General features: G+C 65.2%; 44 protein-coding genes and 1 tRNA gene. 18 read left to right on the forward strand and 27 right to left on the reverse strand.

Features of this window, described 5'->3' with window-relative positions:
* A partial coding sequence (locus DY468_RS15035; protein ID WP_164605611.1) for a molybdopterin cofactor-binding domain-containing protein occupies nt 1-998 on the reverse strand: 998 nt, incomplete at its 3' end.
* Nucleotides 995-1,507 carry a (2Fe-2S)-binding protein gene (locus tag DY468_RS15040; RefSeq protein WP_164605612.1) on the reverse strand — a complete coding sequence of 171 codons (513 nt, stop codon included), beginning with the start codon at nt 1,505-1,507 and terminating at the stop codon, nt 995-997. The genes DY468_RS15035 and DY468_RS15040, both read right to left, overlap by 4 nt.
* Before the next feature lie 276 nt (nt 1,508-1,783).
* Between DY468_RS15040 and DY468_RS15045 the strand changes: the two genes are divergently transcribed.
* The 9 genes from DY468_RS15045 (at nt 1,784) to DY468_RS15085 (ending at nt 10,583) form a co-directional block, all read left to right on the forward strand.
* Nucleotides 1,784-3,280, forward strand: coding sequence for a 6-hydroxynicotinate reductase (locus DY468_RS15045; RefSeq protein WP_164605613.1), 1,497 nt, complete (start codon nt 1,784-1,786; stop codon nt 3,278-3,280).
* Nucleotides 3,281-3,283: 3 nt separating this feature from the next.
* Nucleotides 3,284-4,198, forward strand: coding sequence for a UPF0280 family protein (locus DY468_RS15050; RefSeq protein ID WP_164605614.1), 915 nt, complete (start codon nt 3,284-3,286; stop codon nt 4,196-4,198).
* Nucleotides 4,191-4,775, forward strand: a complete 585-nt coding sequence (locus tag DY468_RS15055; protein WP_164605615.1) for an amino acid synthesis family protein — start codon at nt 4,191-4,193, stop codon at nt 4,773-4,775. Before DY468_RS15050 ends, DY468_RS15055 begins: the two co-directional genes overlap by 8 nt.
* Entirely contained in the window at nt 4,772-5,356 is a 585-nt protein-coding gene (locus DY468_RS15060) for an amino acid synthesis family protein (RefSeq protein ID WP_164605616.1), read from the forward strand. Before DY468_RS15055 ends, DY468_RS15060 begins: the two co-directional genes overlap by 4 nt.
* Nucleotides 5,357-5,395: 39 nt before the next feature.
* On the forward strand, nt 5,396-6,592 hold the full coding sequence (locus tag DY468_RS15065) for an ABC transporter substrate-binding protein (RefSeq protein WP_164605617.1): 1,197 nt from the start codon (nt 5,396-5,398) through the stop codon (nt 6,590-6,592).
* A gap of 109 nt (nt 6,593-6,701) precedes the next feature.
* Nucleotides 6,702-8,621: an ABC transporter permease gene (locus tag DY468_RS15070; protein ID WP_164605618.1), complete on the forward strand. Its 1,920-nt coding sequence runs from the start codon at nt 6,702-6,704 to the stop codon at nt 8,619-8,621.
* Nucleotides 8,618-9,400 (forward strand): ABC transporter ATP-binding protein, encoded by a 783-nt coding sequence (locus DY468_RS15075; protein ID WP_164605619.1) that lies wholly within the window; start codon nt 8,618-8,620, stop codon nt 9,398-9,400. The genes DY468_RS15070 and DY468_RS15075 overlap by 4 nt, the downstream gene beginning before the upstream one ends.
* Nucleotides 9,397-10,101, forward strand: a complete 705-nt coding sequence (locus DY468_RS15080; protein ID WP_164605620.1) for an ABC transporter ATP-binding protein — start codon at nt 9,397-9,399, stop codon at nt 10,099-10,101. Before DY468_RS15075 ends, DY468_RS15080 begins: the two co-directional genes overlap by 4 nt.
* Nucleotides 10,102-10,127: 26 nt before the next feature.
* A complete protein-coding gene (locus DY468_RS15085; RefSeq protein ID WP_246700987.1) occupies nt 10,128-10,583 on the forward strand; it encodes a MarR family winged helix-turn-helix transcriptional regulator in 456 nt (151 codons plus the stop codon).
* A 324-nt stretch (nt 10,584-10,907) separates the two neighbouring features.
* Here the strand turns inward: DY468_RS15085 and DY468_RS15090 are convergent, their stop codons facing one another.
* The 5 genes from DY468_RS15090 to DY468_RS15110 form a co-directional block, all read right to left on the reverse strand.
* Nucleotides 10,908-11,513, reverse strand: a complete 606-nt coding sequence (locus DY468_RS15090; RefSeq protein ID WP_349644284.1) for a GNAT family N-acetyltransferase — start codon at nt 11,511-11,513, stop codon at nt 10,908-10,910.
* Between the two features lie 69 nt (nt 11,514-11,582).
* Nucleotides 11,583-13,190, reverse strand: a complete 1,608-nt coding sequence (locus DY468_RS15095; protein ID WP_164605621.1) for a glycosyltransferase family 39 protein — start codon at nt 13,188-13,190, stop codon at nt 11,583-11,585.
* Between the two features lie 174 nt (nt 13,191-13,364).
* Nucleotides 13,365-14,864, reverse strand: coding sequence for an efflux transporter outer membrane subunit (locus tag DY468_RS15100; protein ID WP_246700988.1), 1,500 nt, complete (start codon nt 14,862-14,864; stop codon nt 13,365-13,367).
* Nucleotides 14,865-15,085: 221 nt separating this feature from the next.
* The gene (locus DY468_RS15105; protein WP_205512378.1) at nt 15,086-18,253 is read right to left on the reverse strand and encodes an efflux RND transporter permease subunit; all 3,168 of its coding nucleotides are present in this window, start codon (nt 18,251-18,253) and stop codon (nt 15,086-15,088) included.
* The gene (locus DY468_RS15110) at nt 18,250-19,467 is read right to left on the reverse strand and encodes an efflux RND transporter periplasmic adaptor subunit (protein ID WP_164605622.1); all 1,218 of its coding nucleotides are present in this window, start codon (nt 19,465-19,467) and stop codon (nt 18,250-18,252) included. Before DY468_RS15110 ends, DY468_RS15105 begins: the two co-directional genes overlap by 4 nt.
* Nucleotides 19,468-19,808: 341 nt before the next feature.
* Here DY468_RS15110 and DY468_RS15115 point away from each other — a divergent pair, with 341 nt between their 5' ends.
* The 3 genes from DY468_RS15115 to DY468_RS15125 all read left to right on the forward strand — a co-directional run bounded on the left by DY468_RS15115 (nt 19,809) and on the right by DY468_RS15125 (nt 21,962).
* Entirely contained in the window at nt 19,809-20,105 is a 297-nt protein-coding gene (locus tag DY468_RS15115) for a GCG_CRPN prefix-to-repeats domain-containing protein (protein WP_246700989.1), read from the forward strand.
* 70 nt (nt 20,106-20,175) lie between these two features.
* Nucleotides 20,176-20,862 (forward strand): response regulator, encoded by a 687-nt coding sequence (locus tag DY468_RS15120; protein ID WP_164605624.1) that lies wholly within the window; start codon nt 20,176-20,178, stop codon nt 20,860-20,862.
* Entirely contained in the window at nt 20,859-21,962 is a 1,104-nt protein-coding gene (locus DY468_RS15125) for an ATP-binding protein (protein ID WP_164605625.1), read from the forward strand. Before DY468_RS15120 ends, DY468_RS15125 begins: the two co-directional genes overlap by 4 nt.
* 223 nt (nt 21,963-22,185) lie before the next feature.
* Here the strand turns inward: DY468_RS15125 and DY468_RS15130 are convergent, their stop codons facing one another.
* The 10 genes from DY468_RS15130 to DY468_RS15175 all read right to left on the reverse strand — a co-directional run bounded on the left by DY468_RS15130 (nt 22,186) and on the right by DY468_RS15175 (nt 32,035).
* Nucleotides 22,186-23,097 (reverse strand): flagellin, encoded by a 912-nt coding sequence (locus DY468_RS15130; protein WP_164605626.1) that lies wholly within the window; start codon nt 23,095-23,097, stop codon nt 22,186-22,188.
* An 11-nt stretch (nt 23,098-23,108) separates the two neighbouring features.
* A complete protein-coding gene (gene flgK, locus DY468_RS15135) occupies nt 23,109-24,872 on the reverse strand; it encodes a flagellar hook-associated protein FlgK (RefSeq protein ID WP_164605627.1) in 1,764 nt (587 codons plus the stop codon).
* 21 nt (nt 24,873-24,893) lie between these two features.
* On the reverse strand, nt 24,894-25,349 hold the full coding sequence (locus DY468_RS15140) for a flagellar protein FlgN (RefSeq protein WP_164605651.1): 456 nt from the start codon (nt 25,347-25,349) through the stop codon (nt 24,894-24,896).
* Between the two features lie 286 nt (nt 25,350-25,635).
* Entirely contained in the window at nt 25,636-26,904 is a 1,269-nt protein-coding gene (gene flgE / locus DY468_RS15145; protein ID WP_164605628.1) for a flagellar hook protein FlgE, read from the reverse strand.
* Between the two features lie 18 nt (nt 26,905-26,922).
* Nucleotides 26,923-27,591, reverse strand: a complete 669-nt coding sequence (locus DY468_RS15150) for a flagellar hook assembly protein FlgD (RefSeq protein WP_164605629.1) — start codon at nt 27,589-27,591, stop codon at nt 26,923-26,925.
* Between the two features lie 246 nt (nt 27,592-27,837).
* Entirely contained in the window at nt 27,838-28,125 is a 288-nt protein-coding gene (locus DY468_RS15155) for a hypothetical protein (protein ID WP_246700990.1), read from the reverse strand.
* Between the two features lie 127 nt (nt 28,126-28,252).
* Nucleotides 28,253-28,657, reverse strand: a complete 405-nt coding sequence (locus DY468_RS15160; protein WP_164605631.1) for a flagellar export chaperone FliS — start codon at nt 28,655-28,657, stop codon at nt 28,253-28,255.
* 2 nt (nt 28,658-28,659) lie between these two features.
* Nucleotides 28,660-30,354 carry a flagellar filament capping protein FliD gene (fliD, locus tag DY468_RS15165; RefSeq protein ID WP_164605632.1) on the reverse strand — a complete coding sequence of 565 codons (1,695 nt, stop codon included), beginning with the start codon at nt 30,352-30,354 and terminating at the stop codon, nt 28,660-28,662.
* Between the two features lie 67 nt (nt 30,355-30,421).
* A complete protein-coding gene (locus DY468_RS15170; protein ID WP_164605633.1) occupies nt 30,422-31,237 on the reverse strand; it encodes a flagellin in 816 nt (271 codons plus the stop codon).
* Nucleotides 31,238-31,378: 141 nt separating this feature from the next.
* Nucleotides 31,379-32,035 (reverse strand): RNA polymerase sigma factor, encoded by a 657-nt coding sequence (locus DY468_RS15175; RefSeq protein ID WP_164605652.1) that lies wholly within the window; start codon nt 32,033-32,035, stop codon nt 31,379-31,381.
* A 547-nt stretch (nt 32,036-32,582) separates the two neighbouring features.
* Here DY468_RS15175 and DY468_RS15180 point away from each other — a divergent pair.
* Entirely contained in the window at nt 32,583-34,055 is a 1,473-nt protein-coding gene (locus tag DY468_RS15180) for a hypothetical protein (protein WP_164605634.1), read from the forward strand.
* Between the two features lie 68 nt (nt 34,056-34,123).
* Here the strand turns inward: DY468_RS15180 and DY468_RS24795 are convergent, their stop codons facing one another.
* The 5 genes from DY468_RS24795 to mnmA form a co-directional block, all read right to left on the reverse strand.
* Nucleotides 34,124-34,261, reverse strand: a complete 138-nt coding sequence (locus DY468_RS24795; RefSeq protein WP_246700991.1) for a siderophore-interacting protein — start codon at nt 34,259-34,261, stop codon at nt 34,124-34,126.
* A 238-nt stretch (nt 34,262-34,499) separates the two neighbouring features.
* A tRNA-Met gene (locus tag DY468_RS15190) sits at nt 34,500-34,576 on the reverse strand.
* 116 nt (nt 34,577-34,692) lie between these two features.
* The gene (locus DY468_RS15195; protein WP_164605635.1) at nt 34,693-35,031 is read right to left on the reverse strand and encodes a hypothetical protein; all 339 of its coding nucleotides are present in this window, start codon (nt 35,029-35,031) and stop codon (nt 34,693-34,695) included.
* A 45-nt stretch (nt 35,032-35,076) separates the two neighbouring features.
* Entirely contained in the window at nt 35,077-35,715 is a 639-nt protein-coding gene (locus DY468_RS15200) for a class I SAM-dependent methyltransferase (protein ID WP_164605636.1), read from the reverse strand.
* A gap of 19 nt (nt 35,716-35,734) precedes the next feature.
* On the reverse strand, nt 35,735-36,928 hold the full coding sequence (gene mnmA, locus DY468_RS15205) for a tRNA 2-thiouridine(34) synthase MnmA (RefSeq protein WP_164605637.1): 1,194 nt from the start codon (nt 36,926-36,928) through the stop codon (nt 35,735-35,737).
* A 312-nt stretch (nt 36,929-37,240) separates the two neighbouring features.
* On the opposite strand from mnmA, the gene DY468_RS15210 reads away from it, so the two are divergent.
* A complete protein-coding gene (locus DY468_RS15210; protein WP_164605653.1) occupies nt 37,241-38,827 on the forward strand; it encodes a flagellar hook-length control protein FliK in 1,587 nt (528 codons plus the stop codon).
* A gap of 12 nt (nt 38,828-38,839) precedes the next feature.
* Nucleotides 38,840-39,553, forward strand: a complete 714-nt coding sequence (locus tag DY468_RS15215; RefSeq protein ID WP_164605638.1) for a flagellar hook capping FlgD N-terminal domain-containing protein — start codon at nt 38,840-38,842, stop codon at nt 39,551-39,553.
* Between the two features lie 30 nt (nt 39,554-39,583).
* On the opposite strand, the gene DY468_RS15220 is transcribed toward DY468_RS15215, so the two are convergent.
* Entirely contained in the window at nt 39,584-40,402 is an 819-nt protein-coding gene (locus DY468_RS15220; RefSeq protein ID WP_164605639.1) for a lytic murein transglycosylase, read from the reverse strand.
* 223 nt (nt 40,403-40,625) lie between these two features.
* Between DY468_RS15220 and DY468_RS15225 the strand changes: the two genes are divergently transcribed.
* A complete protein-coding gene (locus DY468_RS15225) occupies nt 40,626-40,997 on the forward strand; it encodes a hypothetical protein (RefSeq protein WP_164605640.1) in 372 nt (123 codons plus the stop codon).
* Nucleotides 40,998-41,166: 169 nt separating this feature from the next.
* Here the strand turns inward: DY468_RS15225 and DY468_RS15230 are convergent, their stop codons facing one another.
* Both DY468_RS15230 and DY468_RS15235 read right to left on the reverse strand, forming a co-directional pair.
* Nucleotides 41,167-41,730 carry a type 1 glutamine amidotransferase domain-containing protein gene (locus tag DY468_RS15230; protein WP_164605641.1) on the reverse strand — a complete coding sequence of 188 codons (564 nt, stop codon included), beginning with the start codon at nt 41,728-41,730 and terminating at the stop codon, nt 41,167-41,169.
* Nucleotides 41,731-41,939: 209 nt separating this feature from the next.
* A complete protein-coding gene (locus DY468_RS15235) occupies nt 41,940-42,281 on the reverse strand; it encodes a cupin domain-containing protein (RefSeq protein ID WP_164605642.1) in 342 nt (113 codons plus the stop codon).
* 295 nt (nt 42,282-42,576) lie between these two features.
* Between DY468_RS15235 and DY468_RS15240 the strand changes: the two genes are divergently transcribed.
* Entirely contained in the window at nt 42,577-43,692 is a 1,116-nt protein-coding gene (locus DY468_RS15240) for a beta-ketoacyl-ACP synthase III (protein ID WP_164605643.1), read from the forward strand.
* A gap of 109 nt (nt 43,693-43,801) precedes the next feature.
* On the forward strand, nt 43,802-44,650 hold the full coding sequence (locus tag DY468_RS15245) for an SDR family NAD(P)-dependent oxidoreductase (protein ID WP_164605644.1): 849 nt from the start codon (nt 43,802-43,804) through the stop codon (nt 44,648-44,650).
* A gap of 40 nt (nt 44,651-44,690) precedes the next feature.
* Here DY468_RS15245 and DY468_RS15250 read toward each other — a convergent pair whose 3' ends face one another.
* Together DY468_RS15250 and DY468_RS15255 are read right to left on the reverse strand one after the other, a co-directional pair.
* A complete protein-coding gene (locus DY468_RS15250) occupies nt 44,691-46,454 on the reverse strand; it encodes a sensor domain-containing diguanylate cyclase (RefSeq protein ID WP_164605645.1) in 1,764 nt (587 codons plus the stop codon).
* Nucleotides 46,455-46,683: 229 nt separating this feature from the next.
* A partial coding sequence (locus DY468_RS15255) for a sensor histidine kinase (RefSeq protein WP_164605646.1) occupies nt 46,684-47,052 on the reverse strand: 369 nt, incomplete at its 5' end.

The raw sequence follows: 47,052 nt of genomic DNA on the forward strand, positions 1-47,052 counted from the left end.
GGCCAGACGTAGCTGCGATCGAGCGGCACTGCCGCCTCGGCGCGCGCGCGATCGACATCGCCGGCTTCGAGCAACGTGCGGGTCGTCGCCGGATTGGCTCGGAGCGCGTTGGCGAGATCATCGAGGTCGGGCAGCGGCGGCGGCGGTTTCCATTCCACCTCGAGCAGCCTCGCGGCTTCGATCGCCTGCTCCTCGCGCTCGGCGACCACGCCGACGAAATCGCGCATGGTGACGACCGCCACCAGCCCGCGAATATGCGCCACCGACGCCTCGTCGACTCGGATCAGGCTGTTGCCGATGAACGGCCCGGCATCGACTCCGGCGTAAGGCGGACGCACTACGCGGCCGTGCAACATCCCCGGCACACGGACATCGTGGACATAAACGAAATTACCAGTCGCCTTGGCAGGAATGTCGACCCGCGCCATCCGCCGGCCGACGATGCGGTGATCAGCGACCGGCTTCAACGCGACCTCGTCGGCGAGCATCAACCGTTCCTGGCGTCCCCTGAGCAGCTCCGCATAGGACACGCCAACATTACCCCCGTCGCGTGGATGTACCACGCCGTCCGTCACAGTGAGCTTGTCGGCGGGCAGCTCGAGCGCCGGCACCGCGAGCGCCACCAGATGATGGCGCGCCTGCGCCGCCGCTTTACGTAGCGGCACCGCGGTGACCTGAATGCTGTCGCTGGCGATGGTCGCACCCTGGTTCGGCGTCCCCGAGGTGTGGCCGAGCACCATGGTCACGCGCTCGAACGGAACATCGAGTTCTTCCGCGACGATCTGCGCAAAGGCGGTGCGGATGCCGGTGCCGAGATCGACGTGGCCGCTGAAGGCAAGCACCTGGCCACTGTCATCGAGATACAGAAACAGATCGAGCGCACCGTCCGGCGGCGGCGCTGTCGGCACCAGACCCCTGACATGCTGCGCCGGGCGCAACACGCCCAACGTGCCGGAGCGAGCCAAGAGCTCGGAAGGCGCCGGAGTCGGCTCGCTCATGGCGTCCCACCCTGCGCTGAGTCCGCGGCGTGATCGCAGCCCGGCGCGCCGGCGGCCGCCATCACCGCCCGCAGAATCTCCACATGGGTCCCGCAGCGGCATAGATTGTAGCGCAGCGCCTGACGAACCTGATCTTCGGTCGGACACTGGTTGCGGCTGAGAAACGCCGCCGCGGTCATGATCATGCCGTTCAGGCAATAGCCGCACTGCGCCGCCTGTGCGTCGATGAATGCCTGCTGCACGGGATGCAACGCAGCCAGCGAACCGAGCCCTTCGAGCGTGGTGACCGAACGCCCCTCCACGGTTTTCAGCGTGACGACACATGACCGCGCTGCAACGCCGTCGATCAGCACCGTGCAGGCGCCGCACTCCCCGAGCCCGCAGCCGAATTTGGGCCCGTTCAGTCCGAGATCGTTGCGAAGTACGTAAATCAGCCGGGTGTCGCGCGGCAGGTCGAAGCTATGGACAGCACCGTTAACGGTAAACGCGACCGGTCCGGCGGCGGTCATCTCGTCCGCGCCCCGCGGCACGCCAGAACCGGCTGCTGATAACTCCGGCGGCGGAGATGTCGGACGGTCCGGCAAGCACGGTTCCCCTGGTAACGAAGCCTCGGCGAGATTGTTTCTGTACCAATGATCATCGTCAAGTGCCGTTTGCACTGCGATGTGAGTTTGTGCAGTGCATGCTTATTCCTTGTGCTTGACTTGCGCTCGGCGCGGCGATTTCATTGGTACACATACAAATACAGGCAAGCCCCTCACGGTCGCCCTGGAGCCAGCAGCGGAATGCAGAACGACATTACGAACGGCTTAGGCGCGGCGAGCGACGGCAGGATCCGCTGCGACGCCTGTCCGGTGATGTGCTACATCAAGCCGGGCGCAAGCGGCGCCTGCGACCGCTATGCCAATCACGAAGGCGAATTGGTGCGGGTCGACCCGCATGTGCTACTCGACCGCACCCTCGCGGAGGGCGGCGCGATCGTCCCTTTCCACCGCGACGGCTCCTGGGACGGCAAGCTGATCGCCGAAGGCCACACCTTCGTCACAGCGATCGGCGCTGGAACCACCTACCCCGACTATAAACCCGCGCCGTTCATCGTCTCGTCCGAAGTCAGCGGCGTCGACATGGTCACCGTCGTCACCGAGGGCATCTTCAGTTACTGCGGCGTCAAAGTGAAGATCGACACGGACCGTTTCCTTGGGACCGAACAATCCGTCGTGCGCGCTTCGGGCGAAGCCGTTGGTCACGTCACCACTTCGGAATACGGCTCACAGATGCTGTCGCTCGGCGGCGTGCATCACCTCACCGGCGGCGGCAAGAAGGAAGGCCGTGTCACCTGCGACGTGCTGCTCGATCTGTGCAATCGCAAGCCGGTCGAGCTGACGATCGACGGCGGTGCAAAAGTGGTAGTTCAGGCCGGCCAGCCGCCGATAGTCAACGGCGTCACCGAGGAGCGAATGCGCGTCGGCTGCGGCTCCGCCACGATCGGCATGTTTGCCAAACAGTGGTACGGACAGGTCGACGAAGTCGTCGTCGTCGACGATCACATCACCGGCGTATTGTCCGAGCATCAGGCCGGCAAGTTGCTCGGCGTGCCCGACACCGGCATCAAGATGAAGGGGCGCCGCTCGACACCCGGTCGCTACTTCCAGGTCGCCGAGCCCGGCACCGGCTGGGGCGGCACCAACATCTCGGATCCGTTGTCGATCATTCACCCGTTCGACAAGAAGGTGGCTTGGCCGGGGCTGCGGCTGTTCTTCATCTCGACCACCGGCGAGCACGCCGCTTACTTCGAGCTGGACGATGATCTGGCTCCTCGAGCCAAGGAGATGCCGCCCGGGCTCGTCGCTTCTTGCGCCCGCATCCGCGACAATTGCGAACCGGCGCTCTCGACCGTGCTGTTCATGGCCGGCGCAGGCGGCTCGCTCCGCTCTGGCGTCACCGAAGATCCGGTGCGCCTTACCCGCTCGGTGAAGGACGCGCTCACCTACGTCACCTGCGGCGGCGCGCCGGTCTACGTCTATCCCGGCGGCGGCATCACCTTCATGGTCGACGTGATGCGGATGCCGGAAAACGCCTTCGGCTACGTGCCGACCCCGGCACTGGTGGCGCCGATCGAATTCACGCTGCGGCTGACGGACTACGCCGAGCTCGGCGGTCACATGGACGAAGTCCGCCGCGTCTCGTCGATGGCCGCCGGCGACAGTCAGCGAGCAATCGCCCCGCATGCCGACAATCCTTGGCCGCTGTCGCCGAACGGCGCCAAGCGATCGTTCGGGTGACGTATGGGCGCCGCCTCGCAGCTCAGATCGCCGACGGCTGGACGCGCCATACAGGCCGCGCTGCTCGCGGACGGCCGCCGTCTGCATCTGCATGATGGCCCGATCGACCTGATCATCGAAGCGACCGGCGAGCCGCCGGCGGTACGCGCGGCTTACGTCCGCGCAGCAGAACGCTTCGCCGGCCTTCTCGACGCCCTTTGCGCAGAGCTGCCGGGTCTGCGCGCGCCGGCCGGACCCGACGCCGCGCCGCTCGCCCATGTCGTGGCGCGCCACATGCAGCAGGCAGTGGCACCGTTTGCGGCCGACGTCTTCATCACGCCGATGGCAGCCGTGGCCGGCGCGGTCGCCGAACACGTTCTGCAGGCGCTGATCGGCCCCGGTATCACCCGCGGTTACGTCAATAATGGCGGCGACATCGCGCTGCATTTGCCGCCGGGCGCCACCGTCACGGTCGGCCTGGTCGCGCGGCCGGACCGGCCGGCCCTCGTCGGAACCGCCACGATCGATCATGCCAGCCCTATCCGCGGCATCGCCACCAGCGGCTGGCGCGGCCGCAGCTTCTCGCTCGGCATCGCCGATGCGGTGACCGTCCTCGCTCCATCCGCGTCGATGGCCGATGCGGCCGCCACCGTGATCGCCAATGCGGTCGATCTGCCGGATCATCCCGGCATCGTTCGGGTGCCGGCATGCGAATTACAGCCCAACAACGATCTCGGCGCCCGTCTCGTTACGCGCAACGTTCCGGAGCTGTCCACGCCGGCACGAGCTGCCGCGCTCGAAGCCGGTCTCGATGTCGCACGGAATCTCGCCGCGCGCGGGCTGATCTGCGACGCCGCCCTGCACCTGCAGGGCGAGACCGTCAGCGTCGGCACCGCAACGCTCGTCCTCCAACCGCATCAGGAACTCGCCGATGCCTGAAGTCAAAGTCCGCAAGAAACTGCTGATCACCGAGGAGGTGTTCCACGAAGGTGGCCCGATCGCCTCGAGCCCGCGCAAGCGCAGTGCGATCATCGCCGTGATCGAGAACCCGTTCGCAGGCCGCTATGTCGAGGCGATTTCCGGCTTCATGGACGATCTGACGCCGCTCGGCGTCGCGCTCGCGGGCGAGCTGTTGCAGGCACTCGGCGGCGACGCCAAGGCGGTCGATGGCTACGGCAAAGGCGCCATCGTCGGCGCGAGCGGCGAACTCGAACACGGTGCCCTGTGGCATGTGCCCGGCGGCTACGCGATGCGTGAGATTCTCGGCGACGCGAAGGCGATCGTGCCTTCGACCAAGAAAGTCGGCGGCCCCGGTACCCGGCTCGACGTGCCGATCACCCATGTCAACGCCTCCTACGTGCGCAGTCATTTCGACGCCATGGAGGTCGGCGTACCGGATGCGCCGAAGGCCGACGAGATCGCATTGGTACTGGTGATGAGCTGCGGTCCGCGCGTCCACGCCCGCGTCGGCGGGCTCGCTGCGGCTGACATCAAGGGCGAGGACGGGCTGCGATGAAGGCGAAAATCCGCAAGATCGTCGTTGTGGTCGAAGAAACGCTGACCGAGATGGGGCGCACGATCACGCCGCCGACACGCCAGGCCGCCGCTCTGGCGGTGATCGAGAACCCGTTCGCGGGCCGCTACGTCGAGGATCTCTCCGAACTGAGCGCGATCGGCGAGGAACTCGGCGGCCTGCTTGCCGCGAGAGCGGTGGCGGCGCTCGGGATCGAGGGACCGGAAGCCGAGAGCTACGGTAAAGCCGCGCTGGTCGGCGAGAACGGCGAGCTCGAACACGCCGCGGCGCTGCTGCATCCGAAAATGGGCACCCCGGTGCGCAAGGTGCTCGGCAAGGGCGCGGCTCTGATTCCGTCGTCGAAGCGACGCGGCGGGCTCGGCGCCGAATTGGACATCCCGCTCGGCCACAAGGACGCCGCCTATGTGCGCAGCCACTTCGGCGGCATGCAGGTGAACGTGCCGGATGCGCCGCGCGCGAACGAAATCGTGGTGGCTGTGGCGGTGACCGATTCCGGCCGGCCTCTGCCGCGAGTCGGCGGGCTCACCACCGCCGAGATCAAGGGTGAAGACGGTTTGCGTTGAGGACGTTGGCTGAGGTCGTGAACAGGAGGGCTTGAACGGATGAAATACGTAGCAGGACTGGCGTTGTCGGCGTTGCTGTTGGCCTCTGGCGCAGCACACGCCCAGCAGGGCGAAATCAAGGTCGGCGAGATCAATTCGTATTCGGCTTTGCCCGGCTTCACCGAACCCTATCGCAAGGGCATGGAGCTCGCCCTGAAGCAGATCAACGATGCCGGCGGCATCAAGGGCAAGAAGCTGGTCATCATCTCCAAGGACGACGGCGCCAAGCCGGGCGACGCGCTGACCGCGGCCAACGAGCTGGTGTCTCGCGACGGCGTGGTGCTGCTCGCCGGCGGGTTCCTGTCGAATATCGGCCTCGCGCTGTCGGATTTCGCCAAGCAGAAGCAGGTTTTGTACATCGCCGCCGAACCGCTGACCGACGCGATCGTGTGGTCCAAGGGCAACGACTACACCTTCCGCCTGCGCACGTCGAACTACATGCAGGCGTCGATGCTGGCCGAGGAAGCCGCCAAGCTGCCGGCCAAGAAGTGGGCCACCATCGCCCCGAACTACGAGTTCGGCCAGTCGTTCGTCGCCGCCTTCAAAGAGGCGTTGACGAAGAAGCGCCCGGACGTCGAGTTCATCGCCGAACAGTGGCCGCCGCTGAACAAGATCGACGCCGGTCCGGTGCTGCAGGCGATCGACGCCGCCAAGCCGGATGCGATCCTCAACGCAACCTTCGCCGGCGATCTCGTCAAGCTGGTCCGCGAAGGCAACACGCGCGGCGTGTTCAAGGACCGCGCGGTCGTGAGCTATCTCACCGGCGAGCCGGAATATCTCGATCCGCTGAAGGACGAAACGCCGGAAGGCTGGATCGTCACCGGCTATCCGTGGTACGCGATCAAGACCGCCGTGCATCAGGCGTTCCTCGACGCCTATCAGAAGGCATACAACGACTATCCCCGGCTCGGTTCGGTGGTCGGCTATTCGACGGTGAAATCGATCGCCGCCGTGCTGAACGCCACCGACGATCACTCCACCGCCAGCCTGATCAAGGCGATGAAGGAACTCAAGGTCGACACCCCGTTCGGACCGGTGGTGTATCGCGGCGCCGACCACCAGTCGACGCTCGGTGCCTATGTCGGCAAGACCGCCAAGAAAGACGGCAAGGGCATCATGGTCGACATCGAGTTCAAGAAGGGCGCCGACTACCTGCCGAGCGAAGCCGAGGCCGCCAAGCTACGGCCGGCGAACTAATCCGACCGAACGGGCGGCGCAGCGGCGCCGCTCGTTCCGACCGGCCGCCGCACAGCGGGGGCCGTGATCCTCAGCAAGCCGACGACCCGAAGCACGAAAGGCGTCAGACGTGGAACTTCTCTTTGTCCAGGCCCTCAGCGGACTTGCCAGCGCGGCATCGCTGTTCCTGGTGGCGTCCGGCCTGTCGATCATCTTCGGCGTCACCCGCATCGTAAACTTCGCGCACGGCGCCTTCTATATGCTCGGCGCCTATGTGGCCTACACGCTGACCAGCCGCTTCGCCGGCCCGCTCGGATTTTGGGGCGGACTGCTGGTCGCGAGTCTCATCGTCGCAGCACTCGGCGCGCTGATGGAGATGGTGCTGCTGCGGCGGATCTATCAGGCGCCCGAACTGTTCCAGCTGCTCGCCACATTCGGCGTCACGCTGATGGTGCAGGATCTGGTGGTGGTGATCTGGGGCGCCGACGATCTGCTCGGGCCGCGCGCGCCCGGCTTCACCGGTGCCTTCAGCCTGTTCGGCCGCAACATTCCGACCTACGACCTGCTGCTGATCGCGCTCGGGCCGGCTGTACTCGGCCTGTTGTGGCTGCTGTTCCACCGCACCCGCTGGGGCGTACTGGTGCGCGCCGCCACGCAGGATCGCGACATGGTGGCGTGCCTCGGCGTCAATCAGAAATGGCTGTTCACCAGCGTGTTCGCGCTCGGTGTGTTTCTCGCCGCGCTCGGCGGCGCGCTGCAGATCCCGCGCACCACCGTGACCCACTACATGGACCTTTCGATCATCGTCGAAGTCTTCGTAGTCGTGGTGATCGGCGGCCTCGGCTCGGTGACCGGTGCCTTCGTCGCCGCTGTGCTGGTGTCCGAGCTGAACGCGCTCGGCATCCTCGCGCTGCCGAAAATCTCGCTGGTCGCGGTGTTCTTGGTGATGGCCGTGGTGCTGGTGGTACGGCCGTTCGGCCTTTTCGGCAAAGCCGAACGGGCTCCGCGCAGCAGCGCCGGCACCTCGTTCCGGCCGTGGAAGCCGATGACGAGCATCGAGCGGATCGGCGTAGCCCTGATCGTCGCGCTGGCGGCACTGCTGCCGCTGTTCGCCGGCAACTACGCGCTCAGCGTCGGCTCCGAGATTTTGGTGTTCGTGCTGTTCGCCGCCAGCCTGCACTTCATGATGACGGTCGGAGGCCTCGCGTCGTTCGGTCACGCCGCCTATTTCGGTCTGGGCGCCTATGGCGCAGCGTTCGCGATCAAGTTTCTCGGCGCGCCGATGGGCGTGGCGCTGCTCATCGGACCGCTGTTCGGCTTGGCCGGCGCAGTCATCTCCGGGTGGTTCTGCGTTCGCCTGTCCGGCGTGTATTTCGCGATGCTCACACTGGCCTTCGCCCAGATCATCTGGTCGGTGGCGTTCCAATGGGTCGAGGTCACCGGCGGCGACAACGGCATCCTCGGCATCTGGCCATCGCGCTGGGCGTCGAGCCCGGAGGGCTTCTTCTGGCTGACGCTGGCGATCGTCGCCGTCAGCGTCGCATTGCTGCGCGTGCTGGTGTTCTCGCCGTTCGGCTTCGGCCTCCGCGCCACGCGTGACAACACGCTCCGCGCCGACGCCATCGGCATCGATCGCAAATCGGTGCAATGGGCGGCATTCATAGTATCGGGTACGTTCGCCGGGCTCGCCGGAGCGCTGTTCGCCTTCCTAAAGGGTTCGGTGTTTCCGGAGACGCTCGGCATTCCGATCTCGGTCGACGGCTTGGTCATGGTGCTGCTGGGCGGCATCGAGACGGTGTCGGGTGCGGTCGTCGGTGCCATCTTCTACAAGGCGCTGGCGATCTGGCTGATGAGTCAGACCGACCTGTCGAAGCTCGTGCTCGGCGCCATCATCGTGCTGCTGGTGGTGGCCTCGCCCAAAGGCATCGTCGGTTTCATCGAGCAGATTCGCCATCGACGACCTCCCAGCCCGAACGGCGCGGGGTCTTCGGCGGCACGCGCCGATGCTTCCGACGCGCTCGGTATCGCCAAGATGAAGGTCGCCGAATGACCGCGCTCCTCCAAGTCGAGACGCTGGCCAAATCCTATGCCGGTGTCCATGCCGTGAAGAACGTCTCGTTCGCGCTGTCGGCCGGCGAGATCCTCGCGCTGATCGGCCCCAACGGCGCCGGCAAGAGCACCTGCTTCAACATGCTCAACGGCCAGATTCGTCCCGACGCCGGATCGATCCGGATCGCCGGCGAGAACATCGTCGGGCTGCCGCCGCGTGCGGTGTGGCGGCGCGGCGTCGGCCGCACCTTCCAGATCACCGCGACGTTCTCGTCGATGACGGTGCGCGAAAACGTCCAGATGGCACTGCTGTCGTATCACCGCCGACTGTGGGCCGTGCTCGGATATGCCGGCGCCAGCCATCGCGACGAGGCGGACCGTCTGCTCGATCTGGTCGGTATGCTGCAGCAGGCGGGCCGCCCCTGCGGCGAGCTCGCCTATGGCGACCTGAAGCGCCTTGAGCTGGCGGTGGCGCTCGCCAACCAGCCGCGGCTGCTCTTGATGGACGAACCGACCGCCGGCATGGCGCCGAAGGAGCGCGTCGAGCTGATGCGGCTCACGACCGACATCGCCCGCCGCAAGAAGATCGCTGTGCTGTTCACCGAACACGACATGGACGTGGTGTTCGAACACGCCGACGAGGTCATGGTGCTCAACCGCGGAGAGCTCGTCACCCGCGGCACACCGCAGCAGGTGCGCGCCGATCCGCACGTGCAGGCGATCTACCTCGGCGAGGGCCTGCTCTACGACGCCAAACACCGCGCGGAGGCGACACCATGAAGCTCGAAGTTGCCGAATTGAACAGCTTCTACGGTCCGGCCCACATCCTGTTCGACGTCGGCTTCGCGGTCGGCGACGGCGAGGTGGTGGCGATGCTCGGGCGCAACGGCGCCGGCAAGAGCACCACCTTCCGCACCATCATGGGCCTGGTGTCGCGCCGAGCCGGCCTGGTGAAGTTCGAAGGCGACGAGATCACGCGCTTGCCGTCCTACGAGATCGTGCGACGTGGCCTCGGCTATGTTCCGGAAGACCGCCGCATCTTTTCCGAACTCACGGTGGAGGAGAATTTCGAGGTCGGCCGCCAGAAGCCGCGCCCCGGCGCTGCCGCCTGGACGCCGGACCGCATCTACAAGCTGTTTCCGAATCTCGGCGAGATGCGCCGGCGCCTCGGCGGTGACATGAGCGGCGGCGAACAGCAGATGCTCAGCATCGGCCGCACGCTGATGGGCAACCCGTCGCTGGTGCTGCTCGACGAGCCGTCCGAAGGGCTGGCGCCGAAGATCGTCGAGCAGATGGCTGGCGCGATCCTGGCGATGAAGCGCGAAGGCCTCAGCATCGTCATATCCGAGCAGAACCTGCATTTCGCCAAGCTGATCTGCGATCGAGCCTATATTATCGAGAAAGGACGAATTCGATTCTCCGGCACCATCGACGAGCTCGAAGCCCATCCCGAGATTCGGGACGCCTATCTGGCCGTGTGATCGGATCGGACCAAGAGGCAATTTGATTGAATACGAAATCCACCACCAAGCGGCGCTCGGAGGGCAAGTCCGCCTCCTATCTGCTCGACACTCAGGTCGGTTTCATCCTGCGGCAGGCGCTGCAGCGCCATGCCACGATTTTTGTGGACCATATGGGCGAAGACCTGACCATGACCCAATGGGCCGCACTGTCGAAGCTGCTTGAAAAAGGCCCCTGCTCCCAGAACCTGCTCGGCCGCTACACCGCGATGGATGCCGCCACCATCAAAGGCGTCGTGGAGCGCCTGGTTCGACGCGGTCTCGTCGAGACCAACCCCGATCCGGACGACGGCCGCCGCCTGCTGGTGACGCTGACCGCTGACGGCGTCGCCCAGACCGAGCGCTTGATCCCGGCGGCGCACGAGATCACCAAGGAAACGCTCTCCCCGCTGACGAAGGACGAACGCACCCAGTTTCTGGCGCTGCTGTCGCGCTTGAAATAGAGCGAGAACGCTTGGGTTCGGAACGGGACTCGCGCGTCGAAGGCCTTCACCGGACTTGGAAAAAGAAAGAGGAAAAGAAGGCCGAAAGGCAAATTCGGCGCGAGATGGATACGCCAAGCTATGCAGTTGCGCTGACCTATTGACCCATAGCTGACCTTCGATAAGGCCGTTGGGTTATAACCCAACGCCTATTCCGACCTGCTTGAACAAACTGATTATCTTCGCAGTAGAGAACAGCCGCATGAATCCGCGATCCGAGTAGTATCAAAATCGACGATCTGGATGTCGGGCCGCAGTCGTTACGAAAGACAGCACCCATGCGCATCATTGTTCATCTGATTGTGCGGGTCGATCGGCACACACCTTTTCGAACCGGAACGATTCCCCGCCTGGGATACCCTCTCGGGTCTCGGGATGCGGATCCGGGTGATGAAGGTTGAAGAATTCGACGATCTTGAAGCCGCATTTGTTGACGTAGAAGTGGATGTTGCGCTTCTCGAAATACGGCGTGTGGGTTTCCCAGGCCCGTGTCTCGGGATACATCGCTTCGACCGCACGCCACGCTCTGGAGCCGATGCCTTTTCCGTGATGTTCGGCAGAGACGAAAAATAGATCCAGCGAATTGTGATGCGTGGCGGTGTCCATCGTCAGCACGATCCCGCCAACCCGCACGCCATCGAGCAAGATGTGATACGTGACCGAGCCCGGCGCATGGAAGAACTCGCCGAGTTCTGCATCCGACGGGATCGGACCTTCGGGCATCGTTCCGAACGCCGCCGCGAATCCGGCGGCGAACGCGTCCTGCAGACTTAGCTGGAAATCCACCAGATCCGCCTCCTGCGCCGGAACCAGGATGACACGATTTGCCTCGTTCAATTTCATTGCTTCGTCTCCTGCATCGTCGACCTGTTTTCCAATCGTCTCACTCATAGAGCCGCCCGCCGATGCGTCATCCAAGGCCGCAGGCGAGCCGTCCCCCGCTTCTATTTTGGCGGGGCCTTAGCGAGTGACCTCAGCATCGGCTTCCGGTAGCGCGAGCAACATGACCCAGCGGTCTGGCGGCAGGGTCTGCCCGAGCGCACTCCGTTCGGTGGTCACGGCGATCTGCTCGGCCCGTGGTCGCAGTGCGAGGACCCGGTCGACGCAGGCCGGTGCTGCGGCCGGACATATCCCGACAAAGCCGCTGCGACCGAGCGTTTCGGCCGAGATCCACGGCGTCAGTTCGGGCGCGCCGGCCAAGAACATGCGCGGATGGTCGGGGCTGTAGAACGATACGGTCGCGATCTCCTCGCTATCGCCGACTAGAATCCTGAGCGGCGTGCCGGCGCGCTCACGCCACAGGTCGGTTGCTATCGCCGCCAGACGATCCAGCCGCGGCGACAGCGCACGATTCGGTTCGAACAGCACCTTCACCGTCGCCAGCCCCGGCGCCGCCATCAACGCTCCCACCCCGAGCATCAGCAGGATCACCGCCGCCCTGGCCAAAGCGCGCAACGGCACCGCAAGCCGCGGCAACGTCAGAACGGCGAGCGGGACCAGCGAGAACAGCGGGGCGGTCCAATCGCTCTTCATCAAGACCGGCGTCGCAATGGCGGCGATGAGCGGCCCGATCGTCAACACGGCGACGATGATCCAGATCTGGCAGGCGCGATCCAACGCGTCGGCCGGGGGTGCCGCCACACGCCGAAGCCGTGGCAGCAACACCGAGACGGCGCCGGCCACCAGCGCCGGCAGCAGCAGGGCGAAGGCGTGCAGCGTGGAGTCCATCGCATGCTCGGCCGCCGTCACGCGTTCCCACCCGAAATATTGCGAAGCGTAGCGGAACGGTGTGAAGCCGACCGCATAAAGCCAGTCGAGATGCGGAGCCATCGCCAGCACGAACACCGCGACCGCCACATAGGGCAACGGCGAGCGGAACAACCGGTTACGGTCCGGCCGGGCCACCGCTGCGACCGCAATCGCCACCAGTGCCCACATGCCCCAGTATTTCGTCATCACCGCGGCGGCGCCGGCGAGCCCGATTACCACGCCCCACAGCGCGGTCCGCCGTGCGGCTGCGACGATATAGGCCCAAACGATCAGCACCACGAACGGCAGTTGCAACAAGTCGGGATTGAACTTGTAGCCCTTGAAATTCAGGATCGGGTAGATCATCGCCAGCAGCGTGGCGAGCACGGCGCGCCGGCGATCGACCACCTTCCCGGCCAGCAACCTGATCAGCAAGACGGTGGCGCCGGTGACGACCATCGCCAGCGCGTAGAAAGCCCAATCGCTGGTCGGAAACACGCTGAACCACGCCCGCGCCACCCACCCGGCCATCGGCGGGTGCTTACCCGAGCCCCAGGCCAAGGTCTGGCCCCACGCGAACGCTTCCGTGCTGTCGGAATGCAGCACCTGAGCGAATTTCAGGATGGTCAGCACAGCGACCCACAGCAGCGCGTTGCTGAGGACAACGCCAAACAGCAACGGAGTGCCGAGCCGCGGGTGCACCAACGCCGCAGCGCCGCGGCGAATAGCGCGTTGCAACCAGCAATAGCGGATCACGGCCGGCCGGGACGAGGCCGCGCCCGGATCGCGACGAAGCGCGTCGGCATTCGCGAGATTCATTGGCTTGAATCTGCGAACGCGATACGCAATCGAAGTCGATCATCGTCCTGTAGGCCGAACCGAGGATCCGTCAGATCCGCTTCCTGCTCCGGGACCAGGATGACGCGTATTGCCTCATCCAATCTCATTGCTTCGTCTCTTGCATTGTCGACCTGTGTTTCCCAATCGTCTCGCTCATAAAGCCGCACGCCGATGCGTGATCGGACCGGCCGGATGCGGCCCGATGTCGACGTCGATCACCTCCGGCGTCAGCGCGTCGACCTCGCCGTCCCATCCACCTCCGAGGGCCTTGTTCAGTGCGATGTAGTCCGCAACAATCTTGACCCGGCTCTGCAGCAGCGCGTCTTCGGCACCGTAGAGCGAGCGTTCGGCAGTCAGGACGTCGAGAAAGCTCGACGATCCGGATCGATACAGCGACTGCGACAGGCTCGCCGCCTGCCGGTAGGCCGTGGTCGATGTCGTGAGGAATCGGCTTCGCGCGCGCTCGTGACCGAGCGACACCAGCGCGTCCTCGACGTCCTTCAACGCGGTGAGTACAGACGCTTGGTAGGCCAGAAACTGCTGATCACGCTGTGCCTGCGCGATCTCGACCGCAGCCCGCAATTTTCCGCCGTTGAAGATCGGGACCGTCAACGTCGGACCGAGCGACCAACTGATCGACGAGTTCTTGCCGAGATCGCCGAGCTTGGTGCCGGAGGTTGCAATGTTCCCCGTCAAGCTGACGCTCGGATACAACGCCGCTTCGGCCCGCCCGATCCGCGCCGTGGACTGCGCGTAGCGGCGCTCCGCCAGCCGCACATCGGGACGCATCAGCAAGACATCGGCAGGAACACCGGCCGACACCGGCAGCTTCGGCGCCGGGATCGGCCTCGGCCTCGCCATGCGGTCCGCCAGCGCAGCCGGCGACCGTCCTGTCAGCACCGACAACCGATGCACGGTTTCGGCATACGCCGTCTCGAGCGTCGGAACGAAGGCGCGCGTCGTCGCCGCCTGCCCGGTCGCATTGGCGAGGTCCGCCGCGGAAGCCGTGCCCGCCGCCAAGCGGTTGCGGGTGATCTTGGTGGTTTCGTCCTGCGACAGCGCCGTGCGACGAGCGAGCGCGATGCGCGCCTGATAGCCGCGTGCTTGGACGTAGTTCGATGCGACGTCGCCGACCAGCGTCAGCAGCGCTGCGCGCAGATTCTCACCCGAGGCATCGATGCCGTATGCCGCCGCCTCCACGGTCCGGCGGTTGGCGCCGAACAGATCGAGCTCCCAGCTTGCATCGAAGCCCGCCTGATACAGACCAGACGTGCCGTTCTGTCCGACGGGCGATGACGGACTGCCGATATTTGTCCCACCGGGCACCGCCGACAAAGAGTTCGTCCCCTTCGCCAGCCGTGCCGACTCGCTGTTAGCGACCGTCGGAAGCAACGCTCCCACCGCCTGCCGATAGCTCGCCCGCGCCTCGCGCACGCGCGCGCTCGCCGTCGCGACATCCAGATTGCCATCCACCGCCTCGGTCACGAGCTGATCCAGCAACGGATCGCGAAGCCGGGCCCACCAGCGCGTCAGCGTGGGCGGCGCAGTCGTCACGCCCCCAGTCCGGCTCCAATGCGTCGGCGTCGCGAGAAGCGGCGTCCGATAGTCGGGTCCGACCGCGCATCCGCCGAGCAACGCCGCAACGAGGACCATCAGTATCGCAAAGGACGGCGCGGGCGCAGGCTTCGCAGGTGGGGCTGGCGGCTGCGCGGGTGGTGACGTCTTCGCAGGCGCCAGCGGAATCTCGATCGCGCAGCCGCTCAGCGCAGTCGCAGTCGACGTCAACGTCACGACCATCGCTCCGGCGCGCCCGCAGCGCGTCAGCCACCGCCGAGCCCGCATCATCCCGGTTCGCGCTTCCATCATGTCTTCCCTCACGACTCGCGCCGGCCCGACAAGGCGACCGCGTCAGGCGGGGACAGGCTGGCGGCGATCTCGGTGGCGGGCGCGCCCTTGAACACACGCCGGACCACGACGAACAACAGCGGTGCGAAGAAAATGCCCAGCAGAGTCGCCGACAACATGCCGCCCATCACGCCGATGCCGATCGAATTCTGCGCCGCCGAGCCTGCGCCGCTGGCCACGACCAGCGGCGTGACACCGAGGATGAATGCAAACGAAGTCATCAGGATCGGCCGCAACCGCTGCCTTGCGGCGAGCAAGGTGGCGCGATGCAATCCCAGCCCCGCCTGCTGGCGCGCGATCGCGAATTCGATGATCAGGATGGCGTTCTTGGCCGCAAGGCCGGTCGTGGTCAGGAGGCCGACCTTGAAGTACACGTCGTTGGTCTGACCGAACATCAGCGCGGCCGCCAGCGCGCCGAACACGCCGACCGGCACCGAGAGCATCACGGCGAACGGGATCGACCAGCTCTCGTAGAGCGCCGCCAGACACAGGAACACCACAAGAATGGAGATCGCGTACAGCGAGGTCGCCTGATTGCCGGAGAGCTGCTCCTGCCGCGACAGCGCGGTCCATTCGTGGCCGAAGCCGGCGGGCAGGCCGGTAACGAGGCGATCGATCTCCGCCATGGCGGCGCCGGAGCTGATCGACGGTGCGGCATCGCCCTGGATCTGAACCGCGGCCGCGCCGTTGTAACGCTCGAGCCGCGGCGAGCCGAAGGTCCAGCGGCCGGACGCGAAGGCGGAGAACGGCACCATCGCGCCGGAGCTGTTGCGGACGTACCAGCGATTCAGGTCCTCCGGCTGCATGCGGAAATCCGCCGCCGACTGCAGGTAGACCCGCTTGACACGGCCACGGTCGATGAAATCGTTGACGTAGCTGCTGCCCCACGCGATCGACAGCGTCGAGTTGACGTCGGCAAGATTGAGGCCGAGCGCACTCGCCTTCTCCTGATCGATGTCGATCGAAAACTGCGGCGTATCATCCTGCCCGTTGGGCCGGGTCCCGCTCAGCAGCCGGCTTTTTCCGGCAGCGCCGAGTAGCTGATCGCGCACGGCCATCAGCTTGTCGTGCCCCGCGCCGTTGATGTCCTTGAGATAGAAATCGAAGCCGTTGCTGGTTCCGAGCCCTTCGATCGCCGGCGGCGCCAGCGCAAACACCTTCGCGTCGCGAATGCCGGCGAACACCGCCATGGCGCGTTCGGCCACCGCATTGGCGGAGAGGTCGGTGTCTTTGCGTTCGGCGAAGTCCCTCAGACGCACGAAGGCCATGCCGACATTCTGGCCGGCTCCGGAAAATGAAAAGCCCGTCACCGTCATAAGGCCATCCACCGCTTTGGTCTCGTGATCGAGAAAATGGCGGGTGACCTTGTCGAGCACGCGCTCGGTGCGGTCCGTGGTGGCGCCGACCGGCAATTGCACCGACACCATCAGCAACCCCTGGTCTTCTTCCGGCAGGAACGAACTCGGCAGGCGGATGAACAATGCGCCGGCAGCCACGATGACGAGCACGAACGCGACCAGCCCTTGCCGCGGACGCCGCAGCATGCCGCGCGCCCCGGTCTGATAGGCATCCGTGCCTCGGCCCAGCACGCGGTTGAACCATCCGAACACGCCGCGCTTCTCGTCGTGCGCCTTCGGCGGCCGAAGAATCGTCGCGCACAAGGCCGGCGTCAGCACCAGCGCCACGATCACCGACAGCACCATCGCGGAGACGATCGTCACCGAGAACTGCCGGTAGATCACCCCGACCGAGCCGCCGAAGAACGCCATCGGCACGAACACAGCCGACAGCACCGTGGTGATGCCGATCAGCGCGCCGGTGATCTCCCTCATCGAACGGACCGTGGCCTCGCGCGGCGACAGCCCCTCGTCGTGCATCACGCGTTCGACGTTCTCGACCACCACGATTGCGTCGTCGACCAGAAGGCCGATCGCCAGCACCATGGCGAACATGGTCAGCGTGTTGATCGAATAGCCGGCGAGCGCCAGCACGCCGAAGGTGCCAAGCAGCACGACCGGCACCGCCAGCGTCGGAATCAGCGTGGCGCGAAAGTTCTGCAGGAAAACCAACATCACCACGAAGACGAGGACGACCGCCTCGACCAGCGTGCGGGTGACGTCGCGGATCGAGATCTCGACAAAGGGCGTGGTATCGTAGGGGTAGACGACCTTGACGCCTTGCGGCAACGTCGGGGCCATCTCGTTGACCACCGCCTTGACGGCAGCGGCCGTCCTGATCGCATTGGCGCCGGTCGCCAGATTGATCGCGAGCCCCGTGGCCGGCAGGCCGTTGTAGGTCGACGCGCTGGTGTAGTCCTCCGCGCCGAGTTCGACGGTGGCGACATCGTTGATCCGGACCATCGATCCGTTGGTATCGCTCTTGACGACGATGTTGCGGAATTGCGCCGGCGTCTGCAGCCGGCTCTGCGCGGTGACGGTCGCGTTGAGCTGCTGGCCCTTACGCGCAGGAAGGCCGCCGAGCTGACCGGCCGAGACCTGGGTGTTCTGCGCCTGGATCGCCGCGGTGATGTCGGCCGGCGTCAACGCGTATTTCAGCAGCTTCTCCGGATCGAGCCAGATCCGCATCGCGTAGCCGCCGCCGAACAGCTGGGTATTGCCGACGCCTTCCACCCGCTTGAGCCTGTCGTTGAGCGAGCTCTTCACATAGTCGGCGAGATCGGTCTCGCTCATCTTGCCGTTGGTCGAGACGAAGCCGACAATCATCAGAAAGCCGTTGGTCGATTTGGTGACCGAGAGCCCCGTGGTCTGGACGATCGACGGCAGCAGCGCGGTGACGAGCTGCAGCTTGTTCTGCACCTGCATCTGCGCGACGTCGGGATTGGCCTTGTTGGTGAAGGTGAGCGCGATCTCGGCCTGGCCGCTCGAGGTCGACGACGCAGTCATGTAGTCGAGGTTGTCCAGCCCGGTCATGCCTTGCTCGATGACCTTGGTCACCGAATTCTCGACCGTCCGCGCATCCGCGCCCGGATAGCTGGCGCTGATCTGGATCGTCGGCGGCGCGATCTCCGGATATTGCGACACCGGCAACGTGGTCAGCGCCAACAGCCCGCCGAGCATGATCACGATCGCGATCACCCAGGCGAAGATCGGCCTTCGGATGAAGAATGCGGAGATCATGGCTCTGCCTTTGGACGCGCGGCGCGTCGTTGCAGCGGCAGGCGCCCGCGCACTTCGCCGGTCGTGTCGTCGACAACAACTTCGGCAGCGGCGGCCTTCTGCCCAGGGCGCACATGCTGCGCGCCTTCGACGATCACCCGATCGCCTTCGCGAACGCCGGCGCCAACCAGCCAGTTGTTGCCGACGCTGCGGGTCACGGACAGAACGCGCTCTTCGACCTTGTCGTCGTTGTCGAGGAACATCGCGACCGCCTCACCCTTCGTGTTCCGAGTGACGGCACGCTGCGGCACCAGGAAGCTGTCGGGCGCGACGCCTTCTTCGACGACGGCGCGCGCAAACATGCCGGGCAGCAGCAGACGCTGCGGATTGGGAAACACCGCCCGCAACGTCACCGTGCCGGTCGAGGTGCTGACATTGGCCTCGGAGAATTCGAGCTTGCCGGACAGCGGATAGATCGCACCGTTTTCCAGCTTCAGTTTCACCGCGACATGCGGACCGCTCACTTTCAGGCGCCCGGAGTCGATCGCGTGCCGTAGGTTGAGCAGGTTGGTGCTCGACTGAATGACGTCGATGAAGATCGGGTCGAGCGTGCGGATCGTGGTCAGCAGCCCGGTCTGGCCCGCAGTGACCAGTGCGCCGGGGGTCAAGGACGAACGGTCGGTTCGGCCGCCGATCGGCGCTTTGATCGTGGTGTAGTCGAGATTGATCCTGGCTGTTTCGACCGAAGCCTTTGCGGTGGCCACCTCCGCCTTCGCCTGAGCGAGCGCGGCAACGGCATCGTCGAAATCCTGCTTGCTGACGGCATTCTGTTTGACGAGTCCCTGATAGCGCTCCGACTTGGCATGCGCGCTGGGCACGACAGCTTCCGCCTTCCGCAACGCCGCGACTGCGCTGTCATAGGCTGCCTTGTAGGGGGCGGCGTCGATCTGATAGAGCGACGCGCCCTCGGCGACCTCGCTGCCCTCCTTGAACAGGCGCTGCTGAACGATACCGGAGACCTGCGGACGCACCTCGGCCGTCTGCGAGGCAACGACGCGGCCAGGAAGCTCCGCAGTCATCACCACCGCCTGCGGGTGAAGCGTCACGACACCGACCTCGGGACGGCCGACGCCGGCGGGATCGACGCCGTGATCGGCAGACTGCGGCTTGCAGCCCACAAGCGCCACGGCAAACGCCAGTGCCACGATCGCGGCAACGGTTGATTGGGACAACACGGGCTTCATTCTCGAGGGAGTACGACGCACGCCCCCAGCCGGAGCTTGGGAGTGCAATACGATGAGGCGCGAGACTTACCCGGCGCGCATTGGTCGCGTGTGGAGACGATGTGGAGGATTGATGGAGGCGGCGATCCCACGACCGCCCAGAGACAGCCCGCCAGCGGACAAATGTGAATTAACTCAATTGATTACGGGAATGTTGACGTCGCCGGACGGTCGTGCGGTCGGCAGGATTTTGGCCGCGATCTTCGCTAACAAGAGACGGGTCGCCGATCAGCGACGCTGAAAGGGAGCAATGTGATCCGATGAGAAAGTTGCTATTAAAGGCCGCGATCCTGATGGGCACGCTGTCGTTGTGGAACGGCGGCGCGCTGGCAATGCCGCTCGGACGCGCGCCGCTGTACGCATCGCCGGATGTGATCCAAGCCGACTGGCAATGCGGCCGTGGTTGGCATGTCACGTCCTGGGGCACCTGCCGTCCCGATCGCCGTCTCGGCTATCGGTTTTCTTCGTGGCCGTACCGCTATGATGGTTACCGCGCCGACGCCTGGAGTGACGAATACAACTGGCCTCACGACGACCCCTCGCATGACGACGATACTCCGCCCGCCTACGACTGGTCATGGGATCACTGACCCGGGCAACCTCGAGCTGCGCCGATCCCGCCAACCATCGCGATCGGCGCACTCCGGTTGGACATGAACGATGAACGAACTCATCCTGATCGCTGAAGACGAGCCGGAAATCACCAAGATCCTCGACGCGTATCTGGTGCGGGAAGGATTCCGCACCGTGAGTGCGGCCGATGGACAGACTGCTCTCGATCAGCACGCGATCCTGAAACCGGATCTCGTTCTGCTCGATGTGAAGATGCCGAAGATGGATGGCTGGGACGTCCTCGCCGAGTTGCGTCGCCGGGGCGAGACGCCGATCATCATGATCACCGCGCTCGATCAGGATCTCGATCGTCTGCAGGGATTGCGTCTCGGCGCCGACGACTACGTGGTCAAGCCGTTCAACCCGCTCGAGGTCGTTGCCCGCACCAAGGCGGTTCTGCGACGGTCGGGTCACGCGACCAGTCGAACGATTCTTCGCATCGGTAAGCTCGAAGTCGACCTCGAGAGTCACCTGGCGAAGGTGCATGGCGACGAGGTCGCGATGCCGCTGCAATTGACCCTGACGGAATTCCGACTGCTGGCTCATATGGCAAAGGCGCCGACGCGGGCTTTCGGCCGCAACGAACTGATCGACGCCTGCCTCCCGGGCGGCGACGCGCTGGAGCGGACGGTCGACAGTCATGTCAGCAATCTGCGACGCAAGCTCGACGATGCAGGCGCGACCGGCATGATGTCGGTGGTGCGAGGCGTCGGCTACCGACTGACGGCCGCATGAAACGGTATCGCCTCAGCGGGCAGATCACACTGTCGATGAGCGTCGTCGCCGCCATCGCGGTGCTGATGGTGTTCGTCGGCACGTTCATCTTCTACAGCATTTATATGACCTGGTTTCCACCGCCGCCGGGTCCGCCGCCGTTGCTGCCGGAAGCGCCCGACTTCATCCTGATCGCGATCTTCCTTCTGCTCGGCCTCGCCATCGCGATCCACGCCGCACTGCGGCTGACGCGGCGCATCCTCGCACCACTCAATTCGCTCGCCGAAGGCGCCCGCAAGATCGCAGCCGGCGACCTCACCGCGCGGGCGGTGCCGGGCGATCGCTCGCTCGGCGAAACCGCCCAACTCGTCGATGACTTCAACGCGATGGCCCAGCGTCTACAGGACGTAGCGCAGTCGATGGCGTCGTGGAACGCAGCCATCGCTCATGAACTGCGGACGCCGCTGACGATTCTGCGTGGTCGCCTGCAAGGGCTCACCGACGGCGTCTTCGAACCAAGCGATGAGCTGTTCAGGAGTTTGCTGGCTCAGGTCGAGAACCTGTCACGTCTGGTCGACGATCTGAGGGTCGTGACCCTCTCGGACAGTCAGCGCCTGGACATGCGCGTCGAGCCGACGGATCTCGCCAGCGAGGTGGAGCAGGCTGTCGAGGCGATGCGCCCTGCTCTCGAAGGAGCCGGCTTTTCTGTTCAGATGACAACCGAGCCGGTGACGCTGCCATGCGACGGCCCGCGGATCCGACAGGCCCTACTCGCGCTTTTGGAAAACGCGCGTCGCTACGCGACGCCCGGCGTGATCGAGATCCGGATGACTCTGGAGACGTCCGAGGTGGCCATCGCCGTTGAAGACGAGGGGCCCGGCTTGAGCGCCGAGTTCGCAGCACGAGCCTTCGATGCTTTCGCACGCGCCGAGCCTTCCCGGTCCCGGCAATTCGGCGGCTCGGGCCTCGGATTGTCGGTAGTGCGTGCGATCGCCGAGGCGCATGGCGGACACGCCCGATACAGCACCTCGGAAAACGGCGGCTCTGTATTCGAGATCGTCTTTCCCATCGTCGGCGCCCCAGCCGACTCCAATGCTGCATCTTGCGCGCCGAGAGTCTGACGACTGCGTGACTACGCGTCCAACCGTCGCAGCTGTAAATCGAAAGTCGCACACCAAACGCCGAGCCTGTCCCATTCGGGGACCGATGACGTCGGCTTATGGCCCCTAAGCAGACGTCGTGGATAGGGCCCAAGGCGAGCCGGAGTCAACGAATCGCGACACTGAAAGCAGCATCCAGGCCGCTGACGCCGCCGCGCGCGGCTTCGGCATTGGGCCGGCAGGTCTACCTCAGGTAACTCGCCAGGGTCAGGCTTTGCACCGTCGCAATAGCGGAATAGGAAGCCGTGAGTTGTGCCTGATAGGTCGCCAGCGCCGCCGTCACTGCCGCGACGTCCACGCTGGTCAGATCGGTGGCCAAAGACTGTGCAAACGATTGATAGTCGGATTGGACCGTGTTGGCGCGCTCGATCGACGCCGCCGAATTGGAGATCCGGCTTTGCACGGTGCCGATCGCATCGGTCGCGCTGGTGACAAGATCAAGCGCCTCCTCGAGCGTGTCCGACGATAGCGACGAAGCGTTGGCGATCAGATTCATCGCCCGCATCGCCTGCTCGAACGCCGGATCGTCTGCGGTGACACCGTAGGTCACCGTCTGAGTGTCCGACACCCGCGCCGACGCCAGCTCGTCGTCGCCCTGATAGTACGAGGTGTCGGAGCTGGACGGTGTGGTCGCGGCCGGGTAGGTCGCGCTGGACACGTCGACCGGCGCGGTATCGGTGCGGGCGCCGCCGAACAGATACTGCGCGCCGTATTTGCTGTTCAGTAGAGCGGCCATTTGATTGAGCGCGTCCTGCGCGGACTGGATCACGCTGGATGAATCCGTGCTGGCGGCGTTGCTCGCCGCGGTCAACGTGCTGCGGAAGCTCGACAGCAGGTCGGCGATCGAATTCACCGACGCATACATCACCTCGATCTTGCTGCCGGCCTGGGTCGCGGTGTCGATGTAGGTCTGGGCACGGGCGACCGAGACCTGCAGGTTGACGATCTGCTTGGCCCCCGAGCCGTAGCCACCGAAATCGGTGGAAACGACGCCGGACGCCTCCTGCATCTGCATCGTGGTCATCGTCGCCTGGCTCTTGAGAGCGGCAGCGATCATCTGCTGGCTGGCTGCGAAGGTGGCGACGCGCATGGTCATGGCGGCCTCCGTCAGCCAGCGCTCTGCACGGCGGAGAGCAACGCTTCGAACATCTCGTTGATCGCCTGGATCAGTTGCGCGGCCGCCGCGTACTGATTCTGCAGATTGCTGAGCTTGGCAGTCTCCTCGTCGACATTGACGCCGCTCTGCGACGACAGCGCGCTCGACAATGTCGACTGCGTGGTCTGCTTGGCAGTGTAGGCGTCCTCCGCAGAGCTGGCGATGGTGGCGACGTGGGCGATAATTTCCGCGGCGTAATCGGCGAACGAGCTGTCGCTGGCTCCGAGCCCGCCCACCGCCGCGAAGCTGGTCGATCCGGTGAGCGCCGAATACAGCGCGTCCGTGACAGTCGACGAGCCGGCGCTGAGGACCGTATCGCCGATTGTCAGACTCGCGGACGACGACAGCGACGACGTCGGCAGCTTGGAGGAATCGGCGAGAAGGCCGGCAGCGACCTTGAAATCGGAGGCACCGGTGGCGGTCACGATATCGTTCAATCCGAGGAAATCGGACAGACCGGCGCCGTCGTCACCGATCGATCCGGTCATGTTGGCGATCGCGATGCCGTTACTCGCGCTCGAGGCCGCAATCACGACGTGCCCGGAGGAATCGATCGACGCCGAGAGGCCCGAGATGCCGTTGATCGCGCCGACCAGATCGCCGACCGTCGCATAGCCGGAGAGGTCGAGGTCGCTGTAGCTGACGAGGGATCCACTCTGATCGGCCACAGCAATACGCACGGTCCCGGTGCCGTTCAGCGCCGTCGATGACGTGACGGCGGTGGTTCCGGTCAGAGTCGATTTCGGCGGCAGCGCGGTGCCGAGATTCGATGCCGCGTTGATGCTGTCGGCCAGCTCGGTGGCCAGCTGGTCGAGCTGCGCCTGAGCCGCCGGAAGCGTCGTGTCGCGCAGCGCGATCAGCGCGCCGATCGATCCGGACGAGATCTGTCCGGTGACATCGACGCCATCGACGGTGATGCCGGAGAAGCCGCCCGCCGACGATGCGCTATAGGTGGTGGACGAAGTCACCGTCGATGCCGGCGTGTACGACAACTCGTGCACCGCGCTGTCGAGCAGTGCCTGGCCCGACCCGGTGTAGATCTGCATGTCGCCGCCCGACGTGATGAAGTAACTGACGTTCATCTGGTTGGCGATCTGCTGAGCCGCAGTATTACGCTGGTCCTCGAGATCGCCGGTGGCCTGCCCCGAAGCGGCCGCCAATTTGATCTGGGAGTTGAGATTGGCGATCAAGTTCAACTGTTCGTTGACGTCGTCGATCCCAGCGTCAATCGATTGGTCGGCATCGCTGCGCAGATCCTGGATGCCGCTTGACGTATCGCGGAGCTGGGTGGCGAGCGTGTCGAGAGAGCTGATGACATTGGCCTTCAGCGACGAACTGCTCGGATCGTTGCTCAGCGACGACAATGCCTGCTCCAGCGTCGTCAACGTGTCGGCGAGCGACGTGTTGGAGCTGTCACTGCTGGTGCCGTACAACGCCTGCAATTGGTCGAGGTAGCTGTTGGTCGTGGTCGCCGAGCCAAGCTGCGAAGTCGCCTGGACCAGCGACTTCAAGAGCAGCTTGTCGACATTGCTGGAGATGCCGGTGATCGTGGTCCCGGTACCGACGCCGCCGGTGACGGTGGCCGCTTGGTTCGCGGTCTTGACCGTATACCCCGTGGTCGAGGCATTGGAGATGTTCGACGAGGTGACGCTGATCTGCACCTGCGTCGTCATCAGGCTGCTGAGTGCGATACTTCTGGCAATGTTCAGCGACACGTCGACCTCGCCGTCTGGGCGTCAGGCCCGGATGTTGGTGCCGCTGGAGGTGCTGCGCTGGACGATTCGCCCAGCGGCGCTGTAGGGCGACGCACCGGCCATCTGCTCACGAATAGCGGACATCACCGTTTCGATCCTGCGCTGGCTGGCTTCGATCGCCGCCCGCAGCCGGATCAGGTTCTCATCCATCGATCGTCGCAAGCATTCGATCCGCGCTGTGAACTTCGCCTGCAGCTCGGCATTGTTCGCCGGAAGTCTGACGCGACGCGCCGACACCTCGCCGACCCACAGCTCGAAGTACTCGGCGAGCCGGGTCTTCACCTCGGTTTGACGCGACTGCGACGCCGGCAGGCCGATGGCCAGAGCCGTGTTTTCGGCGGCGATCACATCGATCAGCGCGTCGATCAACTCGATCAGCTCTTCGATCCGTTGCGCGCTCTCTGCGTCGCTCATATGCCGCACTCGATCCGGCGTCATGTCACGTCCTCGCTGTGTTGGCGTTTGTTGGTTGTGCGACGTGACGCTGCGCCAGTGCGGCGCAGCGCGCATAAGCCGTCGCGGCCCCGGACCGTGTGCGAGCGCCATTGAGCTCGACCAGCACCCGGTCGCGGCGCGCGACGGCGGCTGCCCGAAGCGCGCCGACCTCGCTCTCCAGGATGATTAGACGGCGCCGGTCATCGGACCGTGTCATCGCCATCGCAGCGGCCGTAGCGCGGCGCAGCCGTCGCAACAGTTGGTCGTCGTCGTCCCGGGCGAACATGCGTTACCTCATCGCCGAGATCAGCGTGGAGAACATCTCGTTGACCGCCGAGATCACCTGCGACGCCGCGGAATACGCCTGCTGCGCGGAAATCATGTTGCTGAACTCGGTATTGGTGTCGGCCGTCGACGCTTCGAGAACGCCGCCTTCGATGCTGCCGGCGCCGTTGGTGCCGGAGAGCTGCACCACCGCGGTTCCCGACGCCAGGGTCGCGGCGTACATGCCGTTGTCCTTGGCCTCGAGCTGGTCGGCCGCCGCAAAGGTCGCGACCGGCACCTTGTAGATCGTCGTGGTCTTGCCGTTCGAGTAGGTTGCGCTGACCGCACCATCGTCGCCGATGGCGATGCTCGACAGCTTGCCGTAGGCCATCCCGTCGGATTCGATGCTGGTCAGATCGACGGCAGGCGTGGTGGCGCCGGACGAATATTGGGTCAGACCGTCGGTGCCGTTGGCAGTACCGAGATCCATGGTGATGACGCTGTCGGCCGCCCCGTTGGTCCAGCCTGTCACGCTGACCGTCGCCGGACTCGGGTTGGTGCTCGCCAGCGAACCGCCGCTGTTGAAGGTGATGGCGATCGAGCCCGACGACGTTCCAGTTGCAGTCGAACTGTCCGACGCCAGTGTCGGATTGGCGAAGGTCGCGGTCCAACTGTTCTCGGCGGTCTTGGTCCAGGTGATCTGCATCGAATTCGCGGTGCCGAGCGAGTCGTACAGCGACATTGATGTGGTGAAGGTGTCGTTGACTGCGGCGTCGGCAGGAAGGTTGGCGGCGACGGACGTTGTCGTGGTGGCACTACCGCTGGTCGCCGCGACACTGGTGTCGATCGGCACCAGCGTATCGGCGCTGGCACCACCGACCACGTTGCCATCGGCGTCGGTGCGCCAGCCGAGCAGATAGGCCCCGGAAGCGTTGACAAGATGGCCGCTACTGTCGAGCGTGAAGGAGCCGCTGCGGGTGTACAGCGTGGTCCCGCCGGCGACCGCCGTTGTCACGGGAAAGAAGCCGTTACCCGAAATGCCGATATCGGTCGAGCTGGTGGTGGCGGTGAGCAGACCCTGCGTCGTGATATTGGACTTCGACAGCACCGTCACGCCGCCCGAGGAGTAGGTGCTCGCGCCAGACGCGGCGGTGACCAGCTGACTGAACGACGCAGAGGTCGTCTTGTAGCCAACGGTCTGAGAATTAGCGATGTTGTCGCTGATCATCGCCAGCGACTGGCTCTGCGCGTTGAGCGCCGAAATCGCCGACGATAAGGCTCCGGTCAAACTCATCTCGAAACTCCGAACTGATTACGAGGTGACGCCGACAACGCTGGAGACGGCGAGCGAGGTGTCGCCGATCTTCAGCATTGCAGTGCCCGAGGAGCTGTCGACCCCTGTGACCGTTCCGGTGACGGTGGTGTAGCCGTAGACCGAGTTGCCGGAGGAATCGGTGGCCGTGACCGCGAGCGAGTATGTGCCGCCATCGGCGAGCTGGGTGCCGGACGTCGTGGTACCGTCCCAGGTGAAGCTGTTGTTGCCGGCCGTGGTGGTGCCGCTGCCGGACCAAACAACGTTGCCGGAAGAGTCCGAAATTTCGAGCTTAACGTTCGACGCCGCCGAATTCAGCGAGTAGCCGAAGTTGATCTCCCCGTTCTCCAGGGTCGCAGAGTCCGCCTTGGCGGTGACCGTCTGGCCGATGTAGTTCGATGAGTTCAGTGTCAGGAGACTGTTGAACGATGTCGTCAACGAGCTGAGGTTGCTGTTCAGCGTCTGCTGCTGCTCGAAATTGGCGTAGGACGTGAGCTGCGAGATGAAGTCGTTGGTATCGGTCGGCTCCAGCGGATTCTGGTTCTGCAGCTCGGTCACGAGCAGGGTAAGAAAGTCACTCGACGTCAGCGTCGATGAAGCGGTCGACGACAAGGTCGTGGTGGCGCTCGTGGCCGCGTAGGCGGACGACGTGGTGGCAGCGACGCTCATGGCAAGCTCCGGCGCGCACCGGCACGTTGTGCCGGATCGGCAATCAGTTGATGTCGTGGATGGTGAACCCGTTCGAAATTGAAACGGTCGGGCGCGCGTTTTCAGGCGGCTTTTCTGGTTAGCGGCCGCGAAGAAAAACCCCGCGGCGGCGACCGGCGTAACGCACGCGCCGATGCGCGCGGCGCATCACGGCGCCACGGCTTCGACCTGATCACGGTGTGGTTAGAGCGGGGTCGCCGAAGCCGATCAGCTCGGATCGCGATCGTCGTCACGCGGCGGCGATGCGGCCGCCGGCGCTGCGGGATCGGTAGGGTCGCGGCGCACACGCGCCATGATCCGGTCGACCAGACCGTCGGGTGCCGTCACGGGTGGAGAGCTCATCAGCCGGCGCAACCGCTGTGCATCCGCCAGCGCGGCGCGGGCAGGTTCCGAATTGCGCAGCAGCAATTCGGCATCGCGGCGCACCTCTTCAGGCCAGCGCGACAGGTCATCGCCAAGTCGATCGAGCAGATTCTGGAAATCTGCGGCATCCATCATCTGCATCCCATTCTGGGAGGGCTTGTGACCAGTTCAGGTCAACAGTTTGCAGAGATCTAGCATGTCGCCATTGACGGACTCTTAAGCAAGGCGGATCGCGAAAAAAGTTTGGCCGATGGCGGCGTCATCGCCGCGGCAGCCCCCTCTCCGCCCCGGCCGCCACCTCCCGCCACGCATCGCGAAGCTCGGTGAGGCTGGCGACGATCCGGTCGTAGCGCGTCTTGGCGTCGGGCCTGCCGTAGGACGTCAAGCAGGCCATAATCAGGGCGTGATAGGTAGTGAACAGCCGCTCCGTCACCGCCGAGCCGCGGCTCAGGTCGAGGTGGTGACTCAGCCCGCGCAGGATGGTGACCGACCGCATCAGATGGGCGTGTCCCTCCTCGAAGCGCTTCTGTTCAGAAGCGATCACGGACCGGCGCAACGACAGGATCGCCCCGTCGATCAGCATGATCACGGCCTGCAGCGGGGGCACCGTCACCGCAGCACGTTGGTACAGCTGGCTGGCGAGATGGGTGTTCGGATAAGCCATGGTCAGTCGTTGCTGGAGTTGAGAAGGGCTTTGAGGTAATCCAGCGTCGAGTTCGCGGATTCGATCGCCGCCTGGTATTTGGCGTAACGGAGCCGAAGGTTCTCTTCGAAAGTGGCCGCCGCCGAGTTGATGGTGTCCGCGCGTTGCTGCAGCGTGTCGTTCTGCGATTGAAGGTCGTTGATCAACGTCTGCAGGCTACCCGATGTGCTGTCGGACGCGTTCTGAGCGATCGAGGTCAGCATCGCGGCGACGCCGATGGAGGCCGTCACGGTGATGGACTCCGAGCCGGTCCCCCGGAACGTGAACGCGATTCCGGCGTAGTCGGTCCCGGCAGCGCCGATGATCGAATTGCCGCTGATGGTGAACAGGCTGCTGTCGCCGTTGACGGACACCGAGCTCAGGGCGCCGCTGCTATCGACCTCGACATCCAGGGTGAACGAGGACGGCGGTGACACGCTGGTGTTGACCACGCTCAGGCTGCTGGAAGACGGCGTCAATTGCGTGCTCAGAAGCGCGATCACGCCGTCGAGGTCGCTCGACAGCGTCGAGGTCAATGTCGAACTGTCCAGGGTCAGCTCGTTGCTGCTGTCGAACGCCAGGCCGAGATCAGCCAGCGACAAGCCGCCGATCGTGGTGTTCAGCGCCGCCGAGATCTGCGTCATCAGATCGCGCAGCGTGCTGTCGCCGAACAGCACCGCGTCGTCGCTGGCGGTCCCGTCGCTGCTGGTCGCCTGCTGGCCTATGATGAATTCGCGCACCGCGTTGTAGTCGGTGACGAGCTGCTCCACGGCCGCAACGATGGTGTCGGCGTCCGGCTCGATGTCGAAACTGATGGTCGATCCGCTCGGGCTGGCTTGGAGCAGGTTGAAGGTGACGCCGTCCAGCACGTCATCGATATCGTTGGTGTCGCGACTGATCGTGATTCCGTCGAGGACGATGATCGCCGGCTGCGGCTGCTGCACCTCGTTGGCGAACGAACCGGATTCGTCGGTAACCCCCAGCGCTGTCATGATGTCGGTGCCGGAAACGGAACTAGTCTGGATCGCGGCATTGTCGACCGAGGCGGACAGAAGCAATTCGTAGCTCGTGCTCGACACCTGGATCACCGAAGCCTGGACGTTGGTCGTCGAGCTCTGCGCGTTGATCGCACTGGCGAGACTGGCCAGCGACATGCCCTCGGTGACGCTGATATCGACGCTGTCTCCGCCCTCCACGCCGATCGAGAATACGCCGCTGTAGCCGAGCGCGTCTGTCTTGTCGGCAACGCTGGTGCCGAGCACCTTGTGGGCGGTTGCGACCTGAGTGACAGTCAGCGTGTGGTCGCCCGTCACCGCACCATCGTCGATCGACATCGACAGCACCGAACTGGCGGAAACGTCACCGGTCGCGCTGATGGTGGCGGCGCGTGCGGCAAAGGCGCTGCCGGACATCGAATTGACGATCGAACTGGCAAGACTCTTGGTGTTTGTGGCCAGTGTCTCCAATAGACCCTGTGCCTCCTCATAGGCGGAGACCTTGGCCTCGTTGGCAGTGATCTTGGTTTCGATGCTGTCCGCCCGCGCGGTCTTGGAAGCGACGGAGGCCTCGATCAGGGTGTCCCAGTTGATGCTGGTCGAATTGCTGGTGCCGGTGGTGGTGATGGTGGCGGAGTTGGCGATCGAAGAGGCACTGCTGGTGCTGCTGCTGACGGACGTCATGCGCTAAGGCTCCGCGGAAGTGGAGCGGACCGCGCCGGGCGGTCCGCTTTTCGTCGTGACGACGCGATCAGCCGAGCAACTTGAGCAGATACTGCGGCATCTGGTTGGCCGCGGATTCCGCCGCGACCGCCGCCTGGACCTTGACCTCGGCGGAGGCCAATTTCGCCTGTTCCGACGCGATGTCGACGTCGGCGATCGCCGAGTTGGCGGCTTCGAGGTTTTCCGACTGGGTCGAAATCGAGTCCGACGAGAAGTTGAAGCGCGATTCCAATGCGCCGATCGAGGCGCGTGCCGATGACACCGTATCGATCGCAGTGTCGAGAGCGGTCAGCGCGGTGGTCGCCCCGGCCTGGGTGGCGACACTGAGCGAATTCACACCGAGCGTCGCGGAGGTCAGGTCGCTGAGCGATACCGAGATGGTGTCGGTGGTGGAAGTGCCGACCATGATCGAGGTGGTGGTGAAGTCGCCGTTGAGCAGGCTGGTGCCGCTGTAGCGGGTGCCGCTGGCGATGCTGTCGATCTGCGAGATCAGCTGCGAGAACTCCGACTGGATGTAGCCACGGCTGTCGTCGGTGACGTTGCCGGACGACGCCTGCGTCGCCAGCGACTTCATGCGCGCCAGGATGTCGCTGATGTTGGAGGCGCCGCCGTCGGCAGTCTGAAGAATCGAGGTCGCCTGCGAGGCGTTGGTGGCAGCCTGCTGCAGCGTGGTGATGTCGGAGGAGATCCGGGTCGAGATCGCCAGGCCCGCGGCGTCGTCCGAGGCCTTGTTGATCCGCGAACCGCTCGACAGCTTGGCCAGCGAGCTCGACTCCTGCGCGGAGTTGACGTTGAGGAAACGCACCGCGGTGTTGGCGGCTGTGTTGGTGGAGATGACGGGCATTGGCTCGCTCCTTCGGATGATGCGGCGGCGCCTGCCGCCTGTCTGGGACACTCCCGGACGCGGGGCGTCCCTCGTCCGCTGCGTACAACGGACGGACACCTCCCGATCAGGCGGACGAGGTCGAGGGCCGACCAGGTATGGTTAGCAATCGGTGAAGATGTGCCGGATGTCGCGCTCGTTCCGGCGCAGCAGATCGCGCAGTTGCTGGCGGCCTCGTTTGAGCAGCGACTCCACCGCCGACACCGTCGTCTCCATGACGTCGGCAATCTCGCGATTACTCATGTTCTCGTGGTAGGAAAGGATCACCGCAATGCGCTGCTGCTCGGGAAGTTGCTGCATCGCACGCTCAAGCAGGATCGTGACTTCGTCGCGCTGGATCGCCGACACCGCGTCGGGTTGAGTGTCGGCCGGTTCTGGCACCGCATCGACATTGTCGGTGCGCGGCTGGCGATGCAGATCGATGCAGCGATTGGTGACGACGCGATACAGCCAGGTGGAGAACTTGGCGCGGCCATGCTCCCATTGTCCGCGCCGTGTCCAGACCTTCAGCATGGTGTCCTGCACGACGTCTTCCGCATCGTCGCGGTTGCCGAGGATCCGCAGCGCGACGCTGAAGGCGCGATCGATGTGGCGCTCCACCAGGCGACGAAATGCGACCTCGTCGTCTTGGGCAAGTCGATCGAGCAACTCATCGTCTTCGTCGCGCGGGCGCACAGGCACGATCGACGCATCGAGCGCAGGCTCGGCCATCAACGGCGCGGCCTCGACCGGAGTACTGATATCGAGCGCATAGGCCATTCCTATCTCCCGACCCATTGTGCCGAGCGTGTGAAGCTGTGCACGGATTCGTGGATTGATACGCGGCGGCCGGAGAAACCAGGCGGATAAATTTGCTCGATTGACCAAAGACTTAGATGGAATAATTTGCCCAGCGGGCGGCAAGTTTTGCCGAGCCAAGGTGACGCGACCGCACGCGCGGCCCAACTCGAGCCCGCGGATTGTCGCGCAAGGATCGGATACTGCCCCACTCGTGCACCGGCCATCGAGACATCCGGCCACAGGCGGCCGGAAGCAAGTAATCTTCGTGCGCACAAGAGATGGATAAGCAAAATACTGACTCTGGCTGTGCCAAGGACTTCCGTCGAATCGATGACTTGACGCTATCGCAGCTGCGCACAGCAAATCTTAATGAGTTTGGCCAGTTATGCGTTTCGGCGCGAGCGGGGTGGCACTGAGTGCACTCAGTGCAGACGTGGCAATGAACTGAAATAATCGGCGACACTCGGCCTGACGTAGTACGGATCGCGTAGTATCTTGGACTTTTCCAGCGATTGAACCGCCCGGAATGGTCCGCTCGGCCGTACAAATTCGGTCCAGACCGACAGGTACGCCGATGATACATTTCGATCAGTTTCTGATTGCTTCCGAAGACAAGACACCGCGACTCGGTGTCGCACAGCGCCACCGGCTGAGACAGCTAAGCGAACGCCGCAGCAAGTCGGTAATATATTGCGGAGCGGGACCTGTACCCGCCGATGCGCTCGTGATTTTGCTCGAGCCGATCAACGCGCTACGCGCAGAGGCGCTGGTCGACGCTTTGGACGATGCCGCGACCATCGCAATTCCATGCAGCGCGAGTTCAGCGTTCGATCCGGTCAAGACGCGACTCGAGGCGCATGGCACGATCGGCGTCGATGGCGCCGATGCACCTCACCAGCTGTGGTGGGGTGGACGCAGGCCGCCCGCTGCGCCGACCGGAATCTATCGACCCGACGGCATCGTGGTCACGACCTGCTACCTGCACGGGACACAGTCCGGCGAAGCACTGTTGCGCCTGCAGGCTGAGGCCGACCTGTTCGGGCTGAAGCCGATCGTCCAGGAGCTTCCGCAAACTCCGGTCGGCTACGTCGCATCGAAGATCGCCTTCATCATGGAGCAACTCGACCGGACGACGCGGCCTCTACTCTGGATCGCTCCCGACGTCGCGGTGAAGCAACATCCGGTGCTGTTGCAGGCGCTGAATTTCGACGTCGCGTTTCATCGCCGCAAGGACGGCGTTGCCGATCCTCGCGTGATGGCGTTCCGTCCCACCGAGGCCACCCGCGCACTGCTCCGGGTCTGGCAACGACTGAGCTTCGACTTTCCCGATCTGCCTGAGAGCTTCGTGTTCGATCAGGCCTGGATCCTGACCACCGCGCAGCAGCCGCTGGAGACGTCATGGCTGCCCGGAAGCTATTGCGAGGCAGATTCGACGATTCGTAGTGCCACCTTCCGGGTGCCTCCACCGGTGTTCGACATCGACACCGCCCTCTGCTCAGGGAGCTATCCGCGCATCGCCCGCCGGTTCGGCCGGCCACATGCGCCGGAGCCGGCGTTGATCATCAAGGGCAGGAATCCACAGAGGCATCCCGTCATGGTGGTGATCACCGGGCATCGCGATGCAGCGCCAGGCAAAGTCAGCACCGCGTTTCAAGCGATCGCATCGGCATTCGCCGCTGATTGTGGAGGGTTCGCGCAACTCGAACTGGTGCTGTGCGAGGAGACAGCCGAGATGAGGCAGTTGATGGCAAACTACGATGATGGCTGGGTGGTGCCGGCGGCGGCGGACGGACACTTCCCCCCGGACACCTTCGTCCGGCTCGGCCGACGTGCGGCGCTGGCAGACGCCGCCGGTTCGCTCGACATCGCAGCGCCCAGCCCGGTCACCAATATCGTCAGCGCAGCGATGAGCGCCCAGGCAAGGTGGAGCCAGCACGGACTGGGCCCATTCATCCGCCGCCCGCACCATGCGACGATCCACCGATCCTCAGGCACGTAGCCGAGCCTGAGCCGAAGCGGCATGCGCGGGGAGGCTCAGCGCAGCTGGGAGGAGTTGCTGGACCACGGTCAGCCGGGCCGGACGCCTCCTGCCGGGTCGCCCGGCTTCGCGCCCGCAGCGCAGCGCGAAGCGACGCCGTGCGCGTGCATGACGAGATCGACGTCGATCTGCCTCGCCGCCGGCCCTGCACGCCCTGCTTCAGGCAGCCGACCACGACGGACCGATGATGTTCGCGCGGATCGGCGTGACCCAGATGCTGCGCCGGCATCATCCGGAGCCGCCTCGTCCGCTGCGCGAGGACAAGCCGTGGGGCCGGCGCCGTCTCAAGCGCGACGAGTAGGCCGGTAGACTCGGTGCGGATTCCGTGGTGCGGAGCGTGGTGCAAACGAAAAAGCGGCCCGTTTCAGGCCGCCGTTACCGTCATCTAAGTCGTTGATTTTGATTTGGTAGCGGGAGAGGGACTTGAACCCCCGACCCCAGGATTATGATTCCCGTGCTCTAACCAGCTGAGCTACCCCGCCACGGTGGTTCGTCGTCGGCCTTGCGAACGAAGGCGATGCGAACGCGCGGCATATAAGGAGGCGCGGCTTGCCGTGTCAAGCAATGCCGGGCCGGGCGGGAAAACTACGGCATCCGACTATTTGGGGCGCACCGTCGGATCGCCCCCCGGCGTGCCGGGCGGTGGAATCACCCGCATGGTGCCGACGTCCGGCGCCGGTGCGCGCATCTCCGGGTCGATGCCGCTCGGCGGGCACAGCACGCCGTCGGTTTTCGCCAGCTTCTCGCCGAGCGGCTGTGTCTGCCCGGTGGTCGCGCCAGGAGCGGTGGTGCCCGGCGGATTGGCGGTTCCCGGATGCGGGGTGCATGCGGTTGCGGCCGGCGGTGCGCCGACCGACGGTCTTGGCGGCACCTGCGCCGCAGCGGGTGCAATCGCCAGAACCAAACAGCCGATCGCGATGGTCAGTCTCGATGTCATGCCCGGACAACGTGCCGGGCGGCGCCGCGTTCCGGCGGCGAGCGGTCACAGTTTGCGATAGCGGATCAGCGAGAAATGGCCCATCGGCGGCATCGGTCGGCGCTCGGCCAATTCCACGCCGCCGTGACGCGCCGCCCAGTTCACCAGCCGTGCCCATGGGAACTCCGGTCGCCAGCCGAGCCGCCGCGCGATCGGCGAAAACGCCAGCTCGAACAGCTTGCGCGGCCCGCTCTCGGCGCCGATGTGGTTGACCAGGATCAGCTCGCCGCCCGGCTTCAGCACGCGGACGAAATCGTCGAGCGTCGCTTCCGGGTCCGGCACCGCGGTGATCACGTATTGAGCCACGACCGCATCGAAGTGGTTTTCCGGGAACGCCAGGTTCTTGGCGTCCATCACAGCCAGCACGTCGACATTGCTGAGGTTCAGCGTGCGGACGCGCTCGTGCGCCTTGCGCAGCATCGGCTCGGAAATATCCACGCCGCACAGCCGCGTGGTCTTCGAATAATCCGACAGCGACAGTCCGGTGCCGACGCCGACATCGAGCACTCGCCCGCCGATCGCATCGGCCACCGCGATGGTCGATTGCCGGCCGCTGTCGAACACTTTGCCGAAAACCAGATCGTAAATCGGCGCCCAGCGCGCGTAGGCTTTCGCCACGCCCGCGCGATCGATATCGTTAGCCATACTCTGCCCCGAAAGTCCTTTAGCCGCGCACGGCGGCCAGCGCCGGCGCCTCGATTTGCTCGCGCCCGCCTGCGAACCGGCGCGGCGCGGCGCTCTTGATGAAGCCGCCGCCGAGCACACGGGCCTGGCCCTCGGCCGCGTCGTAGAACACGCAGGCCTGCCCCGGCGACACGCCCTCCTCTCCGACCACGAGTTCGACCTCGTAGCCGCCGTTCGCCGCGCGCAGCCAGGCCGGCTGCGGCGCTCGCGTCGAGCGCACCCGGACGAACAACTCCAGGCCGTCGCCGATCACGTCGTCGAGCGCGCCGTCGCCGATCCAGTTGATGTCGCGCAGCACGATACGGTCCATCAGCAACGCTTCGCGCGGGCCGACCACGACCTGCCGCCGCGCCGCGTCGAGCCGCAGCACGTACAGCGGCGCGCGCGACGCGATGCCGAGACCACGGCGCTGGCCGACGGTGAAATGCACGATGCCGGGATGCTGGCCGAGCACACGGCCTTCGACATCGACGATGTCGCCCGGCTCCATCGCGTTCGGCTTCAGCCGCTCGACCACGTCTGTGTAACGTCCGGTCGGCACGAAGCAGATGTCCTGGCTGTCGTGCTTGTCGGCCACCGACAGGCCGAACTGCCGCGCCAGCTCGCGGGTCTGCGGCTTGGTCATGTCGCCGAGCGGGAAGCGCAGGAAATCAAGCTGCTCGCGCGTGGTGGCGAACAGGAAATAGCTCTGGTCGCGGTCGGCGTCGGCGGCGCACACCAGCGTGCGCGAACCATCCGGCAGCCGCCGCGACGACACGTAGTGGCCGGTCGCCAGCGCCGAGGCGCCGAGCTCGCGGGCGGTGGCGAGCAGGTCGCGGAATTTGACCGAGCGGTTGCACTCGATGCACGGCACCGGCGTCTCGCCGGAGGCATAGCTGTCGGCAAAGCTGTCGATCACCGACTCGCGAAACCGGCTTTCATAGTCGAGCACGTAATGCGGAATCCCGATCCGCTCGGCGACCGCGCGGGCGTCGTGGATGTCCTGGCCGGCACAGCAGGCGCCCTTGCGATGGATCGCCGCGCCATGATCGTAGAGCTGCAACGTGATGCCGACGACGTCGTAGCCCTGCGCCTTGAGCAGCGCAGCGGTCGTCGAGGAATCCACGCCACCGGACATCGCGACCACGACGCGGGTGTCCTGCGGACGGCCTTCAAGATCCAGACTGTTGAGCATTGGTTCAGTCATGAGCTGCGACCGGCGTATGCCGCGCGGTCATCCTTCCGCATTGTCCAGAAGCGGCCGTGCCAATTCCGCAAACCTCGGTGAGGCCTGCTTTTAATATAGGCCGCATTCCGACGGCGCAATCACAGCCGACCGGTTTTGCGGGCCGTGCTCGCGGCAAATTCTGCCGCAGAGGCAAAAAACGCGCGGCCAGGGCGGGGTCTCACCGCTCCTGATAGAATCTATGTCCATGAATTTACTTACATTTTTGTTTGGCCCGGTCCTTGCTGAATGAGTTCCGGAGTGAAGAGTGAGAGATCGCCCGTGGTCAACGTATCGCCAGACGTCGCAGCCAACACGCCCGCCCCGTCGCCCCGGATATCGGCGCGACCGGAACGGTCGTCGCAGACGGATAATTTTGCCGCGCTCGTGGACAGCAATACCGCTGCTTATGACAGGGCCAGCTCCGCGCCGGCGAAGGCGGATCCTCGGCCCTCGAGCAATGCGGCGGACGATCGAAGCTCCCGCAGCGAAGCGGCGGACCGCCCGCGCAGCCGCGACAACTCCCGCTGCACCGACGACGCTGCACCGTCCGATCAGGTCTCCACCAAGCCCGATGCCAAGACCGGTGACACCGGCGGAACCGACAAGCCGAGTCCGGCCAAGGACAGCAAGACCGACAAAGCGGCCGAGAGCAAATCTTCCAAGGACGGCAAATCCGCCGATACCACGCCCGACGCGGATAAGAAGGACGGCGATCAGGCCGGCAAGGATGCGAGCGCGACACCAGCGGCAGCGATTACGGCCGAAGCCGTGGCGCTGATCACGGCCAAGACCGACACGACAGCCGCCGCTCCGACTGCCGAGCCGGATGCTGCTGGCGCGTCGACCGGCACGCCGCTGGCGATCGCCTCGGCGGCAGCGTTGAAGGCCAAGGCCGCCGCCGAGACCGGCGCGGCCGCCGGCCAAACCGCCACCACCGATCAGACTGCCGCAACCGAGACGGCCCAGACCGGCTTGGCGGCCGATCCCAAGCTCGCAGCTCTTGCCGCGCAGGCCAGCGGCGGCAAGACCACCGCAAAGACCGACGCCACAGCGAAAACCGACGGCACCGCGAAGACAGACGGTAAGGAGACCAAGGCCGCCGCGACCGCTACGCCAGAGGCCGCGGCTCAGGCGACGAGCGGAAACGCCGCCACAGGCACACCGCTGCCACCGCAACCCGGCCAGACGACGTCCGACGGGCATCCGGCTGGCGAAGCGAAGCTCGCCCACGCGCTCGCCTCGGCCGGCGATGATGCCTCGTCGAAGGCCGGTGCCTCTCACCAGAAGCCGGACGCGACGATGCCGCAGCCGCAGGCCGATGCGAGCTCCATGCTGTCGCAAACGCCGATCGCTGTGCCTCAACATCTGCAGGCGACAGCGACTGGCGGCATCAACGCCGTAGCCGCGTCGCAGCTCACCGCAACCAAGGCCGCCAATGCGCCGGTGCCGCTCGACGGTCTCGCGGTCGAAATCGCGACCCGGGCGAAGGGCGGCGCAACCCGGTTCGATATCCGCCTCGATCCGGCCGAGCTCGGCCGCATCGACGTGCGGATCGACGTCGACCGGCACGGCCAGGTGACGTCGCATCTGACGGTCGAGAAGCCGGAGACACTGCAGATGCTGCGGCAGGATCAGCCCCAGTTGCAGCGCGCCCTCGATGACGCCGGTCTGAAGACCGGCAATGGCGGGTTGCAGTTCAGTCTGCGCGACCAGTCGTCGTCGGGCCAGCAGGGCCAGCATCAAGACAACGGCCGGCAATCGCAGCGGCTGGTGATCAGCCAGGATGACGCTCCGCCCGCGGCGAGCGTGGGACGAGGCTACGGCCGCATGCTCGGTGCGAGCGGCGGCGTCGATATTCGGATCTGAGGAGCAACGCGCATGTCCGTCGATTACTCAACCGCGACTACGCCGTACTCGGCCCCAAACCCGAACTATTCGGCCGACAGCGCGAAATCGAAGACCAGTTCGACACCTGGAATCGCCGACAATTTCCAGACCTTTCTGACGCTGCTGACGACGCAGCTGAAGAACCAGAACCCGATGGACCCGCTGGACACCAATCAGTTCACCCAGCAATTGGTCCAATTCGCCGGCATCGAACAGCAACTCAAGTCCAACGAGTCGCTGAGTTCGCTGGTTCAACTGCAAACCACCGCGCAGGCCACACAGGCGATGAACCTGGTCGGCGCCAACGCCATCGTCGACGGCAGCAAGACGCAGCTGGTGAAAAGCAAGGCGACCTGGTCGCTGTCGACCGACAAGCCGGTCAGCGCGCAGGTCGCGATCGAGAGCGATACCGGCCAGACCGTCTACTCCGGAAAGTTCACGATCAATGCCGGCAACGATCAGGCATTCGCGTGGGACGGCCGCGGCAACGACGGCACCCAATGGCCGGACGGCAACTACAAGCTGTCGATCGTCGCCACCGACGCCTCCGGCAAGACGGCGACCGTCTCCACTCAAATTCAGGGGACGATCGACGCGGTCGACCTCAGCCAGACCCCGCCGAAACTGTCGATCGGCAGCCAGACCTTCACGCTCGATCAAATCAACAAGCTGGTCCGGGCGAACGCCAGCGCCACCTCGATGTAACGAGGCGGCGCGCCCGGGCCAGGCTGGCGTTCACTGCTCGATCAGCTTGTCGGCGAAGTAAGCGATCGTCTTGCGATACACCAGCGCTCTGTTCCACTCGCGCATCGCCTCGAAATTCGCCGACCCCTCTTCGTAGGAACCGCCGGCCTTCCAACCTGCGGTCTTGAGCAGATTGGCGGTCGAAGCCAGCACATCCGGCACGCTGTGGCGCAAGTCGACGTGGCCGTTGCCGTCGTAGTCGACGCCGTACTTGATATAGGAAGACGGCAGGAACTGGGTCTGACCGATCTCGCCCGCATAGGCGCCGACCATGTCGCGCAGGGTCAGGTCGCCACGCTGCACGATCTGCAGCGCGGCCATCAGTTCGCCCTGGAACAGATCGGTGCGGCGGCAATCATGCGCCAGCGTCGCCAGCACCCGGAATACCGGCAGCTTGCCCATATCGCCCTTGCCGTAATCGGTCTCCAGCCCCCAGATCGCCACCAGGATCTGCGGCGGCACGCCGAACTGGCGCTCGATCCGCGACAGCAGCGAGGCATTGCGCATCAGCATTGCGCGGCCGGCCTTGATGCGGCCGGCGCCGACCCGGGTGGAGACGTACTGCTCGAAGCTCTTGTTGAAGGTGCCGCGCTGGCGGCGATCGAATGCCAGCACGGCAGCATCCTCGGTGACGCCGCCGAGCGCCTGCGAGATCACACCCTGAGAAATGCCGGACTGCGCCGCCTCGGCGGAGAAGCTGGCGACAAAGCTGTTGAAGTCGCCGCCGCAGCGGGCGGCTTCCGCCGGCGCGGTAGCGAGTAACGCGCCGCCGAGGGCGCAGGTGACGAGGGCAAGACGCAGCTTCAACATCTGAATTTCATCTCCAAACAAACAGAACGGGGAGCAGGACGGACGGAGAACCGGCACGGAATGCGTATTGATGCGTATTGCTATGACAATCGCGCGAATCTAACATTTCATGCTTGCGGTTGCGAGGCGGGACCAACAGCGCCATATCTAGACCATTCATCGCCCCCGCATCCGGCCCCTGGCACCACGCCCACGGGACCTTGCCAATGAAGGGATCAACGCCATGCCGCGCCGAGGCATCCTCAAAGGCCACCCGCTGTTTCGCCTGCTGGCGATCAACCTGGCGATCGGCGTGATGATCGCGGCACTGCTGCTCGGCGGACTGCTGTATCTCAATCCCGGCCATCTGCGCGACCTGATCTTCGCCGACGACTCGCCCGGTACTGCACTTGGCCTGCTGCTGTTCGGCTTCGTCGTGACCTTCGGGTCGGCGGCGATGGGCTCAGCGATCATGGCGATGGGCACCGATCTGCGCGGCGGCGGCAAGGGCGGACGCAAGCTGGAGCTGCCGATCGAGCTGATCCCGGGCGCCAAGGCGATCCCGGTGCGCGCCGACCACGGTGCCCGCTCGGTGCGGCGCGACCACCTGCGCTGATCCTGGCGCGCGGCGCATTCCCGCACCGCGCCTCCCCACCCGCTCCGATCCGCACAGTCCGCGCCATCCCGGCTCCTCTCGCATCACAACCGCGCCGGTGGTTCACCGGCGCGGTTGTTTGTTTGGCGATCGGAACTGTCGCGGATCACCGTGGCGAAACGGCGGCTGCTCAGGCCGCGCGGCGCTGATGCTTCCCCTCGCGGATCTCCTCGATGATCTTGGCGGAGAATGCCTCGAGGTCGCCCGGGTTGCGCGAGGTGATGACGCCGTTGTCGGTGACCACTTGGCTGTCTTCCCACTTGGCGCCGGCATTGATCACGTCCTGCTTGATCGAATGATACGAGGTCATCCGCCTGCCCTTGGCGATGCCGGTTTCGATCAGTAGCCACGGCGCGTGACACACCGCAGCCACCGGCTTGCCGGCCTGGTAGAACGCCTTGATCAGCTTCAGCGCGTTTTGGTCGACACGCAGCAGATCGGGGTTGATCTGGCCGCCCGGCAGCACGATCGCATCGTAGTCATCGGCCTTCACCGAGCCGAGCTGCTTGTCGACTTTCACCGGCCGGCCCCAATCCTTGCCGCTCCAGCCTTTGATCTCGCCCTGTTCCGGCGACACGATATCGACCTGCGCGCCGGCCGCCTTCAGCCGATCGCGCGGCACTTCGAGTTCCGACTGTTCGAATCCGTTGGTGGCGAGAATAGCGACGCGCTTGCCATCGATTTGGCCTGCCATGATTGCTCTCCATGCTGGTCTTGAACGCCCCGCTGAGTAATCGCAGGCAAGAGCGATCGTTCCGCGGGGAACAACACACGACAGGAAACACCCCACGAAGGTCGGCCCCGCCGGAGTCAACCGGCGCCCCATCAAGCGATCGATGCCCACGATTGGGTTGATAGCTCGCTATCGGCGATGCAAGCGCCGAGCATCATCGGGCATGTGAGTTACTTCCCCGCCGCCGGCCAGAACACCGTCAGCCACACCGTCGGCTGGTCGGTCGCGGTGGCTTCGACGCGGTGGCGGCAGTGGGCGGGGATATCGATCCAGGTCCCGGGGGTGAGATCGACGGTCCGGTCGCCGTCTTCGAACCGCAGCACGGCGGAGCCGGCCAGCAGCACGACGAACTCGTCCTCTGTCTGATCGTACCAAAATCCATCCGGGCTCGACTGCCCGAACGAGACGATGCGCTCGATGCGGATGCCGCCGCGGGCCAGCAGGGTTTCCAGGACTTCGTCGGGGCCGGCGGGTGGCAGCAGATGCAGCAAATTTCCGTGCGGTGCGTCCATCGTTTCAATCCTCAGCACGGAATTTGCCGCCGATCGGCGCCGGCCGCTATCCGTCTTGCGTTCGCGCTTGTGTTTCGCTGCGCGGCGTTTCATACCGCTTTTGCCTGCGCTGGCCGAGATGCCCGCGCGCCCCGCCCGCCGGCCGCCGCTCCCGACCAACGGACGATGCGACCGAGTTCCGCCTTTTGTCCGACGTCAAAGCCGACGCGGATGAAACGGCGTCGGATACCGGCAGGGCGCGGCGGATCGCTTGGCCGGCGGTCCTCTCACTCAGCCTCTGAGCCTGGAGCTTTCCGTGCGCCCTGCCGTCATTGCCGCGACCGGCCTCTACACCCCGCCCGACAGCGTCTCCAATGCCGAGCTGGTGGAGGCGTTCAACACCTATGTGGCGAACTTCAACGCGGCCAATAAGGCGCGGATCGAGGCCGGCGAGATCGAGCCGCTGGCGCCGTCGTCCTCGGAATTCATCGAGAAGGCCTCGGGTATCAAGTCGCGCTACGTGGTGGCCAAGCCGGGGATCATCGATCCGGAGGTGATGCGGCCGATCATTCCGGAGCGCTCCAACGACGAATTGTCGATCCTCGCCGAGATGGCGGTGACCGCGGCCGAGCAGGCGATCGAACGCTGGGGCAAGCCGCGCGAGCGGATCGGCGCGGTGCTGTGCGCCTGCTCCAACATGCAGCGCGCCTATCCGGCGATGGCGATCGAGGTACAGAACGCGCTGGGCCTTGGCGGCTTCGCGTTCGACATGAACGTCGCCTGCTCGTCGGCGACCTTCGGGCTGAAGACCGCGGCGGATTTCGTCGGCGGCGGCTCGGTCGATGCGGTGCTGATGGTCAATCCGGAGATCTGCTCCGGCCATCTCAATTTCCGCGACCGCGACAGTCACTTCATCTTCGGCGACGTCGCCACCGCGGCGATCGTCGAGCGCGCCGACGATGCAGAAGGCGGGTGGTCGATCCTCGGCACCAAGCTGAAGACGCAGTTCTCCAACAACATCCGCAACAACGCCGGCTTCCTCAACCGCGCCTGGCCGGAAGGCCGCGACAACGTCGACAAGCTGTTCGTGCAGCAGGGCCGCAAGGTGTTCAAGGAAGTGGTGCCGCTGGTCTCGGAGATGATCATCGAGCACGCCCGCGAGATCGGCATCGATCCGCACGGCCTGAAGCGGATGTGGCTGCACCAGGCCAACATCAACATGAACGAGATCATCGGCCGCAAGGTGCTGGGCCGCGATCCGACGCGGGACGAAAACGTCATCATCCTCGACGACTACGCCAACACCTCGTCGGCTGGCTCGATCATCGCCTTCCACAAGCACCAGGACGACATGGCGCAAGGCGACCTCGGCCTGATCTGTTCGTTCGGCGCCGGCTACTCGGCCGGCACTGTGTTCGTGCAGAAGCGGTAATAGTCTCACGTCGCCGTCTCCCCGTCATCGGGAGGCGCGCCCCTCGGCTTGCGTCCGCCGCCGTTGCGCCTATCTCCCGGGCATCGCCATTCGCCTCGAGGAGACCACCATGTCGCATCCCGCCATCGCTCGCGACCAGGTCGCCGTCGTCACCGGCGGCGCTTCGGGGATCGGCTTCGCCGCTGCCAAGCGGTTCCTGCAGGCCGGCATGAAGGTGGCGATCGCGGATCTGAACGCCGATCATCTCGCCCGCGCCGCCGAGCTGCTGGCGCAGGTTGCCGGCAGCTCCGATGACGTGCTGTCCAAGGAAACCGATGTTTCCGACCCCGACCAGCTCGAAGCGCTGCGCGCCGCGGTGACGGCGCGGTTCGGCGGCGTCGACGTGCTGATGAACAACGCCGGCATCGAGCCGCCGAGCACCGCGCTCGGCCCGCGTGCCGCCTACCAGCGTATCCTCAATGTCAATCTGTGGGGCGTGATCCACGGCTCGCAGATCTTCGCGCCCGCGATCATCGCCCGCGGCCGGGCGGGGCTGATCATCAACACCGGCTCCAAGCAGGGCATCACCACGCCGCCGGGCAACCCGGCCTACAACGTCTCCAAGGCCGGCGTGAAGGCCTATACCGAGGCGCTGGCGCACGAGCTGCGCAACACCGCAGGCTGTGCGGTGACCGCGCATCTCTTGATCCCCGGCTTCGTCTTCACGGCGCTGACCGCGCGCGGCCGCACCGAGAAGCCGGCAGGCGCGTGGACCGCCGAACAGACCGTCGACTTCATGCTGGAGCGGCTCGCAGCGCGCGACTTCTACATCCTGTGCCCGGACAACGACGTGCCCCGCAGCCTCGACGAACGCCGCATCGCCTGGGCGGCCGGCGATATCATCGAGAACAGGCCAGCCCTGTCGCGCTGGCACCCGGCCTGGGCGGATGCCTTCAAGGCGTTCGTCGAGGGCAAGTAACAAGCCGCGGCGCCCACATCGTCCTGAAGCGCATGCCGGCTCAAGCCTGCGCCGTCGCCACCGCGCCAACCGCCGCCCCGGCGCCAGCATCGAACAGCACGAAGCGGTTGCGGCCGGCGCGCTTGGCGGCGTAGAGCGCCGCATCGGCCTCCGCAAAGGCGGCGTCGATCGAGCTGCCCGAGATCACCCGGCAGGCGCCGATCGAAACCGTCAGCGCGATGTCCTGTCCTTCGTCGGAGCGGATCGGCGCGGCATTCATCGCGTCGACCATGCGCGCGCACAGCGCCCGCAGGCCGTCCGCATCGCGATCCTCGACCAGCACGACAAACTCGTCGCCGCCCCAGCGCGCACAGGTGTCCCGCTCGGTGAGCAGCGGCGCGAGCCGCCGCGCGGTTTCGCACAGCAGGCGATCGCCGGCCAGATGGCCGAACACGTCATTGACGTCCTTGAAGTTGTCGAGATCGATCAGCAGCAGCCCGCCCGATCGCGGCGCCGACGGCGACTGCGCCAGCCACAGCTCGAACACCTGGGTGAAACCGCGACGGTTGGGGATCTCGGTCAAGAGATCGATATTGGCGAGCCGCCGCAGCTTCTCGGTCCGCTCGTCGACCAGATCCTCGAGCACGCGGGTGTGGTCGCGCACGGCGTGCGCCATGCCCGACAAGGTGCGCGACAGCCGGCCGATCTCGTCGCTGCCCTGGTCGACGACGATATGGTCGAAGTCGCCGTTTTCGACCCGCCGCGCCGCCGCCTCGACGGTGGCGAGCCGATCGAGCACGACCCGGCGGAACAGAATGGTGACGAGCGCGACCGTCGCCGTCATCATCACGATCAGCAACAAAGCGATCGGAGTGAACAAGCGGCGATCGATGATGGCGTCGATGTCCATCAGCGTCACGTTGAACCAGCCGAGCTGATCGAGATAGCCGACGCCGACCAGGAACTCGCGCCCCCCGAGCTTCATGAAACGCGACTCCACCGCTGCCGGGCCGGCGGAGACGCGGCGCATCATGGCGTCGAGTTCGGCGGCGTCGGCGGGACTGTCGACCTGCTGGAAGATCGTCTTCTTGGTCTTGGTGTCCTTGGTGAGACTGTGGAAATCGACCATCCGCGGATCGCGATGCGCCTGGATGGCGCCGGAATGATCGACGAACATGCTGGTGACGCCGGTCTGCGGCAGCGCCACCACTTCGCGGATGAATTCGGTGAGGTCGACGCCGGTGCCGATCACGCCGAGAGTCTTGCCCTGCTCGCTGATGACGCAGTTGATCCAGACCTTGGTGACGGCGAGGTTGTCGTCGCGGTCGACGTTGAGCTGGCACGGCTGTCCGGCCGCGATCGTCTTGAAATACCAGCCGTCGCGCGGATTGTCGTGCTTGACCTGATAGCGAAGCTGGTTTCCGGAATAGTCGTTTTTGGCGTCGTTGAAGTAGTAATTACCGGACTGGTCGACGACGAAGAAATAGCTCTTGTCGTGAAACGACAGCCGGTAGTGCTCGAGTTCGGCCAGCCCGCGTTTGGCCTTGTCGGGATCGGCCTCGTCGCGAGCCCATTCGCGCACCGCCGGCGACCGGGCCACCGTCTCGGCCAGCGAGACCTCCCGGATCAGCGCCTCGAGGCCGCGGTAGCGGTCGAACAGCACCTGCTTCTCGGCGAACAACGTGCCGAGCGCCACCACGGTCTTACGGGTCAGAAATTCGAACGCCACATAGGCCGGCACGGCGACCAGCCCGAACACACAGACGGTGACGACCAGAAACCGCGTCTTGAGGCTGGTGGCAATCTGATTCCAGAGAAAGCGCATCGGGCTTGGTGTGATCTCCGCCGAAACAAGCCGCCGTTCCGAGCGACCGCCGAACGCGGCTGCGCCGACTGAACCACATACAAGTCAGATCTGAAGGCTTCACTAATGGTTCACGCTGTGGTGCCGATCGTATCGATCATCGATCGACGCCGGGTCCGCCAGACATCTCCACCGGATGCGCCCTCGCCGCCGGTGCGCGAACGAACGGCACCGGCGCGGCGGTTCGGCTCTACCCCGCGTGGTCGAACTCGATCCGGGCGGTGGTGCCTGGGCCGACCTCATAGGTGATGCGGCCGCCGATCTGCGCGGCAAGGTTGTGGATGATCTTGAGGCCGAGGCTGTGACCAGCGCCGGGGGCTTCGGCCGGCGTCATGCCCTTGCCGTCGTCCGCGATGGTGAAGACGATGCGGTCGCCGTCCTGCACCAGCCGCAGCGCGATGGTGCCGCGGCCATCGGGAAACGCGTGCTTCAGCGCGTTGGTGACGATCTCGACGGCGATCAACGACAGCGGCGTCAGCTTGGTGAGATCGAACTGCACCGGCGGCATGTCGACCGTGAAGCGCACCTCGCTGGCCCCGGCCTCCATAGACCCCGAGGC

It is taken from the genome of Rhodopseudomonas sp. BR0M22, assembly GCF_010907035.1.
Taxonomy (GTDB): domain Bacteria; phylum Pseudomonadota; class Alphaproteobacteria; order Rhizobiales; family Xanthobacteraceae; genus Rhodopseudomonas.

Coding starts and splice junctions, on each gene's coding strand:
- DY468_RS15220 (WP_164605639.1), bottom strand. CDS start 40,402: ATGTTGAAGCTGCGTCTTGCCCTCGTCACCTGCGCCCTCGGCGGCGCG.
- DY468_RS15200 (WP_164605636.1), bottom strand. CDS start 35,715: ATGGCTAACGATATCGATCGCGCGGGCGTGGCGAAAGCCTACGCGCGC.
- DY468_RS15050 (WP_164605614.1), top strand. CDS start 3,284: ATGGGCGCCGCCTCGCAGCTCAGATCGCCGACGGCTGGACGCGCCATA.
- DY468_RS15115 (WP_246700989.1), top strand. CDS start 19,809: ATGGGCACGCTGTCGTTGTGGAACGGCGGCGCGCTGGCAATGCCGCTC.
- DY468_RS15105 (WP_205512378.1), bottom strand. CDS start 18,253: ATGATCTCCGCATTCTTCATCCGAAGGCCGATCTTCGCCTGGGTGATC.
- fliD (WP_164605632.1), bottom strand. CDS start 30,354: ATGACGTCCGTCAGCAGCAGCACCAGCAGTGCCTCTTCGATCGCCAAC.
- DY468_RS15080 (WP_164605620.1), top strand. CDS start 9,397: ATGAAGCTCGAAGTTGCCGAATTGAACAGCTTCTACGGTCCGGCCCAC.
- DY468_RS15095 (WP_164605621.1), bottom strand. CDS start 13,190: ATGAATCTCGCGAATGCCGACGCGCTTCGTCGCGATCCGGGCGCGGCC.
- DY468_RS15045 (WP_164605613.1), top strand. CDS start 1,784: ATGCAGAACGACATTACGAACGGCTTAGGCGCGGCGAGCGACGGCAGG.
- mnmA (WP_164605637.1), bottom strand. CDS start 36,928: ATGCTCAACAGTCTGGATCTTGAAGGCCGTCCGCAGGACACCCGCGTC.
- DY468_RS15195 (WP_164605635.1), bottom strand. CDS start 35,031: ATGACATCGAGACTGACCATCGCGATCGGCTGTTTGGTTCTGGCGATT.
- DY468_RS15235 (WP_164605642.1), bottom strand. CDS start 42,281: ATGGACGCACCGCACGGAAATTTGCTGCATCTGCTGCCACCCGCCGGC.
- DY468_RS15090 (WP_349644284.1), bottom strand. CDS start 11,513: ATGAGTGAGACGATTGGAAAACAGGTCGACGATGCAGGAGACGAAGCA.
- DY468_RS15075 (WP_164605619.1), top strand. CDS start 8,618: ATGACCGCGCTCCTCCAAGTCGAGACGCTGGCCAAATCCTATGCCGGT.
- DY468_RS15170 (WP_164605633.1), bottom strand. CDS start 31,237: ATGCCCGTCATCTCCACCAACACAGCCGCCAACACCGCGGTGCGTTTC.
- DY468_RS15225 (WP_164605640.1), top strand. CDS start 40,626: ATGCCGCGCCGAGGCATCCTCAAAGGCCACCCGCTGTTTCGCCTGCTG.
- DY468_RS15155 (WP_246700990.1), bottom strand. CDS start 28,125: ATGGATGCCGCAGATTTCCAGAATCTGCTCGATCGACTTGGCGATGAC.
- DY468_RS15140 (WP_164605651.1), bottom strand. CDS start 25,349: ATGACGCCGGATCGAGTGCGGCATATGAGCGACGCAGAGAGCGCGCAA.
- flgE (WP_164605628.1), bottom strand. CDS start 26,904: ATGAGTTTGACCGGAGCCTTATCGTCGGCGATTTCGGCGCTCAACGCG.
- DY468_RS15060 (WP_164605616.1), top strand. CDS start 4,772: ATGAAGGCGAAAATCCGCAAGATCGTCGTTGTGGTCGAAGAAACGCTG.
- DY468_RS15230 (WP_164605641.1), bottom strand. CDS start 41,730: ATGGCAGGCCAAATCGATGGCAAGCGCGTCGCTATTCTCGCCACCAAC.
- DY468_RS15175 (WP_164605652.1), bottom strand. CDS start 32,035: ATGGCCTATGCGCTCGATATCAGTACTCCGGTCGAGGCCGCGCCGTTG.
- DY468_RS15100 (WP_246700988.1), bottom strand. CDS start 14,864: ATGGTCCTCGTTGCGGCGTTGCTCGGCGGATGCGCGGTCGGACCCGAC.
- DY468_RS15250 (WP_164605645.1), bottom strand. CDS start 46,454: ATGCGCTTTCTCTGGAATCAGATTGCCACCAGCCTCAAGACGCGGTTT.
- DY468_RS15215 (WP_164605638.1), top strand. CDS start 38,840: ATGTCCGTCGATTACTCAACCGCGACTACGCCGTACTCGGCCCCAAAC.
- DY468_RS15150 (WP_164605629.1), bottom strand. CDS start 27,591: ATGAGCGTCGCTGCCACCACGTCGTCCGCCTACGCGGCCACGAGCGCC.
- DY468_RS15245 (WP_164605644.1), top strand. CDS start 43,802: ATGTCGCATCCCGCCATCGCTCGCGACCAGGTCGCCGTCGTCACCGGC.
- DY468_RS15055 (WP_164605615.1), top strand. CDS start 4,191: ATGCCTGAAGTCAAAGTCCGCAAGAAACTGCTGATCACCGAGGAGGTG.
- DY468_RS15180 (WP_164605634.1), top strand. CDS start 32,583: ATGGTCCGCTCGGCCGTACAAATTCGGTCCAGACCGACAGGTACGCCG.
- DY468_RS15065 (WP_164605617.1), top strand. CDS start 5,396: ATGAAATACGTAGCAGGACTGGCGTTGTCGGCGTTGCTGTTGGCCTCT.
- DY468_RS15125 (WP_164605625.1), top strand. CDS start 20,859: ATGAAACGGTATCGCCTCAGCGGGCAGATCACACTGTCGATGAGCGTC.
- DY468_RS15160 (WP_164605631.1), bottom strand. CDS start 28,657: ATGGCTTATCCGAACACCCATCTCGCCAGCCAGCTGTACCAACGTGCT.
- DY468_RS15130 (WP_164605626.1), bottom strand. CDS start 23,097: ATGACCATGCGCGTCGCCACCTTCGCAGCCAGCCAGCAGATGATCGCT.
- DY468_RS15040 (WP_164605612.1), bottom strand. CDS start 1,507: ATGACCGCCGCCGGACCGGTCGCGTTTACCGTTAACGGTGCTGTCCAT.
- DY468_RS15120 (WP_164605624.1), top strand. CDS start 20,176: ATGAACGAACTCATCCTGATCGCTGAAGACGAGCCGGAAATCACCAAG.